57 protein-coding genes (2 of these 57 only partly in view) are annotated in these 55,383 nt (G+C 66.7%); 29 read left to right on the top strand and 28 right to left on the bottom strand.

The window, feature by feature from the left end; all coding sequences use genetic code 11:
- On the top strand, positions 1-612 hold the 3' portion of the coding sequence (locus tag KRR55_RS00535; protein ID WP_217387093.1) for an FAD-dependent oxidoreductase. It extends 567 nt beyond the left edge of the window; 612 of the gene's 1,179 nt are visible here — the last part of the coding sequence; its start codon lies beyond the left edge, outside the window; it ends in the stop codon at positions 610-612.
- Here the strand turns inward: KRR55_RS00535 and KRR55_RS00530 are convergent.
- The 5 genes from KRR55_RS00530 to KRR55_RS00510 all read right to left on the bottom strand — a co-directional run bounded on the left by KRR55_RS00530 (position 609) and on the right by KRR55_RS00510 (position 4,461).
- Positions 609-1,406 (bottom strand): IclR family transcriptional regulator domain-containing protein, encoded by a 798-nt coding sequence (locus KRR55_RS00530; RefSeq protein WP_217387092.1) that lies wholly within the window; start codon positions 1,404-1,406, stop codon positions 609-611. The genes KRR55_RS00535 and KRR55_RS00530 overlap by 4 nt on opposite strands.
- A gap of 113 nt (positions 1,407-1,519) precedes the next feature.
- The gene (locus KRR55_RS00525) at positions 1,520-2,176 is read right to left on the bottom strand and encodes a 3-oxoacid CoA-transferase subunit B (protein ID WP_217387091.1); all 657 of its coding nucleotides are present in this window, start codon (positions 2,174-2,176) and stop codon (positions 1,520-1,522) included.
- Entirely contained in the window at positions 2,176-2,847 is a 672-nt protein-coding gene (locus tag KRR55_RS00520) for a 3-oxoacid CoA-transferase subunit A (protein WP_217387090.1), read from the bottom strand. Before KRR55_RS00520 ends, KRR55_RS00525 begins: the two co-directional genes overlap by 1 nt.
- Before the next feature lie 61 nt (positions 2,848-2,908).
- A complete protein-coding gene (locus KRR55_RS00515; protein WP_217387648.1) occupies positions 2,909-4,120 on the bottom strand; it encodes a thiolase family protein in 1,212 nt (403 codons plus the stop codon).
- 140 nt (positions 4,121-4,260) lie between these two features.
- Complete coding sequence (locus tag KRR55_RS00510) at positions 4,261-4,461, bottom strand: hypothetical protein (RefSeq protein WP_254455714.1); 201 nt, start codon at positions 4,459-4,461, stop codon at positions 4,261-4,263.
- A 35-nt stretch (positions 4,462-4,496) separates the two neighbouring features.
- On the opposite strand from KRR55_RS00510, the gene KRR55_RS00505 reads away from it, so the two are divergent.
- Positions 4,497-5,057, top strand: a complete 561-nt coding sequence (locus tag KRR55_RS00505; protein WP_217387088.1) for a CGNR zinc finger domain-containing protein — start codon at positions 4,497-4,499, stop codon at positions 5,055-5,057.
- 20 nt (positions 5,058-5,077) lie between these two features.
- Here the strand turns inward: KRR55_RS00505 and betT are convergent, their stop codons facing one another.
- A complete protein-coding gene (gene betT / locus KRR55_RS00500) occupies positions 5,078-7,282 on the bottom strand; it encodes a choline BCCT transporter BetT (protein ID WP_217387647.1) in 2,205 nt (734 codons plus the stop codon).
- 301 nt (positions 7,283-7,583) lie between these two features.
- Here betT and KRR55_RS00495 point away from each other — a divergent pair, with 301 nt between their 5' ends.
- Positions 7,584-8,333 (top strand): IclR family transcriptional regulator, encoded by a 750-nt coding sequence (locus KRR55_RS00495; protein ID WP_217387087.1) that lies wholly within the window; start codon positions 7,584-7,586, stop codon positions 8,331-8,333.
- Between the two features lie 63 nt (positions 8,334-8,396).
- Here KRR55_RS00495 and KRR55_RS00490 read toward each other — a convergent pair whose 3' ends face one another.
- Complete coding sequence (locus KRR55_RS00490) at positions 8,397-9,287, bottom strand: LysR family transcriptional regulator (protein ID WP_217387086.1); 891 nt, start codon at positions 9,285-9,287, stop codon at positions 8,397-8,399.
- Positions 9,288-9,444: 157 nt separating this feature from the next.
- On the opposite strand from KRR55_RS00490, the gene KRR55_RS00485 reads away from it, so the two are divergent.
- Both KRR55_RS00485 and KRR55_RS00480 read left to right on the top strand, forming a co-directional pair.
- Complete coding sequence (locus KRR55_RS00485) at positions 9,445-10,515, top strand: MBL fold metallo-hydrolase (RefSeq protein WP_217387085.1); 1,071 nt, start codon at positions 9,445-9,447, stop codon at positions 10,513-10,515.
- Between the two features lie 31 nt (positions 10,516-10,546).
- The gene (locus KRR55_RS00480; protein ID WP_217387084.1) at positions 10,547-11,968 is read left to right on the top strand and encodes an MFS transporter; all 1,422 of its coding nucleotides are present in this window, start codon (positions 10,547-10,549) and stop codon (positions 11,966-11,968) included.
- A 128-nt stretch (positions 11,969-12,096) separates the two neighbouring features.
- Here the strand turns inward: KRR55_RS00480 and KRR55_RS00475 are convergent, their stop codons facing one another.
- From KRR55_RS00475 to KRR55_RS00465, 3 genes are all read right to left on the bottom strand, one after another.
- The gene (locus tag KRR55_RS00475; RefSeq protein WP_217387083.1) at positions 12,097-13,461 is read right to left on the bottom strand and encodes an MFS transporter; all 1,365 of its coding nucleotides are present in this window, start codon (positions 13,459-13,461) and stop codon (positions 12,097-12,099) included.
- Positions 13,462-13,552: 91 nt separating this feature from the next.
- The gene (locus KRR55_RS00470) at positions 13,553-14,557 is read right to left on the bottom strand and encodes a PDR/VanB family oxidoreductase (RefSeq protein ID WP_217387082.1); all 1,005 of its coding nucleotides are present in this window, start codon (positions 14,555-14,557) and stop codon (positions 13,553-13,555) included.
- 40 nt (positions 14,558-14,597) lie between these two features.
- A complete protein-coding gene (locus KRR55_RS00465; protein WP_217387081.1) occupies positions 14,598-15,692 on the bottom strand; it encodes an aromatic ring-hydroxylating dioxygenase subunit alpha in 1,095 nt (364 codons plus the stop codon).
- A 112-nt stretch (positions 15,693-15,804) separates the two neighbouring features.
- Here KRR55_RS00465 and KRR55_RS00460 point away from each other — a divergent pair, with 112 nt between their 5' ends.
- Positions 15,805-16,386, top strand: a complete 582-nt coding sequence (locus KRR55_RS00460; protein ID WP_217387080.1) for a PadR family transcriptional regulator — start codon at positions 15,805-15,807, stop codon at positions 16,384-16,386.
- A 110-nt stretch (positions 16,387-16,496) separates the two neighbouring features.
- On the opposite strand, the gene KRR55_RS00455 is transcribed toward KRR55_RS00460, so the two are convergent.
- The 10 genes from KRR55_RS00455 to KRR55_RS00410 all read right to left on the bottom strand — a co-directional run bounded on the left by KRR55_RS00455 (position 16,497) and on the right by KRR55_RS00410 (position 26,342).
- Positions 16,497-17,360, bottom strand: coding sequence for an ABC transporter ATP-binding protein (locus KRR55_RS00455; RefSeq protein WP_217387079.1), 864 nt, complete (start codon positions 17,358-17,360; stop codon positions 16,497-16,499).
- Positions 17,350-18,123 carry an ABC transporter permease gene (locus tag KRR55_RS00450; RefSeq protein WP_217387078.1) on the bottom strand — a complete coding sequence of 258 codons (774 nt, stop codon included), beginning with the start codon at positions 18,121-18,123 and terminating at the stop codon, positions 17,350-17,352. Before KRR55_RS00450 ends, KRR55_RS00455 begins: the two co-directional genes overlap by 11 nt.
- Positions 18,120-18,950 (bottom strand): ABC transporter permease, encoded by an 831-nt coding sequence (locus KRR55_RS00445; RefSeq protein ID WP_418888822.1) that lies wholly within the window; start codon positions 18,948-18,950, stop codon positions 18,120-18,122. Before KRR55_RS00445 ends, KRR55_RS00450 begins: the two co-directional genes overlap by 4 nt.
- A gap of 5 nt (positions 18,951-18,955) precedes the next feature.
- Complete coding sequence (locus KRR55_RS00440) at positions 18,956-19,936, bottom strand: ABC transporter substrate-binding protein (RefSeq protein ID WP_217387076.1); 981 nt, start codon at positions 19,934-19,936, stop codon at positions 18,956-18,958.
- A gap of 15 nt (positions 19,937-19,951) precedes the next feature.
- On the bottom strand, positions 19,952-21,496 hold the full coding sequence (locus KRR55_RS00435; protein WP_217387075.1) for an acyl-CoA synthetase: 1,545 nt from the start codon (positions 21,494-21,496) through the stop codon (positions 19,952-19,954).
- 64 nt (positions 21,497-21,560) lie between these two features.
- The gene (locus KRR55_RS00430; RefSeq protein ID WP_217387074.1) at positions 21,561-22,559 is read right to left on the bottom strand and encodes an ABC transporter substrate-binding protein; all 999 of its coding nucleotides are present in this window, start codon (positions 22,557-22,559) and stop codon (positions 21,561-21,563) included.
- A gap of 228 nt (positions 22,560-22,787) precedes the next feature.
- The gene (locus tag KRR55_RS00425) at positions 22,788-23,243 is read right to left on the bottom strand and encodes a MaoC family dehydratase (RefSeq protein ID WP_217387073.1); all 456 of its coding nucleotides are present in this window, start codon (positions 23,241-23,243) and stop codon (positions 22,788-22,790) included.
- Between the two features lie 77 nt (positions 23,244-23,320).
- A complete protein-coding gene (locus tag KRR55_RS00420) occupies positions 23,321-24,508 on the bottom strand; it encodes an acyl-CoA dehydrogenase family protein (protein ID WP_217387072.1) in 1,188 nt (395 codons plus the stop codon).
- Positions 24,508-25,398, bottom strand: a complete 891-nt coding sequence (locus KRR55_RS00415; RefSeq protein WP_217387071.1) for an amidohydrolase family protein — start codon at positions 25,396-25,398, stop codon at positions 24,508-24,510. Before KRR55_RS00415 ends, KRR55_RS00420 begins: the two co-directional genes overlap by 1 nt.
- Positions 25,399-25,415: 17 nt before the next feature.
- Positions 25,416-26,342, bottom strand: coding sequence for an SDR family NAD(P)-dependent oxidoreductase (locus KRR55_RS00410; protein WP_217387070.1), 927 nt, complete (start codon positions 26,340-26,342; stop codon positions 25,416-25,418).
- Positions 26,343-26,469: 127 nt separating this feature from the next.
- Here KRR55_RS00410 and KRR55_RS00405 point away from each other — a divergent pair, with 127 nt between their 5' ends.
- The 16 genes from KRR55_RS00405 to pcaC all read left to right on the top strand — a co-directional run bounded on the left by KRR55_RS00405 (position 26,470) and on the right by pcaC (position 40,096).
- Positions 26,470-26,937, top strand: a complete 468-nt coding sequence (locus tag KRR55_RS00405; RefSeq protein WP_217387069.1) for a MarR family winged helix-turn-helix transcriptional regulator — start codon at positions 26,470-26,472, stop codon at positions 26,935-26,937.
- 158 nt (positions 26,938-27,095) lie between these two features.
- Positions 27,096-27,506: a TOBE domain-containing protein gene (locus KRR55_RS00400; protein WP_217387068.1), complete on the top strand. Its 411-nt coding sequence runs from the start codon at positions 27,096-27,098 to the stop codon at positions 27,504-27,506.
- Entirely contained in the window at positions 27,503-28,297 is a 795-nt protein-coding gene (gene modA / locus KRR55_RS00395) for a molybdate ABC transporter substrate-binding protein (RefSeq protein WP_217387067.1), read from the top strand. Before KRR55_RS00400 ends, modA begins: the two co-directional genes overlap by 4 nt.
- A gap of 7 nt (positions 28,298-28,304) precedes the next feature.
- Positions 28,305-29,126 (top strand): ABC transporter permease, encoded by an 822-nt coding sequence (locus KRR55_RS00390; RefSeq protein WP_217387646.1) that lies wholly within the window; start codon positions 28,305-28,307, stop codon positions 29,124-29,126.
- Positions 29,123-30,169: a sulfate/molybdate ABC transporter ATP-binding protein gene (locus tag KRR55_RS00385; RefSeq protein WP_217387066.1), complete on the top strand. Its 1,047-nt coding sequence runs from the start codon at positions 29,123-29,125 to the stop codon at positions 30,167-30,169. Before KRR55_RS00390 ends, KRR55_RS00385 begins: the two co-directional genes overlap by 4 nt.
- Before the next feature lie 265 nt (positions 30,170-30,434).
- The gene (gene phnD / locus KRR55_RS00380; RefSeq protein WP_217387065.1) at positions 30,435-31,334 is read left to right on the top strand and encodes a phosphate/phosphite/phosphonate ABC transporter substrate-binding protein; all 900 of its coding nucleotides are present in this window, start codon (positions 30,435-30,437) and stop codon (positions 31,332-31,334) included.
- A complete protein-coding gene (gene phnC, locus KRR55_RS00375; RefSeq protein WP_336245002.1) occupies positions 31,331-32,179 on the top strand; it encodes a phosphonate ABC transporter ATP-binding protein in 849 nt (282 codons plus the stop codon). The genes phnD and phnC overlap by 4 nt, the downstream gene beginning before the upstream one ends.
- Positions 32,166-32,999 (top strand): phosphonate ABC transporter, permease protein PhnE, encoded by an 834-nt coding sequence (gene phnE / locus KRR55_RS00370; protein WP_217387064.1) that lies wholly within the window; start codon positions 32,166-32,168, stop codon positions 32,997-32,999. Before phnC ends, phnE begins: the two co-directional genes overlap by 14 nt.
- Complete coding sequence (locus tag KRR55_RS00365; protein WP_217387063.1) at positions 32,999-33,751, top strand: tyrosine-protein phosphatase; 753 nt, start codon at positions 32,999-33,001, stop codon at positions 33,749-33,751. The genes phnE and KRR55_RS00365 overlap by 1 nt, the downstream gene beginning before the upstream one ends.
- A 43-nt stretch (positions 33,752-33,794) precedes the next feature.
- On the top strand, positions 33,795-34,376 hold the full coding sequence (locus KRR55_RS00360) for a TetR/AcrR family transcriptional regulator (protein WP_217387062.1): 582 nt from the start codon (positions 33,795-33,797) through the stop codon (positions 34,374-34,376).
- Between the two features lie 239 nt (positions 34,377-34,615).
- Positions 34,616-35,812 (top strand): 4-hydroxybenzoate 3-monooxygenase, encoded by a 1,197-nt coding sequence (locus KRR55_RS00355; RefSeq protein ID WP_217387061.1) that lies wholly within the window; start codon positions 34,616-34,618, stop codon positions 35,810-35,812.
- A 58-nt stretch (positions 35,813-35,870) separates the two neighbouring features.
- Positions 35,871-36,704, top strand: coding sequence for a protocatechuate 3,4-dioxygenase subunit beta (gene pcaH / locus KRR55_RS00350; RefSeq protein WP_217387060.1), 834 nt, complete (start codon positions 35,871-35,873; stop codon positions 36,702-36,704).
- Position 36,705: 1 nt separating this feature from the next.
- Positions 36,706-37,299, top strand: coding sequence for a protocatechuate 3,4-dioxygenase subunit alpha (pcaG, locus tag KRR55_RS00345; RefSeq protein WP_217387059.1), 594 nt, complete (start codon positions 36,706-36,708; stop codon positions 37,297-37,299).
- Positions 37,300-37,470: 171 nt separating this feature from the next.
- On the top strand, positions 37,471-38,880 hold the full coding sequence (locus KRR55_RS00340; RefSeq protein ID WP_217387058.1) for a lyase family protein: 1,410 nt from the start codon (positions 37,471-37,473) through the stop codon (positions 38,878-38,880).
- On the top strand, positions 38,877-39,692 hold the full coding sequence (locus KRR55_RS00335) for an alpha/beta fold hydrolase (protein WP_217387057.1): 816 nt from the start codon (positions 38,877-38,879) through the stop codon (positions 39,690-39,692). Before KRR55_RS00340 ends, KRR55_RS00335 begins: the two co-directional genes overlap by 4 nt.
- Positions 39,689-40,096: a 4-carboxymuconolactone decarboxylase gene (gene pcaC, locus KRR55_RS00330; protein WP_217387056.1), complete on the top strand. Its 408-nt coding sequence runs from the start codon at positions 39,689-39,691 to the stop codon at positions 40,094-40,096. Before KRR55_RS00335 ends, pcaC begins: the two co-directional genes overlap by 4 nt.
- Positions 40,097-40,205: 109 nt before the next feature.
- On the opposite strand, the gene KRR55_RS00325 is transcribed toward pcaC, so the two are convergent.
- Positions 40,206-40,946 carry an aquaporin gene (locus tag KRR55_RS00325; RefSeq protein ID WP_217387055.1) on the bottom strand — a complete coding sequence of 247 codons (741 nt, stop codon included), beginning with the start codon at positions 40,944-40,946 and terminating at the stop codon, positions 40,206-40,208.
- Positions 40,947-40,992: 46 nt separating this feature from the next.
- On the opposite strand from KRR55_RS00325, the gene KRR55_RS00320 reads away from it, so the two are divergent.
- Both KRR55_RS00320 and KRR55_RS00315 read left to right on the top strand, forming a co-directional pair.
- A complete protein-coding gene (locus KRR55_RS00320) occupies positions 40,993-41,667 on the top strand; it encodes a metalloregulator ArsR/SmtB family transcription factor (RefSeq protein WP_217387054.1) in 675 nt (224 codons plus the stop codon).
- A 54-nt stretch (positions 41,668-41,721) separates the two neighbouring features.
- Positions 41,722-42,144, top strand: coding sequence for an arsenate reductase ArsC (locus tag KRR55_RS00315; protein ID WP_217387053.1), 423 nt, complete (start codon positions 41,722-41,724; stop codon positions 42,142-42,144).
- 178 nt (positions 42,145-42,322) lie between these two features.
- Here the strand turns inward: KRR55_RS00315 and KRR55_RS00310 are convergent, their stop codons facing one another.
- A complete protein-coding gene (locus tag KRR55_RS00310) occupies positions 42,323-42,694 on the bottom strand; it encodes a winged helix-turn-helix transcriptional regulator (RefSeq protein WP_217387052.1) in 372 nt (123 codons plus the stop codon).
- Positions 42,695-42,798: 104 nt separating this feature from the next.
- On the opposite strand from KRR55_RS00310, the gene KRR55_RS00305 reads away from it, so the two are divergent.
- Positions 42,799-43,677, top strand: a complete 879-nt coding sequence (locus KRR55_RS00305) for an SDR family oxidoreductase (protein WP_217387051.1) — start codon at positions 42,799-42,801, stop codon at positions 43,675-43,677.
- Between the two features lie 361 nt (positions 43,678-44,038).
- Here the strand turns inward: KRR55_RS00305 and KRR55_RS00300 are convergent, their stop codons facing one another.
- Positions 44,039-45,172 (bottom strand): hypothetical protein, encoded by a 1,134-nt coding sequence (locus tag KRR55_RS00300; RefSeq protein WP_217387050.1) that lies wholly within the window; start codon positions 45,170-45,172, stop codon positions 44,039-44,041.
- 82 nt (positions 45,173-45,254) lie between these two features.
- On the opposite strand from KRR55_RS00300, the gene KRR55_RS00295 reads away from it, so the two are divergent.
- On the top strand, positions 45,255-46,214 hold the full coding sequence (locus KRR55_RS00295) for a D-2-hydroxyacid dehydrogenase family protein (protein WP_217387049.1): 960 nt from the start codon (positions 45,255-45,257) through the stop codon (positions 46,212-46,214).
- Between the two features lie 25 nt (positions 46,215-46,239).
- Here the strand turns inward: KRR55_RS00295 and KRR55_RS00290 are convergent, their stop codons facing one another.
- The gene (locus KRR55_RS00290; protein ID WP_217387048.1) at positions 46,240-47,172 is read right to left on the bottom strand and encodes a LysR family transcriptional regulator; all 933 of its coding nucleotides are present in this window, start codon (positions 47,170-47,172) and stop codon (positions 46,240-46,242) included.
- A gap of 155 nt (positions 47,173-47,327) precedes the next feature.
- Between KRR55_RS00290 and KRR55_RS00285 the strand changes: the two genes are divergently transcribed.
- Both KRR55_RS00285 and KRR55_RS00280 read left to right on the top strand, forming a co-directional pair.
- A complete protein-coding gene (locus KRR55_RS00285) occupies positions 47,328-48,701 on the top strand; it encodes an MFS transporter (protein WP_217387047.1) in 1,374 nt (457 codons plus the stop codon).
- Positions 48,702-48,748: 47 nt separating this feature from the next.
- Positions 48,749-49,549, top strand: a complete 801-nt coding sequence (locus tag KRR55_RS00280; RefSeq protein WP_217387046.1) for a 3-hydroxybutyrate dehydrogenase — start codon at positions 48,749-48,751, stop codon at positions 49,547-49,549.
- Positions 49,550-49,643: 94 nt separating this feature from the next.
- Here the strand turns inward: KRR55_RS00280 and KRR55_RS00275 are convergent, their stop codons facing one another.
- From KRR55_RS00275 to KRR55_RS00260, 4 genes are all read right to left on the bottom strand, one after another.
- A complete protein-coding gene (locus KRR55_RS00275; RefSeq protein ID WP_217387045.1) occupies positions 49,644-50,297 on the bottom strand; it encodes a GntR family transcriptional regulator in 654 nt (217 codons plus the stop codon).
- Between the two features lie 50 nt (positions 50,298-50,347).
- Positions 50,348-51,841, bottom strand: coding sequence for an FAD-dependent tricarballylate dehydrogenase TcuA (gene tcuA, locus KRR55_RS00270; RefSeq protein WP_217387044.1), 1,494 nt, complete (start codon positions 51,839-51,841; stop codon positions 50,348-50,350).
- 117 nt (positions 51,842-51,958) lie between these two features.
- A complete protein-coding gene (locus tag KRR55_RS00265) occupies positions 51,959-52,693 on the bottom strand; it encodes a response regulator (protein ID WP_217387043.1) in 735 nt (244 codons plus the stop codon).
- Positions 52,690-54,294 carry a sensor histidine kinase gene (locus KRR55_RS00260; RefSeq protein WP_217387042.1) on the bottom strand — a complete coding sequence of 535 codons (1,605 nt, stop codon included), beginning with the start codon at positions 54,292-54,294 and terminating at the stop codon, positions 52,690-52,692. The genes KRR55_RS00265 and KRR55_RS00260 overlap by 4 nt, the downstream gene beginning before the upstream one ends.
- Positions 54,295-54,457: 163 nt before the next feature.
- On the opposite strand from KRR55_RS00260, the gene KRR55_RS00255 reads away from it, so the two are divergent.
- A protein-coding gene (locus tag KRR55_RS00255; protein ID WP_217387041.1) for a Bug family tripartite tricarboxylate transporter substrate binding protein crosses the window boundary here: on the top strand, positions 54,458-55,383 show its 5' portion. Its footprint extends 58 nt past the window's final position; the window shows 926 of its 984 coding nt (coding positions 1-926); the start codon lies at positions 54,458-54,460; its stop codon lies beyond the right edge, outside the window.

The raw sequence follows: 55,383 nt of genomic DNA, 5'->3' as shown, positions 1-55,383 counted from the left end.
GAATCCGTGGAGGCCCGCAGCGTCGTAGTCACTGCGGGCGCCTGGACCGGCCACCTGCTCCCCGGATCGGTCCGCCTTCCGGCCCTGCGCGTCACGCAGGAACAACCGGTGCACTTTGCCCGGCGCCGTCAGGAGGATGTTTGGCCCGGCTTCAACCACACCCTGGTTCCGGGCTCCCGGGGCTTTGAAAATGCCTATTCCCCGGTCTATGGAATGCTGACGCCCGGCGAAGGGATCAAGGCGGGCTGGCACGGAACCGGCGCATTGACCCATCCCGACCGGCGGAGCTTCGCCGCCGAGCCGCTCCAGCTCCGCGCCCTGCAGGAATATGCCCGGCAGTGGCTCCCGGGCGTCGACCCGGATTCGTTCACCGAGGTGAGCTGCACCTACACCACCACACCGGACGAGGATTTTGTGCTCGACCGCATCGGACCGCTGGTGATCGGCGCCGGGTTCTCCGGCCACGGGTTCAAGTTCACCCCGGTCATCGGGAGGATCCTGGCCGACCTGGCAGATGGCAGTGGACCTGCACCGGCGAAGTTTGCCGCGCGGCGCACCCTTGCCGTGCCGGCGCGGGGCTCCGGCGTCGCAATGCCCGGGGATTCCGCCTAACGGCTGGCGGCCAGTGCTTCCTGGACCTGGCGCGCGGCCCGCTGCAACGCGGGGAGCACCTCCGCGGCGGCGTCCCGGGCGCTGACGTGTGATTGCGGACCCACGCCCATGGACACGTTCATGGCGGCAACGACGCTGCCGTCGGCCGCGAACACCGGGACGGCGACCGAGCGCAGCCCGATCTCCAGTTCCTGGTCGACGATCGCGTAGCCCTGGGCCCGCACCCGGTCCAGTTCCGTCCGCAGCTCTGCGACGGTGCCGATGCCGTGGCCGGTCGGTGCGCTGACGCCCGCGGCCAGCAATTGCTCCCGCACCCCGGGTGCCTGGTAGGCCAGCAGCACCCGGCCCATCGAGGTGTTGGCCGCGGGGAAACGCGTACCGACGCTGATGCCCACGCGCATGATGGAGCGGGTGTGCACCCGGGCGATGTAGAGGATGTCGCTGCCCTCGAGCACCGAGGCGGAGGCCGATTCATGGACCGTCGAGGAAAGCTCCTCGAGGACGGGTTCCATCAGCTGCGGCAGCGTGGCGCTGGAGAGGTAGGAGTAGCCCAGCTGCAGGACCTTGGAGGTGAGCTCGAAGAACTTCCCGTCCCCGCGCACGTAGCCCAGTTCCTGCAGGGTGAGCAGGAAGCGGCGGGCCGTGGCCCGGGAGAGGTTGGTGCGCTTGGCAACGTCGCTCAGGGTCATCGAGGGGTGCTCGGCGTCGAAGGCGCAGATGACGTCCAGGCCGCGGGCCAGTGACTGGACCGAGGTGGAGCCGCCCGCTGCGGCGGTTCCTGCATCCTGGCTCATGGCGTGGGGCTCCTGTGTGTTCATCGGATGTGGACGCCCAAAAACTCATGGACGGGGAAAGCGAAAGAATGGGGGCAATCCTTCGACGGCCCCCATTCTTTCAGACTTGCCGGCTATGCCTTGATCAGGTCCACCGGGATCTTGGCGTCGAGTTCCTCGAAGGTGATGCCGTGGGTCGAACGAACCGTCACCCCGGAGGCGTCGATGACGAAGATCGCGGACTCGGTGTAGATGCGCGAGACGCAGCCCAGTCCGGTGACCGGGTAGGTGAGCGCCTCGACCAGCTTGGACTCGCCGGTCTTGGTGAACAGGCCCATCATGACCCAGGTCTGCTTCGCGCCGATGGCCAGGTCCATGGCACCGCCGACGGCCGGGATCGCGCCCGGTGCACCGGTGTGCCAGTTGGCCAGGTCGCCGCCGCCGGAGACCTGGAAGGCACCCAGGACGCAGACGTCCAGGTGGCCGCCGCGCATCATCGCGAACGAGTCGGCGTGGTGGAAGTAGCTGGCGCCGGGCAGCTCGGTGACGGGGATCTTGCCGGCGTTGATCAGGTCCTCGTCGATGTCATCGCCGGTGGCGACAGGGCCCATGCCCAGCATGCCGTTCTCGGTGTGCAGGGTGACGCCCTGCTCCGAGGTGAGGAAGTTGGACACGTTGGTCGGCTGGCCGATGCCCAGGTTCACGAAGGCGCCGGCCGGGATGTCGGCGGCGACCAGCTTGGCCATCTCGTCGCGGGTCAGCGCGGCGTCGGTGGAGGTGTATTCGCTCATTACTTGGTGCCTCCAATGGTGACGAGGGTGTCGACGAAGATGCCGGGGGTGACGACGTTTTCCGGATCCAGCGCACCGGCGGAAACGATCTCGGAAACCTGCACGATGGACTTCTTCGCGGCGGTGGCCATGATGGGTCCGAAGTTGCGGGCGGTCTTGCGGTAGACCAGGTTGCCCAGGGTGTCGGCGCGCAACGCCTTGATGATGGCGAAGTCCGCGCTGATCGGAGTCTCGAGCACGTAGCCGCGCCCATCGATCACGCGGGTTTCCTTGCCCTCGGCGAGCATGGTGCCGTAGCCGGTGGGCGTGAAGAAGCCGCCGATGCCGGCGCCGGCGGCGCGGATGCGCTCGGCGAGGTTGCCCTGCGGGACGAGCTCGAGCTCGATTTCCCCGGCACGGTAGGCCTCATCGAAGTGCCAGGAGTCGGACTGCCGCGGGAAGGAGCAGATGACCTTCTTGACGCGGCGTTCCTTGATGAGCAGGGCCAGGCCGGCGTCGGCCTGCCCGGCGTTGTTGTTCACGACGGTCAGGTCCGTGGCGCCGCAGTCCATCAGGGCGTCGATGAGTTCCATCGGCTGGCCGGCGTTGCCGAACCCTCCGATGAGCACGGTGGCGCCGGTCTGGATGCCGGAAACGGCGTCCGCGGCGGAGGTGGCAATACGTGGTGCCATAGGTTGTTCTCTCCTAAATCTGTTCGGTCAGGGGATGGGGGCTCGATTCCCCCGAGGGTGCTTAGGCGGTGGCGTTCGGGTTTTCCAGCACGACTGCCAGGCCCTGGCCGACGCCGATGCAGATCGCGGCAACGCCCCAGCGCTGGTTGTTCTCCTGCAGGCGGCGCGCCAGGGTGCCCAGGATGCGCAGGCCGGAGGCACCCAGCGGGTGGCCGATGGACAGCGCGCCGCCCCAGGCGTTGACGATTGACGCGTCGATGTCCCAGGCGCGGACGCAGGCCAGCGACTGGGCGGCGAAGGCCTCGTTCAGCTCGACGGCGGCGACGTCCGACCAGGAGATGCCTGCCTTGGCCAGCGCCTTGTTGGCGGCCTCGACCGGGGCGAAGCCGAAGTACTGCGGGTCAAGGGCGGAGGACGCGCGGCCGGCGATGCGGGCCAGCGGCGCCGCTCCCAGCAGCTCGCCGCCGCGCTCGGAGCCGATGAAGGCGGCGGAGGCGCCGTCGTTCATCGGCGAGGCGTTGCCCGCGGTGACGGTTCCGGTGGCGGCGTCGCGGAAGACGGTGCGCAGGCCGGCGAGGGTCTCGGCGGTGGTGCCGGGGCGGATGGTTTCATCCATGGTCACCTCGGTGCCGCGCTTGTTGGCCGGCGGCACGGAGACCACGAGGTTCTCGTACTTGCCGTTGGCCCAGGCCTCGGCCGCCAGCTTGTGCGAAAGTGCGGCGAATTCGTCCTGGTCTTCGCGGGTGACCTGGTACTTTTCACGCAGCTGCTCGGTGGCCTCGCCCAGGGACACTATCCATTCCTTGGGCATGGCCGGGTTGACCAGGCGCCAGCCCAGGGTGGTGTTTGCAAGTTCGAGGTTGGCCATCGGGAAGGGGCGCTCGGTCTTGGGCAGCACCCACGGGGCGCGGCTCATGGACTCGACGCCGCCGACCAGAACCAGGTCCGCGTCGTCCGTGTTGACCTGGCGGGAGGCGGCGATGGCGGCGTCCAGCGAGGAGCCGCAGAGGCGGTTCATGGTGGTGCCGGGCAGCGAGGTTGGCAGGCCCGCGAGCAGGGTGGCCATGCGGGCCACGTTGCGGTTTTCCTCGCCGGCGCCGTTGGCGTTGCCGAAAATCGATTCGTCGATGGAAGCCGGATCCAGCTGCGGTGCCCGGGCGACGAGTTCGCGGACCACGTGCGCGGCCAGGTCGTCGGGGCGGTGGGAGGAAAGGCTTCCGCCGATCTTGCCGAAGGGGGTGCGGATCGCGTCGTAGAGGTACGCCTGCTTCATGGTGTGGGTCCTGGCTTCCTGGTCAATTTGTTCGCATCGCGAACGCTTGTTCACTAAATGAACTTTATCACCGAGAGGGTCGGCCATCAAGGGATCGAGCCACATTGCCTGCGCCGCCCCACATGGCCGGGGACTTCCCGCTACCTGCCAAACTCCCTGCTCACCGCGCTCGGCGGGAGCGTGGACGGGCCCTGGAGGTCGATGCGCCGGGCACCGCAGCCGGCGCCGCAACGCACATACAGCACCCGCCCGTCGGAGGTGTCATGTGCGGAATCGACCAGCCATGCATGTTCGTGGGCAGGGACCTGGCGGGTGGTTTCAAGGGTTTGGGCGGCATCCATAGGCATCATGCTGTCCAGCATGCTGTAATGGCATTATGCATCTCAACCCTTACGGCGAATATGCGGTCCTGCTCGCGGCCTCGCTGGCCAACGACCCGCCAGTCAACCGGGACGGCATCATCGACCGGGCGCGCAAGTTCGGCATGACCATGGACTTCACCCCGGCACCCGATGACTACGAACTCACCCGCGACGTCGTCGAGGACTGGCTGCGCGTGGTGGATGCCGCCGACCCCGGCCGGCGGGCGACCCTGCTCAACGAGCAGATGGCGGCCGCGGCCGCCTACCCCCGACTGGTGGACCACAACAACGAGGGCTGGCACCTGCACTACCGCGATCCGAACCAGGTCCTTCCCCGTGTGCTGCGGGCTGTCATCGGCGTCGGCACGGCACTGCACCTGTCGACCCGCGGCATGCACCGCATGGGGCGCTGCGCCGCCGGGGAGGATCCCGGGGATCCGTGCACCCGGGTGGTCATCGACGTCACCCGCAACGGCCGCCAGCGCTACTGCTCGGTGCGCTGCGCCAACCGGGCTGCCGTGCGCCGGCACCGGGCCCGCGCCGGGTCGGGTGCCGCGGCGGCCCGGAACGACTGAGTCCCCCCCGCGGCGCCCCGCTACTCCCGTCCCTTGCCTTCATCCTCGTCGACAGCCGCGTCCACCTGCGGGATCATGCCGGTGGCCGGGCGCGGGGGCGTGAGCATCGAGGCATAGTCGTGCTCGGAGGAGTACTGCAGGAACGACAGGTGCGCCTCGTAGCGGTCCAGCACGTCGTTGATGACCTGCTCCTTGCTCAGGCCCATCAGGTCGTAGCCCTCGGTGCCGGTCTGGGTGAAGACCTCGAGGCGGTAATACACGTCGACCTCGCGGGACATGGTGCGGGCACCGAACGCGGGCACCGGGGCCTCGACCGCTGCCACCTGGTAGTGGAAATTGCGGTGGTCGTGCATGTGGACCACCAGGGTGTGCTCGTCGATGTGCGTCTTGGCATTGGGCGTGCTGCTCAGCACGGCGTCGTAGCCCAGCTCCCTGAACTCGTCCTTCACGTCCACCAGGGCCGGATGGATGGTCCTTTCCACAAACTGGGCCACCGCCTTGTTGGACGGATAGGCGCGCAATTGTCCCAGACGTTGGCGCCACGATTTCTCCGGCGCGGCGCCACCGTGCGCCGCCGTCGCGCGGCGGCGCATCACGTGGCCCTCGCGCTCGGCCCGCTCCATCCGCAGGACCTTGGAGAAGGACGCCATGACCAGGTAGGCGATGATCGTCACCGGCAGCGCGAAGATCAGCGTCGCGTGCTCCATGGTCGTCACCCCGCCGGCAATCAGCATCGCCACGGTCAGCACCGCGGTGACCAGGGCCCAGAAGATGCGCAGCCACTTGGCCCCGTCCTGCGAGGGGTCCGGGATGGAGGAAGAGAAGTTGGACATGACCATCGCGCCGGAGTTGGCGCTGGTCAGGTAGAAGAGCAGGCCCGAGAGCGTGGCCAGGCCGATCAGGAACGGGGCGCCGGGGAACATCTCCAGCAACGCGTACCAGCCGTGTTCGGGACTGGAGATCGCCTGCTCGGCGAATTCCCGGTTGCCGCCCAGGACCTCGTTCATGGCGCTGTTGCCGAAGATCGAGACGATGAAGAAGTCGCAGAGCACCGGGGCGGTGATCGCGGCAATGACGAACTCCCGCAGCGTGCGGCCGCGCGAAATGCGGGCCAGGAAGAGCCCGACGAACGGGCCCCAGGCCAGCCAGAAGGCCCAGAAGAAGAGGGTCCAGCTGCCCATCCACTCGGCCCCGCCGTCCTCGTAGGCGAAGGTCTGCAGGGTGCGTTCGGGCAGGGTGAAGATGAAGCGCCCGATGTTTTCCACCAGGGCGGTGAGCAGGAAGGAGGTCTTGCCGGTGACCAGGATGTAGAGCATCATGGCCGCGGCCGACCAGAGGTTCAGCTCGGAGACCAGCCGGATGCCCTTGTCCACCCCGGAGGTGCAGGCGGCGATGGTCATGATGACCGCCACCAGCACCAGGGCGATCTGCAGGGCCAGGCCCTCGGGCAGGCCGAAGAGCCAGGAGAAGCCGACGTTCAGCAGCACCACGCCGATGCCCATCGAGGTTGCCACGCCGAACACGGTGCCGACCAGCGCGAAGATGTCGATGACGTCGCCTGTCACCCCGCGCACGCGCTTGCCCAGCAGCGGGTAGAGGGCCGCGCGGATCGACAGCGGCATGCCCCAGCGGTAGGCGAAGTAGCCCATCGCCATGCCCAGCAGCGCATACATGGACCAGCCGGCGATGCCGTAGTGGAACATCGTCCACACCACCGCGTCCTGCGCCGCGGCGGCGGACTCGGGGTCGACCGAGGGCGGGGTGATGAACTGGGTGATGGGCCCGGTCACCGAGTAGAAGAGCATGTCGATGCCCACGCCCGCGGCGAAGAGCATCGCGACCCAGGTGAAGAGGTTGTATTGCGGCCTCGAGTGGTCCGGGCCCAGCCGGACGCTGCCCTCCTTGGAGAAGGCCACCCAAAGCACGAAGAGGACCACCAGGGTGACGGTGACGACGTAGAACCAGCCCAGGTTGATGGAGATCCAGGAGACCATCGAACGCATGGTGGCCGCGGCGTTGTCCGGGACGACGATGGCCCAGATGGAGAAGGCAAGAATGACGCCGGCGGAGATGAGGAAGACGCGCCAGTTGACCTTCGGGCCGGGATGCTCGACGAGCTCGGAGGGCCCCTTGCTCAGCTCGGTGCTGGTCATCGGGGCACGGAATTCCTCGGCCACCGGATCCTTGCGCCGTTCGCTGACGCCGAAACGGCTCCGCTCCGGCATGGACTCGGGACGTTCGGGCAACTGCCTCGGTCCGTCTTCTGGCTCAGCCACGTGGTTCTCCTTTGATCTGTGGACCAGGTGTCGCCACATGTCCGCCCACGAATTGAGGAACCGCTAGTCAAACGGTAGGAAGCGGGACCGGATGGACCTGTTGCACCTGATTGCCTGCTGTGCTCATCGTAGGCATTGTCTGCCGGAATCCGGAACATTGGCCGCGGTTATCTTAATCTCCACGCGGTACCGCCACGGGTCCGCTTTTTGTGCGGCCAACGGTCCATTCCAACTGTTCTACAGTGGTTTCATGGCCAATTCGCCGAGCGGGGACTCGATGCTGGACCGCCTCGTGCGGATCCTTGATGCCTTTGACGCGCAAAATCCCACGTTGACCGTCAATGCACTGGCCCGCCGGGCCGACGTGCCCCGGGCAACCACCTACCGCTTGCTGGAGAACCTTGTGTCCCACGGCCTGCTGGCACGCGATTCCGACGGACAGGTACGTCTCGGGCTGCGGTTGTGGGAACTGGCCAACCGAAGCGCCTCCACGCTGAACCTGCGCCAGGCCGCGCTGCCCTTCATGGAAGACATCAACCAGCTGGTGGGGCAAAACACCCAGCTCGCCGTGCTGCACGAGGACGACGTGCTGGTCATCGAGCGGCTCTCCCGCCCCGGTTCGGTGGTCAACCAGGCCAACGTGGCCGGACGCATGCCGGTGCACCTGACCTCCATGGGCATGGCACTGCTCGCGTACTCCCCCGCCAATGTGCTGGAAGGGTATTTGGAACGCCACGGGGACACCATGCATGGCCAGCACCCCAGGCTGCGGCATGAACTGGCCGAAATCCGGCGCACCGGATACGCGACCTTCGACGGGTTCATCGACACCGACACCACCGGCGCGGCGGTTCCGATCCTCGACGACCGGGGCCACGCGCTCGCGGTCCTGGCCGTGGTGGTCCCCCTCGGGTCGGACCTGCTGCCGGCGGCGGTCATGGCGTTGCAGACCGCGGCACGCGGCATTTCGCGCGCACTGGTTCCCGTACAGGAAGCCTAGGAGCGGCCCTATCAGGCGGGGGCGATGGGCGATAACTACCAGTTGAGCCGAGCCAAATCCGGCCTAGCTCCATTGCCCATGCAGCGCGGCCAACGCCTCCGTGACCATGGCGCTGCGACTGACCCCCTTCGGCATGGCAGCCACCAAGGAATTGGTCTGGGTTTCGTCCGATAGCGGACGGAACACCAGCGGGCGGTTTTCCATGCTGCTCTCGGTCGGCTGCATCAGCAGCGAGTACGCCAGGCCCCGGCCCACGATCGAGTGGATGGACGGCACATTGGCCAGAAGCCAGCCGACGTTGGCCGTGACGCCATGGCGCTGGAATTCCGCCAGCGTGTGCTGCAGCGCCGGCTCCAGGTTCAGGAAGGCCGCCGGGTACTGTGTCAGCTGCGCTAAACTGATTTCCTCGAATTCCGCCAGCGGATGCCCTGGGCTTACCACCACCTTGCGGTGGAATTCCTGAAGCACTTCCACCGTGCAGTCCTGCCCGAATTGGGTCTCGTAGCCGATGGACAGCTGCGTACGTCCGGCGAACAGCGCTTCCTGGATTTCGGGGCCGCTGCCCTCGACGAATGAGAGCTGCATCTCGGGATGGCGCGTGCAGAACCAGTCAATGAGGTGCGGGACGACGTGGACGGCCACCGTGGTGAAGACCCCGATGCTCAACCGGCCGGAGAGCCCGGCATGCACCTGGGAAACGGCGTCGCGCAGGCGCTCCACCTGCTCGGTGATGAATCGTGCGCGCGTGGCCACCTCCTGCCCCTCGGGTGTGAGCGCAATGCCGCGGCCGCGCTGGCGCATGGCGAGCGTGACACCCAGGGCATGTTCCAGTTGCCCGAGAGCCAGGCTCACCGCACCTTGGCTGACATGGCAGAGGCGCGCTGCATGGGTGACCGACTGGGTTTCCGCGACCGCCGCGAAGTACTCGAGTTGGCGCAGCGTTAGTTCACTCATTAGTTCTCCTTATGACCGTATGCAGTAATTCTAGCTAGGCAAATGTGATCGCCGACACCAAGATGGAGTGGAGCAAGCATCGGCCCGCAACGTTCCGGCCAGAATTCCTGCCAAGCCGACTCCCCATCCCATCCGCCGGAAAGCGAGAACCTCCACCATGACCGACGCCGAACACTCCGAACCGATTCCCTACGTTGTCACCCTGGGCACCGCCGGCGGCCCGCGCTGGTGGAAGGACCACGACGGAACCCCGCGCTTTGGCATTGCCACGGCCGTGGTCGTCGGTGAAACCTGGTACCTGGTCGATTGCGGCCAAGGTGCCGGGCGGCAGGCGAACGCGGCGGGCCTGTCGATGTCGAATCTGGGCGGAATCTTCATCACCCACATGCATTCGGACCACACCGTGGATTTGCCCTCGCTCTTGCTCTTTGGCGCGTTTGAACTCAAGAACAGCCCCCGCGGGCCGATTCCGGTGGTGGGGCCGGGCGACCGGGGCAAGCTTCCTCCCTTGTCGCCGCGAGCCACCTCGATGCCCGAACCCATCGCCCCCGATCGTCCGACCCCCGGCATCGAAGGCCTGGTCTCGGGAATCCTGGCCGCCTACGCCACCGACTGCAACGACCGGATCTTCGATTCCCTGGCAATTTCCCCCGCGGCACAGTTCGACCCGAGGGAGATCAAGCTGCCCGAGGGATTAGGTTTCGATCCCGACAGCAACGTGGCGCCGGACATGGAACCAATCGAAGTTTTCCGCGACGGCAACGTCACCGTGACCGCGATCCTCGTCTCTCACCACCCCACCGCACCGGCCTATGCGTTCCGCTTCGACACCCCCCACGGATCGGTGACGATCTCCGGGGACACCGCACCGTGCGCCAACATGGTCACCCTCGCCCGCGGCACCGACCTGCTGCTCCACGAGGCCATCAACCTCGACATCCTCGCAGCGCAGTACTCCGACGCACAGATGCTGCAGGCAACCATGGACCACCACCGCCGCGCCCACACCACGGCGGCGGAGGCGGGACAAATTGCCGCCGACGCAGGTGTCGCCCATCTGGCGCTGCACCACCTGGTGCCCAGCTACTCCCCACCGGAGGCCTGGACCGAGGCGCGAACGACTTTTGGCGGTGCCCTTTCGATCCCCGACGACCTCGAGATCATCCCTTTCGGGACGGCCTCCCGCGTCACGGGGAACCTGGCCGCATCCGGCACGAACAATCGCTAACATCCATCCCCAACACAGAAAGGACGTCGCCATGAGTCACCACGGACACGCCGCCGGAGCCCCGGCATCCGAAGGCAAGGTTTACCATGCCAGCCCCAAGGAGATGCGCAGGATCTTGTTCTCGAGCTTCCTGGGCACAGCCGTCGAGTATTACGATTTCATTCTTTACGCCACGGCCGCGGGAATCGTTTTCAACCAGGTGTTCTTTGCCGGCCTGGACCCAAATGCGGCGCTGTTCGTGTCCTTCGGGACCCTGGCCGTGGGCTACATTGCCAGGCCGCTGGGGGCGTTCCTGTTCGGCAACCTGGGCGACAAGATCGGCCGCAAGGCCATCCTGATCACCACGGTCCTGGCCATGGGCATCGCTTCCACCCTGATCGGACTGCTGCCGACAACGGCACAGATCGGCGTCTGGGCTCCCATCCTGCTGGTTTCGCTGCGCATCTTCCAGGGCCTGGCCGTGGGCGGGGAATGGGGCGGGGCGATGCTCCTGGCCTTCGAGAACTCCAAGAAGAGTTCCCGTGGCTTCGCATCGGCCTTTGCCTACATGGGCGCACCCGCGGGAACCATTCTGGGCACGTTGATCCTCTCCGCCATGTCCACCCTGCCCAAGGCCCAGTTTTTGGCCTGGGGCTGGCGAGTCCCGTTCGTGTTCTCCGCCGTGCTCATGATGCTGGCCATCTTCATCCGCATGCGGGTGTCCGAATCCAAGATCTTCACCGAGGTTTCCGCGGCCTCGCAGAAGTCCAAGAGGCGCATCCCGGTTGCGGATCTCTTCCGGGACCACCGCAAGCCGCTGCTGATCGCCATGGTTTCGGGACTCTCCGGCCAAATGGCACAGGGCCTCATGGGCGCTTGGGCGATCTCCTTTGCCGTGCAGCAGGCCGTCCTGGCCCAAACCGAGGTCCTGAACATCAAGGCCATCGGCGGCGTCTTCACCGTGCTGGCCATCATCACCGCCTCGAAGCTCAGTGACCGGCTGGGGCGGCGAAAGATCCTCATCTGGGGCAACGTCGGAGCCATCGTCCTTGCCTTCCCCGTCATGGCGTTGCTCGACATGGGCAGCACCATGGCGTTCATGCTGGCCATCGTGCTGGGCCTGAGCCTGGTCCAGGGCTTCACCTCCGGCCCCTACGGGGCCTTCGCCGGCGAGCTCTTCCCGACGGCGGTGCGCTACTCGGGGACCTCCATCGGCTACCAAATGGCCTCCACCCTCGGTGCCGGGTTCACCCCCATGATCGCCACCGCCCTGGTCATTGCCGGTGGCGGGGACCTCTGGCTGGTCGCCCTGCTGTGGATGTCCTTCTCGGCCATGTCCCTGGTTGCCCTGCTGTGTTCCAAGGACCGATCCGGCTCCGACATCCAGAACCTGGATGCGGACATGGGTGAGGATGGCCCAGCCCCGGTTTCCGAGCCCTTGCACCGTGACGGCAGTGTGGCACTTCAACGCTGAGCTCCCATAGGACATCGATGTCCGGTACGGACGACGTGGTCTGCACCGGACATCGATGCTTCAGACGATTAGTCCGGACGACACCGGATTCCCGTCTGGATACGGCCGCGGGAGCAATGGTGCTACCGCTACCGTCCTTCCGCCGAGTCAAATACGTCGGTGGCCACGATGGCAGTCGAATCAGCCAGTTTCGGCGAGCGCATGAACGCGATGGCGACAGCAGCCACCAGCACCACGACGCCCACACCCAGGTACAGCTGGCCCGCGGTCCAGGCGGCATCCAGCAGTGCACCGGCCGCCAGCGGCGCAAGGATTGCACCAAAGCGCCCAATGCCGATGGCCCAGCCCACGCCGGTTCCTCGGGTCTGCGGGGCGTAGGAGGCGGGAGCCAAGGTGTACAGGCCCGCGATGCAGCCATTGATGAGCATGCCCACGACGATGCCCATGGCAAACGCAACGGCCAGGATGCCCACCGCCGAAATGAACACCACCATGGTGATCGAGGAGAGCACGGTAAAGGAAAGCAATACCTTTCGGGGTTGCCACTTGGTCGTCAGTGCGCCGAAGAGCAAGGAACCAAAGGTTCCTCCGAGAGTGAGCATGAGGCCTCCGACAACGCCCTGGCTTTCGGTCATGCCGGCGGTCACCAGCAGTTTCGGTGTCCAGCTGTTCACGAAGTAGAAACCGAACATTGTGGCAAAGAAGGCCACCCAGATCAGGCCGGTGGCACGTCGGTTGGCCGGCGAGAACAGCGCCGTCAGCTGCTGGCCCTTCACTCCCCGACCCGCGGGACGGCCGGCGAGCTCGGGAAGCAGGACGGTATCCGGGCCAAGACGGAGCTTGGTTGCCAGCGCCACCAGCCGCTGCTCGGCACGCTGCGGCCGCTTGGTGACCAAGAAGTCCACGGACTCGGGCACGACCGCCAGCAGCAGGAGGAAGGCAACGGTGGTCGCAATGCCGCCAAAAACGAAGACCGCACGCCAGCCATAGCTGGCCTGCAGCGACACCGCCGCCATGCCGCCGAGCGTGGCACCCACGCCGTAGCCGGCGGTGTAGATGCTCACGGCCATGCCGCGCCAGCGCTTGTTGGAGTATTCGCTGGTGATGACGTTGGTGCAGGCCAGGATGCCGCCCACGCCCAGCCCTGTGACCACGCGCCACAGGCCCAGGTCGGTCACCGAGTGCGCCGTGGAGGAAAGGAACATGCCGACGGCTGCCAGTCCCGTGGTGAACAGCAGCATTGGACGGCGGCCGAAGACATCGGCAAAGGGTGCGAGGAACAGTGAGCCCGCGGCCATGCCGAGCAGTCCGGCGCTGAGCAGGACGCCGAGTTGGGAGCCACTGAGTCCGAATTCGGTGGAGACGCGGTTGGCGGTGAAGGCCATGGCCAAGACGTCGAATCCGTCCAGGGCGTTGAGGAAGGTACAAACGCCGACGACGACCCACTGGAAGGGCGACATGGGCGAGGTGTCTATGCGTTCTCTGATGTTCATGGTGTTTTTCTTCCGGTTTTTTGGGCTCGACAAATCACCCGCCAAGGATCCTGTTGGGGTCCTTGGGGGTGACGTGTCGATCGGGCGGGGTCTAGTTTGGTTCGATGGTGATGACGGCGGGACCAACTGCATCGGCCCGGGAACCGGTGGCGGAGGTGACCGCGCGCGAGACGCAGCAGTTCATCTTGGTGGAGAGCCGTTGCTGGCGCTCTGAATAGAACACGTCGCGGTGGTCGATGGCACCGGTGAGTTCCAGGATGCGGACCTCGCAGAGCCCGCATTCGCCCTTGCGGCAGTCGAACATCATCTCCGCCCCGGCGTCCTCGAGGGCTTCGAGCATGGAACGTCCCTGCGGGACCTTGACCTCGAGGTCGAGCTTGGGAACCCTGACGATGAATTCCTCGGGGTCGTACCAGCCGCTATTGCCGAACGTCTCGTAGCGCAGGTTCGGGGCATCGAGTTCGCGTTCGACCCAGCTGCGGCGCACCGCATCCATCAGGCGGATCGGTCCGCACATGTACAGCTCGGTGCCGGCATCCGCGCGCCCCACCAGTTCGGGGACCTTCAGCGAGGAGCCCTCGTCATCGACGTGGACCTGCAGCCTTTCCCCGTGCAGTTCTGCCAGCTCGCCCAGATATGCCATGGCGCCGCGGCTGCGACCCACGTACACCAGCGTGTAGTCGGCCTTGAGCCGCTTGAGCACCGCTGCCATGTTGGCGATGGCGGTGATGCCGATGCCGCCGGCGAGCAGGATGTACCGTTGCGCGCCGACGCGCAACGGGAAGTTCTGCAGCGGTTGGGTGATTTCCAGCCGCTGGCCAACCGCGAGCCCGTGCATGAAGATCGAGCCGCCCCGCGAGAGCGGTGCCCTCATCACGCTGATCACCAACCGCGTCCCGTCGTCGCTGGATTCGACCACCGAGTAGGAGCGCTTCGCCGGCTCCCCGTCGATCTCGACCATGAGATCGATGTGCGATCCCGGTTCCGCCTTAAGCGGCAGGGAGGGCTCCAGCACGATGCGTGCGATGCCGTCGGCCACCGGGGTTGTCTCGATGACGGTGGCCGATTGCCAGGTTTCAATGTTTGTTGCTGCCATGGTCCTTGTCCGTTTTCTGGGGTTTCCCGTTGCGCCGCCGTTAGGCGGAGGCGACTAGACGGCCCTCGGCGGCCAACATGGACTCGAGGATGCGCCTCACCCACATGCCGCCGGCATCGATGTTCAGGTTGTAGAACTCGTAATCGGGGTTGGCGTCAATGGCCGCCTGCTGCGCCTGAAGCATTTCCTCGTCCTCGCCAAAGACCCCGTGCACGCCGTCGCGCAGCTGCGTGGTGATCAGCTGGCTGTCCAGGCAGTAATTGCGCATGAAGGCCCAGAAGTAATGGGAGGAACGGTCGGTCTCCGGGGTGATGGTGTTCATCACGAAGCCATTGACGCCCTGGCTGCGGTCGCCCTCCGGGGCGCCGGTGCCGGCCTTGGCAACGCCCACGTCGATGCTGATGGTCGAGGGCGCCTCGAAGTTGATGATCTGCCAGCGGTCGACCTTGCCTTCGAAGCCGGGGAACTTGTCGCGCATGTTCTTTAGCCAAAACGGCGGGGCGTCGATGTTGTGCATCCACCGGGTGACCGTGACCTTGTTGCCCTCGCGGACGGTGACGAAATCGGATTCGCTCAGTTCCTCCTGGCCGATCGTGGAGGAGTGGACGAACTCCTCGTGGGTCAGGTCCATGAGGTTGTCCAGCACCAGCTGGTAATTGCAGGCAGCGTGGATGGTCAGCCCGTCTCCGGCCCATTCATCGCTGGTCATCTGGTGCATGTCGGGCACCAGGTCCGGGTCGGCCAGGGTCGGGTCACCCATCCAGATCCACACGTAGCGGTAGCGCTCCACGGTCGGGAAGGAAGGGACCGTGGCGGACGGGTTGATGGTTTCCTGTGCGGGCATGGAGACGCAGCGACCGGCGGAGTTGTAGACAATGCCGTGGTACGGGCACTGGATTCCGTCCTTGCCCACGGTCTTTCCCATGGAGAGCGGGGCCAATCGGTGCCAGCAAGCGTCGGCCAGTGCCACGATCTTTCCGTCCTCGGTGCGATAGAGCGCCACCGGGCGGTTGGCAATGCGGCGGGACATGGGCTTGCGGGTGACCTCGTGGTCCCAGGCAGCGACGTACCAGGCATTGAGCGGGTGGGGCAGGATCTTGTTCGTGGTGGAGCTGGTCGCGGCGACGGCGGTCATGGGGATTCCTTTCGATGCGGCAGATAACTACCTATCGACATAGTTAGTGACGTTCCTCATAGACTAACTACCGATATAGTGATTGGCAACACCTAGGTACCGGAAAGTTGCCATGAGTCTTCCCAACGCATTGCTGGCCCTGCTCGTCGTCGAGCCCATGACCGGGTACGACCTGCACAAACAGTTCGAGTCCTCCGTCGGGCACGTCTGGCATGCCCCCGATTCGCAGATCTATCCCGCGCTCAAGCGCATGGAGGCCGAGGGGTTGCTCGAAGGCGAGGACATCCCTTGGGGTCCGCGCGGCAAGAAGCGCCAGTACCACGTCACCGCGGCCGGACGGGCCGCGTTCAGGAACTGGATGAACACGCCGCTGGAATATGCGCGCACCCGCGACCCCGCCCACCTCAAGGCCGCCTACCTGGAATGGGCAGAACCCGACGCCGCCCGCCGGCAGTTGCGTGCACACATCGAACACCACGCCGGACTGCTTGAACAGTGGCGGGACACCGTGCGGGAAATCGAGGACGGCACCAGCACCATGCTCAATCGCCGCTTGGCCCACACTCCGGATGCAGACCAAGAAAAGACCCGGGCCTACAAGCTCTTTACCTACGAGGGGCTGATGTCCCAGGCCGAAGCCGAAATCGCCTGGGCACGGCGTGGCCTGAAGCTCGTCGACCGGCTCAACCCCTGAGCCAGACCAGCCCACGTCCTGCACGTTAAACGCCCGGGACGCTGTAGGCCCGCAATCCCCTCGGATAGGGAAATGCGGACGGACAGCGTCCCGGGGAACGGCGTTGCCGGCTACTTGGCGACCATGGTGATGGCTCCCTCGGGGCGGTGCCCCTGCTTGGCCTTCTGGATTTCCGCGTAGACGTGGTGGCGCAGTTCGGTGAAGCGCGGCAGCGACCGGGTCTCCAGCTGGTCGCGTTCGGCCGGCAGGTCGATGACGATGTCCTCCTGCACGATGGTCGGCGATGAGGAGAGGATGATGACGCGCTCCCCCAGGTAGATCGACTCGTCGATGTCATGGGTAACGAACAGGACGGTCACGCCCAGTTTTTTCCAGACGCTGCGGATCAGGTCCTCCAGGTCCGCACGGGTCTGCGCATCGACGGCCGCGAAGGGCTCGTCCATCAAAAGCACCTCCGGCTGGTACGCCACCGCCCGGGCGATCGCCACGCGCTGCTGCATGCCGCCGGAAAGCTGCCACGGGTAGGACTTGGGCACATGCGCCAGGCCCACGGCCTCCAACGCCTCGGCCACCAGGCGCTTGCGTTCCTCCTTGGGAACCCCCGCGTTCTTCAGCGGCAGCTCGACGTTCTCCGCCACGCGCAGCCACGGGAACAGGGAGCGGCCGTATTCCTGGAAGACGACCGCCATCTTCTTCGGCGGCCCGGTGACCTTTTGCCCGTCAAGCAGCACCTCCCCGGAGGTGCTCCCCAGCAGGCCGGCGATGCACTTGAGCAGCGTGGTCTTGCCCGAGCCCGAGGGCCCGACCAGGCAGACCAGTTCGCCGCGGCCCAGGTCGAAGGTCAGGTTCCGCACCGCCTCGATGTCCCCGGCGTCGGTGTGATAGACCTTCTTCAGGTTCCGCACCGAGAGCAGTGCCTGCCCCTCGGGCAGGGTACGGCCTCCGGCGTGGGACGTGGGATTGTTAGACAGCATTTTCAACCTCTTTCAGGCCGTGGTACCAGCGCAGCACGCGCCGTTGGACCCATTGGAAGATAAAGGACAAGGCCACACCGATCAGCCCCAGGACCACGATGCCTGACCACATCTCCGGAACCGCGAAGGACCGCTGGAACTGCACGATGGTGAACCCCAGGCCGGAGGACGAGGCAAACATTTCGGAGATGACCATCAGGATCAACCCGATCGACAGGGCCTGGCGGACCCCGGCCATGATGGTGGGGGTGGCCGAGGGCAGGATCTGGTAGCGGATCCGGGCGAACCCGGTGATCCCGTAGGAGCGCGATGTCTCGTTCTGCACCGGGTCGATGGAGCGCACGCCCTCGATGGTGTTCAGCAGCACCGGCCAGATGCAGCCGGAGATGATCACGGCGATCTTCATCCCGTCGTTGATGCCCACCAAAAGCATCAATACCGGAACCAAGACCGGCGGCGGCAGCGCCCGGAAGAACTCAAACACCGGCTCGGTCACCGCGCGCAGCGTGCGGTTCAGGCCCACGGCCAGCCCCAGGGCGATTCCCAGCACGATGGCGGCGAGCACCCCGAACACCAGGCGCATGATGCTCGGCAGCACGTCGGTGAGCATCCGCTCCCCGAACCAGGTCTCGACGAAGGTCGTGACCAGCCTTGAGGGCGTGGGCACGAAGAAGTTCGGCTCCCCGGAGGTGGCCAGCCACCACCAGGCCAGCAGGATGACGGGCAACCCCAGCAGGTAGCCAATGGATTTCAGGGTTTTCATGCCGTCGCCTCCCCGCGAACCGACGGGTGCCAGGACAGGACCCGCTTCTCCACCACACGCGTCACACCGTTGATCGCCACCCCGAGGAACCCGGTGGCCAGGATCAGCGCATACATCCCGGCGATGGCGCCGCCGGACTGCGCCAGGGAAATCTCCTTGCCCAGGCCGGGCGACCCGATCAGCAGTTCCGCGGTGATCGCCAGGATCAGCGCCACCGAGGCGGCCAACCGGATGCCCGTCATCAGGTACGGCAGCATCGTGGGGAACACGACGTCCCGCACCCGCTGCAGGTAGGAGAACCCGTAGGACTTGGCGGTCTGCATCGCCACGTTGTCCACGTCCGCCACCCCGTAGAGCACCTGGATCAGCACCTGCCAGAAGCAGGCGTAGACGATCAGCAGCAGCGCGGACTCGATCTTGATGCCAAAGAGCAGCACCGCCAGCGGGATCAGCGCCACCGACGGGATCGGGCGCAGGAACTCGATGGTCGAGTTCGTGAAACGCCGCAGGAACGGCGACATCCCGATCACCAGGCCCAGCACCAGGGCCGCGGCCACGGCCATCGCCAGGCCGATCGCCCAGGCCAGCATGGTGTCGCCCACCGCCACCCAGAAGGCCGTCAGCCCCAGGTCCGTGACAAGTGCGGCAAGGACCTCGGAGGCCGGTGGCAGGTACTTGGCCTGCACCGCACCGATCACCGGCATCAACTCCCAGAAACCCAGGAACGCCACAATGCCGATCAGCCCCAGCACCCACTTCGGCAGGCCCTTGGACGGCGCGCGGGAGGCCTTGGCCCGCACCGCGGCACGTGTGGACGATTCAGTCATCTGGGTCATGGCAGCAGTACCTGGAGGTCAACCGGCTTGTCGATGGCGCCGAATTCCTGGGCAGCGTCGCCGAGCTTCTGTGCTGCTTCGGTGTTGATGTCCACGCGGTAGCGCGGCATCACGAGCTTTCCTCGGGTTTCCTCATCGATCTTGGTGTAGGTGCCCACGATGTCGCGGACTTCCTGCGGGTTCTCCTGGGCATATTCGAGCGACTTGTTCATGGCGCGCTGGAACTTGGCCGTCAGCTCCGGCTCCGCGGCGACCTTCTCGGCGGAGGTGAAGTAGCCGGCGATGTCCAGTTCCGGATCGAAGTCCACGAAGTTGTGGCTGACGACCCGGGAGCCGTCTTCGAGCGACGTGGCCAGGAAGGGATCGAGGATCCAGGCGGCATCAACAATGCCGTTTTCCAGTGCAGCCGGTGCCTCGGGGAACGGAACCTCGACGAAGTCGACCGTGTTCGGGTCTCCACCGTCGTCCTTGACGATCTGGGACACGGTGATGTCGCCGATGTTGGAGAGGTTGTTGACCGAGACCTTCTTGCCGGCAAGGTCCTTGGGGCTCTTGATCGGCGAGTCCTTCGGGACCACGACGGCACCGAAGTCCTTGTCCGCGTTGCCGGTGGTGGTCACGCCGTTGGCCACCACCTTCATGCTCAGGCCCTTGTCGTTGGCGACCATGAGCGAGACCAGGTTGGAGAAGGCAAAGTCGTAGCTTCCGGACTGGATTCCCGGGACGATGGCCGATCCACCGGTGGCGGTCTGGATGTCCAGGTCCAGCCCCTCGGCTTCGAAGAAGCCCTTGGAGTCTCCGAGGAAGATCGGGGCGGTGTCCACGATCGGGATGACACCCACGGTGATCTTTTCCAGCCCGCCCGGACCGGAGGCTGCGGCGCTGTCGGCGGCGGTGCCGCTGGGTGAGCCCGAACCGCAGGCGCCCAATGCGAGGATTCCCAAGGCGGCCACTGCGAGTGTGAGTTTGTTCTTCATGGTCGTCGATAGTCCTTAGCTGGTGTGAACCGGCGGGGTCGTCCCGCCGAAGGTCTTGCGCAAGTCGGTTTTGCGGATCTTGCCGCTGGCGGTGCGTGGGAAATCGTCCGTGAGCACCACGCTGCGCGGGATCTTGTACTTGGCCAGGCGCCCGGCCAGGTGTTGCTGGATTTGTGTTTCGGTGATGTCGGCGCCGGCGGCCGGCACGACGACTGCCCGGGGAACCTCGCCCCACTTCTCGTCCGGGACACCGATGACGGCCACCGAGGCCACTCCCTCGAGCTCCATGATCGCCTGCTCAACTTCGGCCGGGTAGATGTTCTCCCCGCCCGAGATGATCATGTCCTTGAGTCGGTCGGAGATGTACAGGAACCCCTCGTCATCCAGGTACCCCATGTCCCCGGAACGGAACCAGTGGCCGTCTATGAAGGCCGACTCGCTGGCTTCGGGAAGTTGCCAGTATTCCTTGATCACATTCGGGCCCGAGATCAGGATCTCGCCGGCCTGGCCGGCCGGCAGCTCGGCACCGGCGGGGTCGACAATCATGACGTCGGTGAAGAAATGCGCCAGTCCGGCCGATCCTGCCTTGGAGCGGGAACGTTCGGCCTGCAGGGAGGTGGCCCCCGGCGCGGTTTCGGTCATGCCGTAGCCGCCGGAGAATCCCAGCCCCCGCTTTTGGTAGGCCTCGAGCACGCGCATCGGGACGGCGGATCCGCCGCAGGTGAGCATGCGCAGCGAGGAAATGTCCGTCGTTTCCCAGGCCGGGTGCTCGGCCAGCATCTGGTAGGTGGTCGGAACCCCGGAGAGCGAGGTGATCGAGTGGCGCTCCACTGCCGCCAACACTGCCGAGGGCTCGAAGCGGTCCTGGAGCACCAGGGTTCCGCCCTTGAGCAGCGTCGGCAGCGCGCCCATGCCCAGCGAGGCGACGTGGAACATTGGGGCGATCATCAGCGCCTTCGCATCGCTGGTCACGTCGTAGTCGACCAGGACGTTGAGGGCATTCCAGGTCATGTTACCGTGGGTCAGCACCGCACCCTTGGGCCGTCCGGTGGTTCCGGAGGTGTACAGGATGATGGCCGGGTCCTCGTGGCCGACGGCTAAGTCCCGGTATCCGGCGTCCGCGGCCAAAAGTGCGCGCTCATAGGCCGAGTCGGCCCCGGGCTCGTCGTCGAGCACCATGTGGTGCTCGACGGGGCTTTCAGCGATGGCCGCCAGCGCCAGATCCTGCAGGGAGACCGGGTTGATAAGCACGGTGCTGCCCGAGTCGGTTAGCGCGTAGTTCAGTTCACGCGGGGTCAGTCGGGTATTGAGCGGAACGAAGATGGCACCGATGCCGCCGCAGGCAAACAATGTCTCCAGGAAGGCGGAGTGGTTGTTGCCCAGGTAGGCCACGCGGCCGCCCTTTTCCACTCCCAACGAGCGGAGCGCGTTGGCCAGCCTGTCGATACGGGTCGCCAGCTGCGCGTAACTGAGGAGTTTTTCCCCTTCAATGACGGCAGCGTGGTCCCGCGACTTGACGCGGCGCTTGTGGATCCAGCCGCCGAGGCCTTGGTTGAGCATGGGTGCCTTCCCGTGTGCCGGCCCCGAGGCCGGCACACCATCTACTTTGTACGTTGTGGTGTTGCTACTTGACGGTCATGGCCGCGACGTCGGGGGCCTTGGAAAGGAACTTCTGCTTGGCGGCAAGTTCGGCCAGCTTGGCGAGCTGCTCGCCGGGCACCACTCCGTCCCAGGTTTCCATCTTCAGGTTTTTCGCCACCTTGGCGTCCATCTTCATGAATTCCGGCAACAGTGCCTTTGCCCCTGCCTGGTCACCCTCGGCGGCCTCAAGGGTTTCGGACATGGCTGCCTTGAAATCCGCGACAACCTCGGGCTTCTCCTGGGCGAACTTGCCGCTGGTGAAACTGACCATGGTCGGCAGGCCCGGGATGGCCTTCTGGTTCGGGTAGCCGAGCAGTTCGTTGTCCGGGTTGGCCAGCGCCTTGGAGAGGAACGGCTCCGGGAGCCAAACGGCGTCCATGTTCTTGCGTTCGAGCTGGGCTTCCATGTCGGGGAACGGCATTTCTGAGAACTTCAATGCGCCGGGGTCCCCGCCGTCGATCGCGGCGGATTCCATGATGGTCAGGTCTCCCTGGGTCTTCAGCGCGTTGACCGAGGTGGTCTTGCCGGCGAGACCGGCAAAGTCCTTGATGCCCGAGTCCGCCCGCACCACCACGCCATTGATGTCATCGCCCGTGGCCTTGGAATCGGAGTAGCCCGAGACGATCTTCATGTCCAAGCCCTTGTCGACCGCGGTCAGCACCGAGAGCGGGTTGCCGACGGCGAAGTTCAGGTCGCCGGTGGAGACGGCGGGAAGCATTGCCGCACCGGCGGAACTGGTGGTGAGTTCGACGTCCAGCCCGTGCTTTTCAAAGATGCCCTTGTCGATTCCGTACTTCACGGCGACGGACGGGGCGATCGGCAAGACGCCGACAACAACCTTGGTCAATCCGCCGGAACCCGAGGCAGCGGTGGAGTCGGAATTCGTGGCGGCGGAACCCGAGGGCGATCCCTGGCCGCACCCCGTGAGCGCGAGCGCCGCAATCGATGCCCCGGCGAGGATGGTGGACAAACGCTTCTTCATGGATGCTCCTTGGTGAAAATGATGGCCCAGGCATCTACGCCCCAACCGCGAGATTTTTGTGACCCCTGCCACATGGAACAATCTAATCACAATCATTGAAAAAATCAATAGTTGTCATTTTCCCGCCCGGTTTCCGTGAATATGGCGAAATATTCCGCACGGAAACCATCCGCGGAAACCGCAAAGGTCGGGAACACCCCCGGCGGGCTCCCGACCTCTTGCTGGATGCTAGGCGTAGAAGCGGTAGATGCCGCGCGACACCACGGCCGGCTTCGGGGCGCCCTCGACCTCGACGACCTGGTCGACGGCGATCTGGTAGCCGCCCTTGACCTCTTCGACCTCGGCGATCTGCGCCTTCATGCGGATCTGTGCGCCGACCGGGACCGGCGAGGGGAAGCGGACCTTGTCCAGTCCGTAGTTCACGCGGGTGGAGACGCCGGTGACGTCGAAGAGCTCCGACCAGAAGGCGATCTGCAGGCTCAACGACAGGTAGCCGTGCGCGATCGGCCCGCCGAAGGGGCCGTCCTTGGCCTTTTCCGGGTCGGTGTGGATCCACTGGTGGTCGTCGGTCGCGTCGGCGAACGTGTTGACCTGGTCCTGGGAGACGGTGCGGAAATCGCTGTAACCCAGGTCGGTGCCGGCGGCGGTCGCAAGCTGCTCGTAGGAAAGTACTGTCTGGCCCATGATGGGTTCTCCTTATTGATGTAAGTGGTTGGTATTGAGGTGTTTGGCTAAAAACCTGGTGGCGCCGGGGAGGCGGTCTATCGGAAGGCCCCGATGCCGGTGATGGCCCGGCCGAGGATCAACGCGTTGATCTCGTCGGTGCCCTCGTAGGAATAGATGGCCTCGGCGTCGGCGTGGAAGCGGGCGACGTCGTAGTCCAGCACTATGCCGTTGCCCCCGCAGACCTCCCGCGCGAGGGCGGCGGTCTCGCGCAGCATGCGCGCGGTGAACATCTTGGCCATGGCCGAGTTCTCGTCCCTGTAGATGCCCCCGTCCTGCGCCTGGGTCAGGCTGACCACCATGGCCAGGGATGCCGTGACGTTGGTGAGCATCGTGGCGAGCTTCTCCTGGATCAGCTGGAAGGACGCCAACGGCTTGCCGAACTGGTGGCGTTCCGTGACGTACTTCAACGCCGCCTCGTAGGCGCCCGCCGCCGCGCCGGCGGCGATCCAGGCGACGTCCGAGCGCATGTTGCGCAGGCAGGCGGCGACGTCCGCGAACGAGTTGATGTTCGCCAGCCGCGCCGAGTCGGGCACCGACACGTCGCTCAGCTCAATGTCGGCGTTCTGCATGATCCGCAGGGAGGTCTTGCGCTCGATCTTGATCAGCTTCACCCCCGGGGCATCCGTCGGCACGAGGAAGCACTTGACCTTGGAATCGGCGGTGTCGCGGGCGAAGACCGCCAGGACGTCGGCCTGGGCCGCTCCCCCGATCCAGCGCTTGGCGCCGTTGATCACCCAGTGCCCGCCCTGGCCGTCGGCCGTGAACGTGGCCCGGGTTTCCAGTCCCCCGGCAATGTCCGACCCGTGCTCCGGCTCGGTGAGCGCGAAGACGCCCTTGTACTCGTAGGAGGCGATGCGCGGGTCCAGCTCGGCGACCTGCTCTTTGCTGCCGCCCAGGTTCACCGTGGTGCGGAACAGCCCGGACTGGGCGTTGTAGAAGGTGACGACCGAGGCGTCCACCCGGGCCAGCTCGAAGTTCCGGAAGCCGCCGAAGAGGCCACGGACCGTTTCGCCGGCGGCCAGCACCTCGGCCGGCCGCATCATGTCCAGGCTTACGAGCGGGGCGATGATGGATTCGGGGAATTTCCCGCGCTCCCAATGGTCGCTGAGCACCGGACGCACATGCTCATCGAGCACGGCGCGCAGGCGCAGCAGCGCCGCGCGCTCCGCGTCGGAAAGCAGCCGGGCGAACCCGTACTGGTCACTGGGGTAGAAGTCGGCCATTATTTGCCCAGTCCCAGCACCCGCACCGCGTTGTCCTTGAGGATCAGCGGGCGCACCTCGTCCTTCAGCGGCAGCTCGGCGAAGGCTCCGAGCCACTTCTGAGGGGTAATCAGCGGGTAGTCGGTACCGAAGAGCACCTTGGTGGAGAGCACGTTGTTGCTCATCTTCACCAGGGATGCCGGGAAGTACCTCGGGCTCCAGCCCGAGAGGTCGATGAACACGTTCGCCTTGTGCGTGGCGATCGAGTTCGCCTCGTCCTGCCACGGCACCGAGGGGTGGGCCATGATGATCGTCAGCCCCGGGAAGTCCGCCGCCACGTCGTCCAGCAGCAGCGGGTTGGAGTAGCGCAGCTTGATGCCGCGTCCGCCGGGGAGCCCGGCGCCCATGCCGTTCTGGCCGGTGTGGAAGATGCACGGCAAGCCGATCTCCTCCAACGCCGCCCAGAGCGGGTAGAACTCCTCACTTGACGGGTCGAAGCCCTGCAGCGAGGGATGGAACTTGAAACCGCGCACGCCGAGCTCGTCCGCCTGGCGGCGCGCCTCGGCAATCGCGGCGGGACCGGTGCGCGGGTCTACCGACCCGAAGGGGATCAGCACGTCGTTGTTGCGCGCGGCCCCGGCCACCAGGTCATCGATCGAGTTCGGCTCGTGGCCCAGCGCGGTGCGGGCATCGACGGTGAACAGCACCGCGGCCATCTTCGCCTCGCGGTAGACCTGTGCGATGCGGTCCACCGAGGGGGTGCGGTCCTCGGACTTGAAGTAGGCGGCCGAGGCCTCGAAGAGGTCCTCCGGCATGGCCTTGTGCCCGCAGTCATCGACCTCGACGTGAACATGCATGTCGATCGCGGTGACCGCGTTGAGGTCGATGTTGGATTCGTAGCGAACGCTCATCGTGGTGCCGGTACTTTCTACTTGGCGGCCGGCTCGGGCTGCAGCTCGGCGGGGAGTTCGGGGAACGTCTCGCCGACGGACTGCAGGTTGCCGCCGAACGGGAAGCGTTCGCGCAAGGTGGCATAGTCCCAGCCGCCGTCGTTGAATTCCGAGGCGATGGCCTCGGGGTGGCTCCACAACTGCAGGCGGTCCCCGCCGGCGCCGATGGCCTGGCCGGTGATGCTGCCCGCTTCCTCGGAGGCGAGGAAGGCGATGAGCCCGGCGACGTCGTCGGCCGTGCCGAAGCCCAGCTCCTTGCGGAAGAAGTCCGGCATGACCTCGCCGCTCTCGTCGGCCTCGACGGCCTTCGCGAAGAACGGAACGGTCTTGGTCATCGCGGTGGCGGCCACCGGGATGACGGCGTTGACGGTGACTCCTGCACGCTTCATTTCCATGGCCCAGGTGCGCACCATGCCCACGATCCCGGCCTTGGCGGCGGCGTAGTTGGTCTGGCCGAAGTTCCCGCGCTGGCCGGTAGGCGAACCGATGGTGATGATGCGACCGGCGATGTTGTTTTCCTTGAAGTAGCCATAGGCCTCGCGGACGCAGGTGAAGGTGCCGCGCAGGTGCACGTTGATGACCAGGTCGAAGTCCTCGTCGGTCATCTTCAGAATCGATTTGTCGCGCAGCACCCCGGCATTGGTGACCAGGATGTCGAGGCGGCCGAAGTTCTCCACTGCCGCTGTCACCAGGGACTTGGCGGTGTCGGTGGAACCGACCGGTGCCACGACGGACACGGCATTGCCGCCCGCGGCCGTGATCGAGGCGACTGCCTCGGCGGCCACGTCGGCGTCGACGTCGTTGATGACCACGGCGGCACCCTGGCGGGCGAGCTCCTGGGCGTAGCTCAGGCCGAGTCCGCGGCCGCTGCCGGTGACGATTGCAACTTTTCCAGCCAGTGACATGTCTGCTCCTTCGAGGGTAGTTATTGCCCCGCCGACCCGGTCGTGGGAACCTTGATATATACATAACAACTTAAACTCTTGATAAAGTCAACGATTAAGTTTCTTATCGATCCCTAGGGGTAGCACCATGGCGACCAAGCCGGGCACCATCATGAACACCATTGACCGATTCCTGACCAGCGAACTGGCCGGAGAAATCGAGTTCCTCACCGCCCGCACAAGATCGCTCGGATCCGCCCGCGCCAACAAGCTGCTGGCCCCCCTGGGATTGAAGGTCCGCTCCTACTCCGTACTTTCCCTGGCATGCAGCGGCATGGCGCCGACCCAGCGCGAGCTGGCGGAATTTCTCTCGCTGGACCCGAGCCAGATCGTGCCGCTGGTGGATGCCTTGGAGGGCGACGGGCTAGTGGAGCGCACCGCCGATCCCAACGACCGCCGTTCCAAGGTCATCACCGGCACCAAGGCCGGCGAACAGCTCTACAGGAAGGCCCGCAAGGCCACCGCCGAGGGCGAGGCCGTTGCCATGGCGAGCTTGAACCAATCCGAGCAGGAGACCTTGCGCGACCTGCTCTCACGCATTGCGTTTCGCGACTGAGCCAAGCCACCAGCAACCCCTGCGCAGCACCGGCCCGCCGTTCAACTAGGGACCATCCCCCACCCCTCCGCAGTGTTCGCCGGCCCCTGCACTGATCCTGGTGTCGAATTTGCGACGATTCTTGCCCCAAATCCCCGCATATGAGGCAGGATTGAATCATGTCGAAAATTCGAGTGTCCGAAGCAGCCCGCTTCCTCGGGGTCAGCGACGACACCATTCGCCGCTGGACCGAGAACGGGAACCTCACACCGCACAAGGACGCCTCCGGCCGCGCGGCCGTGGACGGACTCGAGCTTGCCCAGCTCGCACGCAACCAAGCCCAACTCCCCGATGACCAGTCGCTCGTGGGATCCTCGGCGCGCAACAGGTTCGTCGGATTGGTCACCGGCATCACCATGGACACCGTCATGGCCCAGGTCGAGCTGCAATGCGGCCCGTTCCGCGTCGTGTCCCTGATGAGCAGTGAAGCCGCCCGTGAACTGGGGCTCGAGCTGGGATCGATCGCCACGGCCGTGGTCAAGGCAACCACCGTCATCATCGAATCCCCGCAAGGCAAGGGCGCTGCATGAGCGCCTTGCGCAAGAGCCCCACACTTCTGGCAGCAGCGATCCTTGCTGCCGCGCTAGCCGGCTGCACTTCGGGCACTGCCAACAATGCCGGCGCTTCAGGCTCCTCAGGTGGGCTTTCCGGCGAGATCACCGTGTTCGCCGCGGCTTCGCTGAAGACCACCTTCACGCGGCTGGCCGGCGACTTCGAGGCACAACACCCCGGCACCAAAATCGCCCTGAGCTTCGCCGGTTCCTCGGACCTGGCCACGCAAATCACCGCCGGTGCCCCCGCGGACGTATTTGCCTCGGCCGACCCGGGCAACATGGAGAAGCTGTCCGAGGCGGGACTCCTCGACGGCGCACCGAGAACGTTCGCAACCAACACCCTTGCCATCGCGGTCCCGCCGGACAACCCTGCCTCGATATCCACGTTTGCCGACCTTGCCGGCCAGGGGGTGAAGGTCGTCATTTGCGCGCCCCAGGTACCCTGCGGAACTGCCACCAAGGCCGTGGAAGAATCCACGAAGACCCCCCTGGCACCAGTCAGCGAGGAATCCTCGGTCACCGATGTGATGGGCAAGGTGACAAGCGGCGAGGCGGATGCCGGGCTGGTCTATGTCACAGACATCTTGGCCGCCGGCGACAAGGTCAAGGGAATTAAGTTCCCCGAAGCCAAGACGGCTGTCAATACCTACCCCCTCGCCACTGTCGCCACCAGCCCCAGCAAGGACCTGGCCAATGCATTCACCGAGTTCGTAGCCGGCCCCGAAGGCAGGAAGGTCCTCACCGATGCCGGTTTTGGAACTCCGTAGCCGCCCGATGTTCAGGCGCGGCGGGGCCGGATACAGCGCGGTTCCCCCCTGGATCTATGCCCTCGCGTGCGTGGGCGCCCTGTTCGTCCTGCTTCCGCTTCTCGCCATGGTGGCCAAGGTCAAGTGGTCCCAATTCATCCCGCTGGTCACCTCCGAATCCTCGCTGAGCGCACTGGGCCTGAGCCTGCGCACCTCGGCGGCCAGCACCGCACTGTGCATCGTCCTGGGTGTTCCGCTGGCACTGGTCCTGGCCCGCGGGAGCTTCCCGGGCCAGCGCGTGCTGCGGGCCTTCGTGCTCCTGCCGCTGGTGCTGCCGCCGGTGGTGGGCGGCATCGCACTGCTTTACACCTTCGGGCGCCAGGGCCTGCTGGGCCGCAGTCTTGAGATTGCGGGGATCCAGATCGCGTTCTCCACCACCGCGGTGATCCTGGCCCAGACCTTCGTTGCCCTGCCCTTCCTGGTCGTCAGCCTCGAGGGTGCCCTGCGCACCGCCGGGGGAAAATACGAGGCCGTTGCAGCAACGCTGGGTGCACGGCCGACCACGGTACTGCGCCGGGTGAGCCTTCCCCTGGTGCTGCCTGGCCTGGCCTCGGGCGCGGTCCTCTCCTTTGCGCGCAGTCTCGGGGAGTTCGGGGCCACGCTGACCTTCGCCGGATCCCTGCAGGGTGTTACCCGGACCTTGCCCCTGGAGATCTACCTGCAGCGCGAGACCGACGCCGATGCAGCGGTGGCGCTGTCCCTGGTCCTGGTTGCCGTGGCCGTCATCGTGGTGGCCCTGTCCTATGGCAGCACCCGCTCGAAGAAGGCCAGGCCGGGGGCGGCAGGGTGACGATCCACTTCGAGGCCACACTCACCGAACGGAATTTCGACGTCTCCCTGGACCTTGCCCGGGGCGAGACCCTCGCGGTCTTGGGACCGAACGGGGCCGGCAAGTCGACATTGCTCTCCATCATGGCCGGGTTGTTGCGCCCGGACTCCGGACGGGCGTTCATCGGCGAGCGCACGCTCTTTGACCTGTCCGCCGCTCGTCCCTGCTGGGTGGCGCCGCACGCCCGGGGCACCGCGTTGCTTGCGCAGGAACCCCTGCTCTTTCCGCACCTGAGCGTGCTCGAGAACGTCGCGTTCGGTCCGCGGAGCAAGGGCGCCGGCGCGGCCAAATCCAGGGTGGCGGCCCGCCGGTGGCTCGAAGCCACTGACACCCAGACCCTGGCCGCACGGAAGCCCGGCGAACTGTCCGGCGGACAGGCGCAGCGGGTCGCGGTCGCCCGGGCGCTGGCGGCGGGACCCGACCTGTTGCTGCTCGACGAACCCATGGCGGCCCTGGACATCCACGCCGCACCCCTGATGCGCCGACTGCTCAAACATGTCCTCGCCGACCGCAGCGCCATCATCATCACCCACGACATCCTCGATGCGCTGATGCTGGCCGACAAGATCGTCATCCTGGAGAACGGACGCATCACCGAAGCGGGCCCGACCCGCCACGTGCTGGGCCGGCCGCGATCCCGCTTCGCCGCCGGGCTCGCCGGGCTGAACCTGGTCACCGGCACTGCCCACGGGGAAGGAATCGACACGGCCTTCGGGCGGATCTTCGGCACCCGTGAAACCGAGCTGGTCCCCGGCGAGACCGCGGCAGCGGCATTCCCCGCTTCCGCCGTTTCGGTATACCTGGATCCACCGCATGGCAGCCCGCGCAACATGCTCGAGGCAACCGTCACCGACCTGGAGCCGCACGGCGACGCCATCCGGGTGCGTGCCGGGGAGCTGGCCGCCGACATCACCCCGGCCGCGCTCGCCGACCTCGGACTGGTGCCCGGGACCCGCGCCTACTTCGTGCTCAAGGCCACCGCTGTCACCATTTACGCCGCCTGATTTTCCGGAGCCCTCCCGCTTCGCCGGGACTGAAAATGGGTCCGCGGGAACCGCCGCAGCAGGCAAGAAACGGACTTCGAAAGCGTCGCTTGGATCAGCGTCGTTGAACGTTCAACTCCACGTCATTTCGAGTCTTCCGTTCTCGTAATTCTCGGCAATATCGGACCGCCATTCTCGATAGTGCCGGCAGCGTTCCCCGCCGGCAGCGATTCGGGCCCAGGCATCGCCACGGCCCGAAGCACCCACACTCGAGAAAGGCCCTTTCATGTCCTCCGCCAAACGCGCCCAACGCCTCGCCTGCGCCGCAGCCATACTCGCTGCCGGCACGTTCGCCCTTTCCGCCTGCGGCAGTGCCACGTCCGCCGATGCAGCCGCCGCCGACAACACCTTGGTCTTTGCCATGCCCCCGGGCACCGACGACCCGGACATCCTCTCCGAAGCCAAGGTCATCCAGGGGTTCATCGCAGAGGCCACGGGAAAGGAAGTTTCTCGCGAGATGCCAGCCGACTACCTGGGGGTAGTCGAGGCCGTGCGCCAGGGCCACGTCGACGTGGCGGTCATGAGCCCGTTCTCCACCGCCCTGGCCGTCAAGAACGGCTCGGTGGATCCGCTCATCGTCTGGAACAAGGACGCAACGAAGCCTGCATCCTATTGCTATGCCAAGCCGGGAAGCGGCATCGAATCGATCGCTGACGTCGCCGGAAAGACCGTCTCCTTCGTCGACCCCGGATCCACCACCGGCTACTTCATGCCCAAGTCCCTGCTGGCCGACAACGGCCTGGTTGACGGCGAAGACTACGAATCAGCCTTCGCCGGCGGCCACGACTCCGCACTGTTGGCCATGGTCAACGGCTCCGTTGACGTCGCTTGTTCCTCCATCGCGGATCGGATCATCGAATCCGGCGCCCTGAAGAAGAGCGACCTGCAGCTGATCGGCGAGACCGCCCCCATCCCGGTTGGCATCGGCATCGTGGTCAGCCCCGACTTGCCCGAGGAAACCCGCCAGCAGCTGCTGGATACGCTGCCGGAAAAGATGACCAACAACCCGGAGATCCTCACGCTTGGCGGAGCCACCGAGTACGTCAAGAACCCCGGCATCGCACCCTATGAGCCTTTGCTGAAGGTTGCAGAGAACGTCGGCGTTGACCTCAAGGACATGCGGTGACCCTCGACCTTCCCCCGGCGGAACATCCGGCAGCAAAGCGCCCCGACCTCGATTCCAGCGCAGGGAACGGGATGCATCTGCCCGCGCCCGTGCTGGTCGCCAAGGATCTGCGCGTCACCTATCCCAACGGCTTCACCGCCCTTGAGAGCTTCACCCTGGACGTGCGCCCCGGCGAGGTCGTGGCCCTGCTTGGACATTCGGGCTCCGGCAAATCCACCTTCATGAAGGCCGCCACCGGCATGGCCCCGGCCTCAGCCACGCAATTGACCATCGACGGGCAGGACGTGATTGGAGCATCCGGGGCCGATATGAGGCGGCTTCGCTCCAAGGTCGGCTACGTCTTCCAGCACTTCAATCTGGTCCCGCAGCTCAGCGCACTGACCAACGTGCTCACCGGCGGGCTCCACGACGCCGGCCCGGCCAACGCCCTGGGATTCTTCCCGCGGCGGCAGCGCGAACGCGCCCTGGAGTTGTTGGACCGGGTTGGACTGGCCGACAAGGCCCGCCAACGGGCGGACAGCCTCTCCGGCGGACAGCAGCAGCGCGTGGCCATTGCCCGGGCACTGATGCAGGAACCACGCATCATCCTGGCCGACGAACCCGTGGCGTCGCTGGACCCGCGGCTGGCCGGATCCGTGCTGCGGCTGATGCGCCGCATTGCGCGCGAGGACGGCATTCCCGTGGTGGTCAGCCTCCACGTCGTGGATCTGGCAGTCCGCTACGCCGACAGGTTTATCGCCCTCGAGGCGGGGCAGGTACGGCACACCGGGTCGGTCGAGGCGCTGACACCGGACATGGTCACAGACATCTATGGGCAGGAAAGCGAAGACGATGAAGAGCACTGACACCAAGCCCGCCCGGCTCCCGGACCTTGACGAGCGGGACAGGCTGCGGCTCGCCCGCCCCTTCCAGGCCCCCGGCGCCTCGGGAATCATCTCCCTGGCCGTGGCCGCGGGCGCCGTCTGGTGGTCCATGGCCGGATCCGGATTCAGCCTGCAACGCCTCGCCGAGGGGCTGCCCAAGATGGGCGACTACCTCGTGCGGATGTGGCCGCCGACCTTCGACAAGATGGACATCGTGCTGGACCTGCTGGCCGAGACGGTGCAGATGGCAGTCGTCGGCACCCTGATCGGCGCGCTGCTGTCCCTGCTGGCGGCATTCGGTGCGGCCTCGAATATCGCACCCGCCTGGCTCTACACCCTCACCCGCGGCGTGCTGAACGTCCTGCGGTCGATACCCGACCTGATCTTCGCGCTCATGTTCGTCTCGGCCGTGGGCCTGGGCCCGTTCGCCGGAATCCTGGCAATCATCCTCGGCTCGATCGGATCGATCGGGAAGATGTACGCCGAATCCATGGAATCGGTGCCCGAGGCACCCTTGAATGCACTGCGCGCCTCCGGGGCCACCAGCGGACAGGTGATCCGCTACGGCGTGCTGCCGCAGGCCTCGCCGCTGCTGGTCAGTTACACCCTGCTGCTCTTCGAGGGCAACGTCCGCGGCGCCACGGTGCTCGGGCTGGTCGGCGCCGGCGGCATCGGCCTGGAGCTGACCAATGCCATGCGGCTGTACGACTACGGCCACATGTTCGCCATCATCATTTCCATCGTGGTCCTGGTGACCATCATCGACCGCGCCAGCGCAATGGTCAGAAAGAAGCTGAGCTAATGACACTCACACCCCTGGTTTCCCCCCTGGCAAACCTGCGCGACCTCGGCCACCTGCCCGTGGCCGGTGGCCGGGTGCGCCCGGCGATGCTGTGGCGCGCCGATGACATCACGTCCGCCCCGGCCGACCAAATCGCCTCACTCGCCGCGTCCGGGCTGGGCGCCATCCTGGACCTGCGTTCGGCCGGCGAAGTGGAGGGCAGCGGCAGCGGCCCCGCGGACGGACCCCTGCTGGCCCGGCACCACCTGCCGCTCACCGACGATTCCGCCGACCCGCAGGCACTGGCAGCATTGTTCGCGTCCACCAAGACCCCGGAGGATGTCGGCTCCTGGTACGCACGATTGTTCCTCAGCCGCGCGCCGCAGCTGGTTCAGGCGCTGACCCTGATCGCCGACGCCGCCGGGGGCGTGCTCTTCCACTGCGCCGCGGGCAAGGACCGCACCGGAGTCCTGGCCGCTGCCATCCTCTCGGTGCTCGGCGCACAACCGGAAACAATCATCGGGGACTACGCCGCCACCCACGCCAATGTCCCGGCGGTGTTGGCCCGCCTGGAGGCCATGCGCAGTGCGGTCGCCCTCGACGGTTACCCGGAGCGGGCCGCCGGCCACCCGATGCTCGGGGCGCACGCCGGCAGCATGGCGGGCATGCTCGCCGAGCTGGAACGCGACGGCGGCCCCGCCGCCATCCTGCAGCGGGCCGGACTCAATGCCGACACCACCCATCGGCTGCGGGAGCGACTCGTTGAAGACTGATACCGCGAACGCATCGGACCAAGCCGTCAACGATTCCCGGCCCGTGGGACGCCCACGCGACTCGGCAATCGCAGAACGGGTCCTGCGCGCCGCCGTCGGCCTGCTGCGCGAGAAACCTGTGGGAGAGGACTTCACCCTCGCCGAACTGGTTGAGCGCAGCGGCGCCAGCCGCGCCGCGATCTACCGGCGCTGGGAGAACCGGCAGGCCGTCGTCGTCGCGGCCCTCGACGCCGACCGTCGGTCGATCGAGCACGTCGAACGCGACACCGTCCTGGAGACCATGGTCGCATCCTACGAACAGGTCCTGCTGGAGATCGATGCCTCCGAGGAGGGCAACCGGCTGATCAACCAGCGACTGGCACTGGGCCTGCGGGACAAGGCATTGCAGCGGGCCTACTGGGAACGGCACGTCCGCCGGCGCCGGTCCGCGTCACTCGCCATCCTTGAACGGGGGCGGGAAACCGGGGAAATCCGGGCCGATGCCGATCTGGAGGTCGCCTTGGATCTCATCAACGGCGCCACCTACTACCAGACCGTGGTTCGCCCCGATGGCGGGAGTGACGAAAGCCGGGCCCGGGTCGGTGAGGCCATCCGCATGCTATTCCGCGGCCTAGCCGCGACCTAGGAACCAGCCGGACCCCTTGCCGGGGCCGGCTGTTTCAGGTTCCTCCGAGGTATCGGCCCGGGGTCGCCATCCCCAATGAGGAATTCTCATTCAATGGGATGGGCGTGGTTGTTTGGTGGCCGCGCCCACAGACTGGATGCAGAGACCCCACTCCCAGGGATCGTTGCCGGGCGCACACCACACAAAGACGTGCCGCTGCCGCCCTCCGATCCCCCGCACCCAAGGAACGCGATCCCCCCATGGCAACAGCGCGCACCATCGTCAAGACCCAGGTCGGCATCGTCGGCGGCGGCCCCGCCGGCCTGATGCTCTCGCACCTTCTCTCCAAGACCGGCATCGAGAACATCGTCGTCGAGTCACGCGACCACGAGACCATCCGCAACACCCACCGTGCCGGAATCCTCGAGTCCCAGGCCGTGAAGATGCTGGTGGACTCGGGTGTCGACGGACGCGTGCTCACCCACGGGGACGAGCATGCAGGAATCGACCTGCGCTTCAACGGCGAATCCCACCCGCTGGATTTCCGCGACCTGGTCGACGCCACCGTCACCCTCTACGCGCAGAACGAGGTCTTCGTCGACCTCGCCGCCGCGCGCAAGCGCGACGCGGGGGACGTGCGCTACTCCTCGGAGGTCACCGAGCTGCTGGATCTTCAGACCGACACCCCGAAGTTCCGCTTCACCGATGCCTCGGGCGCCGAGTTCGAGGTGCACTGCGACGTGCTGGTCGGCGCGGACGGCTCGCGTTCCTTCTGCCGCCGGCAGATGCCCGACACCAACCGCAGGGACTTCAAGGTCGAATACCCCTTCGCCTGGTTCGGGATCCTCACCGAGGCACCCAAGTCCGCCCACGAACTCATCTATGCCAACTCCCCGCACGGCTTCGCGCTGATCTCCCAGCGCTCCGAGACCGTCCAGCGCATGTATTTCCAGTGCGATCCGAACGAGAACGTCGAGGACTGGTCGCAGGACCGCATCTGGAACGAGCTGCAGCGCCGCGTCGACGGACCGGACGGCTTCACGCTGAAGACCGGGAACATCTTCGACAAGACCGTGCTGAAGTTCCGTTCCTTCGTGCGCGAGCCGCTCTCCCACGGCCGACTCTTCCTGATCGGGGATGCCGGGCACACCGTCCCGCCCACCGGCGCCAAGGGCCTGAACCTCGCCTTCGCCGACGTCAACGTGCTCTTCGAGGCCCTCGACTCCTTCTACTCCAGCGGGAACGAGGCGCTGCTGCACGGATACTCGGACAAGGCGCTCAAGCGCGTGTGGAAGGCGCAGAACTTCTCCTACTGGATGACCTCGATGCTGCACACCCCGGTGAACGCCGACCCGTTCATGGCCAAGCGCGCCTTGGGCGAGCTCGACACCGTCACCTCCTCGCGCTACGGACAGCAATACCTGGCCGAGTCCTACACCGGCTGGCCGCACGCCTAGCCCCGCCCCCGTTTATCCCCTTCACCACCCCCGCACGCCCCACCGAAAGGAGCACGCAGTGAGCACCGAAACCACCGCGAACGAGACGTTCAACGATTCGCACGTCCTGGACCCCGCCGCCACGACCGTCTCGCAGGAATCCATCAGCCAGGAAATCGCCGACATCCACGCGGCCTACCGCCAGTCGGTCGTCGACGGGATGAAGGCCGAGACGCAGCCGCGCATCGACTTCGCCCCCTACCGCTCCTCGCTGCTGCGCCACCCCACCAAGAACCTGCACCACGCGGACCCCGAGACCATCGAGTTGCACTCCCCCGCCTTCGGCGAGCGCGACGTGCACGCCCTGGAATCGGATCTGACCATCCAGCACAACGGCGAGCCCATCGGCGAGCGCATCGTGGTCGCGGGCCGCGTGCTCGACGGCGACGGCCGCCCGGTTGCAGGCCAGCTGGTGGAAATCTGGCAGGCAAACGCCGCCGGACGCTACATCCACAAGCGCGACCAGCACCCGGCCCCGATCGACCCGAACTTCACCGGCGTGGGACGTGCGATCACCGGCCCCAACGGCGAATACTCCTTCACCACCATCAAGCCGGCACCGTACCCGTGGAAGAACCACCACAATGCCTGGCGCCCGGCGCACATCCACTTCTCGCTCTTCGGCACCGACTTCACCCAGCGCATGATCACCCAGATGTACTTCCCGGGCGATCCGCTCTTCTCCCTTGACCCGATCTACCAGGCCATCACGGACAAGGACGCCCGCGACCGCCTGGTCGCCACCTACGACCACTCGATCACGTCCCACGAATGGGCCACCGGCTACAACTGGGACATCGTACTCACCGGCAGCAACCGGACCTGGATGGAAGACGAAGAGGGAGATCACTAACATGGCACAGGCACGCAACACCCAGGCCCCCGCGCTCAAGCTCGCCGCCACGCCGGGACAGACCATCGGCCCGTTCTACGGCTATGCCCTGCCCTTTACGAAGGACAACGAGCTGGTCAACCAGGCCCGCCCCGGAGCGGTGCGCCTGCACGGGGTTGTCACCGACGGCGCCGGCACCGTCATCCCCGACGCGCTGCTGGAAATCTGGCAGCCGGATCAGGACGGCAACGTGGTCTCCCAGGACGGCTCGCTGGTGCGCGACGGCTACACCTTCACCGGCTGGGGCCGCACCGCGGTGGACAACGTCGGGCACTACACCTTCACCACACTGAACCCCGGGGCCACCGAGGAGGGCAAGGCGCCGTTCATCATGCTCACGGTCTTCGCCCGTGGCCTGCTCAACCGCCTGTTCACCCGCATCTACCTGCCGGAGGACACCGCGGCGCTGGCCAATGATCCGCTGCTTTCCTCGCTGGACGAGGCACAGCGCAAGACGCTGATCGCCACTCGCGAGGCCGACGGCTCGCTGCGCTTCGATATTTCGCTGCAGGGCGAGGACGAAACCGTGTTCCTCTCCTACCCGCGCGAGAGCTAGCCAACGCCGCATCCCGCATGTGACCCCCGTGCGCCACGGAACTCGCCGATCCCCTCCCAAACCGGGATGATGGAAAAGGCGGGTTCCCGCGCTGCGGGGGTTTTGTGGGGTTCAAGCCCCCACCGCCAGCACCACCCCCGCAACCACAGACCCACAGGAGAAGCACCGCCCATGTACCCGGCCGATTACGGATTGTTGACCCCGGCATGGGCGGCGACGCCCGTGGCGAAGACCGCCTCGGACGCCGCCTTCGCCCAGGGGATGCTCGACGTGGAGGCAGCCTGGGTCAAGGTCCAGGCCGAGGCCGGGCTGTGCAGCTCCGCGGATGCGCAGGCCGTGGAGCGGATCGCCCAGGTCGAACTCTACGACCTGGGCGCCCTGGCCGCCGCGGGCCCGGACGGCGCCAACGCGCTCATCCCGCTGCTGGGCATGATGCGCAAGCAGCTCGCCGAATCCGGCGCCCCGGCAACCGCCGCCACCGCCCTGCACCGCGGGGCCACCAGCCAGGACATCATCGATTCCGCGCTGATGCTCATCGCCTCCCGTTCCATCGCGGCCATCCGCACGGACCTGCTCGGCGCCGCCGGCGCCCTGTCCGAGATCAGTGCCGCCCACGCCTCCACCCTGTGCGTGGCGCGCTCGCTGACCCAGCACGCGCTGCCCACAGTCTTCGGGCTGCGCGCCGCCAACTGGCTGGCATCCCTCACCGCCGCCGGGCGCCAGCTCGATGCCGTCGCCGCTTCCCTGCCGCTGCAGTGGGGCGGGGCCGTGGGCACCCTGGCCTCGCTGCACCAGCGCCTGGGTTCCGCTCTGCCCTACAAGTCCGAAAAGCGCCTGGCCGAACGCGCCCACGAGCTCACCGCGGCGCTGGCGGCCGAACTCGGCCTGGCGGCACCGATCGCCCCGTGGCACACCGTGCGCCAACCCGTGCTGGGGCTCGGCTCCGCGCTGGGCTCGGTCATCGCCGCCGCCGGCACCTTCGGCGCCGACGTGCTCACCGCGTCGCGACCGGAAATCGGCGAGCTCTCCGAACCCCGCGAGGCCGGCAAGGGCGGGTCCTCGGCCATGCCGCAAAAGCAGAACCCCGTGCACTCGGTACTGCTGCGCAATGCGGCACTCTCCGCCCCCGCCCACGTCGCCGCGCTCTACACCGCCGCCGGCACCGCCGTGGACGAACGGCCCGACGGCGGCTGGCATGCCGAATGGGCTTCGGTGCGCGAGCTGGTCCGCCTGGCCGGCGGTGCCGCACACCACGCGGCAACCCTGGCCGCGGGACTGGGCGTGCACCCCGAGGCGATGGCCCGGAACATGGCCTTGTCCGGGGAGCTTTTGGTCTCCGAACGCATTTCCACCGTGGTGGCACCCCTGGTTGCCGGCGGCAAGGCGGCTGTACAGGAGCTGGTCCTTGAATCCCTGCGCACCGGCACCCCGTTGCGCACCCTGTTGCAGGGCGCACTGCCCTCCGACATGGACAACCAGTTGTTCCTCGATGACCTGCTGGACCCGGCCGGCTACCTGGGCTCGGCCACCGACTTCATCACCCGTATCCGCGAAGACTTCACAGATTGGAAGGACTCATGAGCATCCCCACCCTGACCCCGTCCCTGCTGCATTCGGCAGCCGACCTCCCCACCCTGGTGCTGGGCCCCTCGCTGGGCACCGGCTCGCTGGCCCTGTGGGGTCCGGCCGTGCCGTTCCTCAAGGAGCACTTCCAGCTCGTGGCCTGGGACTTGCCCGGCCACGGCGAATCCGCTCCCTCCACCGAGGAATTCTCCATGGCCGAGCTGGCCGCCGGTGTCATCTCGATGGTCCAGGCGCTGGAGGCCGACAAGGTCCTCACCCCCGCCGCCCCGCTGTTCTACGCGGGCGTTTCCGTGGGCGGGGCCATCGCCCTGCAGCTGGCCAACGACTTCCCCGGCGCCTTTGCCGGACTGTCGGTCATCTGCTCCGCGGCAAAGATCGGCACCCCCGAGGGCTGGACGGAACGCGCCGAGCTCGTGGCCAAGGCCGGCACGCCGGTGGTGCTCGCCGGCTCGGCCGAGCGCTGGTTCGCCCCCGGCTTCATCGAGGCCAACCCGGTGGTGTCCACCGACCTGCTGCACAACCTGCAGGACGCCGACAGGTTCGCCTACGCCCACGTCTGTGGCGCGCTGGCCGGCTTCGACCTGCGCGAGGCGCTTCCGTCCATGACGGACCCGATCCTTGCCATCGCCGGCGCCCACGACGCCGTCTGCCCTCCCGCCGACGCGCAGTTCATCGCCGAACACGCACAGAACGCCCAGGCGGCGACGATCGACACCGTCGCACACCTGGCCCCGGCCGAGGACCCGGAGGCGACCGCCGCACTGCTGAACGAATTCTTCGCCTCGATCTCCCAGGAGAAAATTGCATGACCGCCGATTCCCGCCTGCCCGGCGACACCTACGACGCCGGACTGACGGTCCGCAAGCAGGTCCTCGGCACCGAACACGTGGAACGGGCGACCGAGAACTCCACGGACTTCACCGACGAGTTCCAGGAAATGATCACCCGCTACGCCTGGGGCACCATTTGGACCCGCGACGGACTGCCGCGCACCACCCGCAGCGCCATCACGCTGACCGCGCTGATCGCCGGCGGCTACTGGGAAGAACTGGAAATGCACGTGCATGCCGCCCTGCGCAACGGCATGACCGAAAACGAAATCAAGGAAGTCTTCCTGCAGTCGGCCATCTACTGCTCCGTGCCCGCGGCCAACACCGCGTTCAAGATCGGCAAGAAGGTGCTGGCCGAATACGCCGCACAGGACGCCAAGTAGGCATCTGGCCAAATACAAAGCGACGGGCTCCGATCGATTCAGGTGAATCGTCGGGGTCCGTCGCTTTTTGGTTCTTGTCCGGTCGTCCGCAGGCCGTCGGGGACAACTGCTAGGGGTTGGAGCTCTCGGCGCCGTGCGGGAGCACCACGTCATCCGCGGAGCGCCCCGCGGACGGAAACAGGACGAGGAGCAGGCCCAGGCCCACCGCCGCGCCAATCAGCTGCGCCACGATGAAGCCGGGGGCCGATGCGGGGGCGATGCCGGCGAACGTGTCGCTGAAGATACGTCCCACCGTCACGGCCGGGTTCGCGAACGACGTCGAGGAGGTGAACCAGTACGCCGCCCCGATGTATGCGCCAACGGCCGGCGCGGCCAGCACGCCCCTGTTGGTGGCGGCCAGGGCGAAGATCAGCAGGACGAGCCCGGCGGTGGCAACGACCTCGGCCAGCAGATGCCCCGGGGTGGCTCGGTCCTTGGTGGAAATCGAGGTGCCCACCTCGAACATGGCGTTCGCCAAGACGCTGCCGCCGATTCCGCCCACCGTCTGCGCAACCACGTAGGTTCCAAGCTCGGGCACGCCCAGTCCGGTGCCGCTGCGCCTGCCCAGGATCCAGTCGACCATGGAAACCACGGGGTTGAAGTGCGCACCGCTGACCGGTCCGAACACGAGAATCAGCACCGTCAGGCCCAGCACGGTGGCGGTGCTGTTCTGAAGCAGCTGCAGGCCGATGTCGTTCGGGGAGAGCTGCTGCGCCGCGATTCCCGACCCGACGACGATGGCCACCAGCAGGCCGGTTCCGAGCAATTCGGCGATGGCGCGGCGCCACAATGGCGGTTGGTTTGAATTCATGGACACCAGCTTGACAGAATAATTTATCTCAGTCAAAGTTGAACCAATGAATATTGAGCTAACGGATTCCCTTCGGGAGCGCGCCGCAAGGCACGCCGCCCTCGCGGATCCTGCGAGACTGCGCATCGTGGACATGCTGACCCTGGGCGACCTTTCCCCCAAGGAGCTGAGGGCCGAGCTCGGGATGCCCTCGAACCTGCTCTCCCACCACCTGCGCTCGCTGGAAGGGGCCGGCCTCATCATGCGCCAACGCTCCGAGGCCGACAAGCGCCGCAGCTATTTCCGGCTGGCAACCGGCGCACTGGATGACCTGGTGCCCGGGCGCGAGCACGCCGCCCGCCGCGTCCTGTTCGTCTGCACGAAGAACAGCGCCCGTTCACAACTTGCGACAGCGTTGTGGCGGCAAGTCAGCGAGGTTCCCGCGGCGTCGGCCGGGACGCATCCGGCGGATAGCATCGCCCCAGGCGCCACCGAGGTTGCCCTTCGCCATGGCCTGGAGCTTGCGGGCCTTGCGCCCCGAAGCCTGGAGCACGTGGCCCGCGACGGGGACTTCATCGTGACGGTGTGCGACAACGCCCACGAGGAACTGACCGAGCTGGACGGCATCCATTGGTCGGTGCCGGATCCCCTGCGTCTGGACACCGGCGCGGCCTTCGAAGACGCCTATCTCGACCTCGCCCGGCGCATCAACGACCTCGCATCCCGGTTGCACGCCGCCTAGCCCCGAATTCGCCAACCCCATCCGACTCCAACACACCCCACACAGGAGAATCCCGTGAGCACTGAATCTTCCAAGAAGCCCTCCGTCCTTTTCGTCTGCGTGCACAACGCCGGCCGCTCCCAGATGGCCGCCGCATTCCTCACCACGCTCTCCCAGGGCGCCATCGAGGTCCGCTCGGCGGGCTCGCAGCCCGCGGAGGCGGTCAATCCGGCAGCCGTCGAGGCCATGGCCGAACTTGGCATCGACATGTCCGCCGAGATCCCCAAGGTCCTCACGACCGAGGCCGTCAAGGAATCCGACGTCGTCATCACCATGGGTTGCGGAGACGAGTGCCCCTACTTCCCCGGAAAGCGCTACGAGGACTGGGTCCTCGAGGACCCCGCCGGCCAGGGCGTCGTCGCGGTCCGCCCGATCCGCGACGAAATCAAGACCCGGATCGAAGGCCTCATCGAGTCCCTCGTACCGGCCGCCAAGTAGTACGCCCTGCTGCCGGAAGCGGACGCGCGGACGCCCTGCTGATCGTCGAGGCCTAGGGCTGGATCCGGGTCCGCTCCGCCGGGTCCGCATCGCGACTGGGTGCCGCCGGCCGGAAGGAAGAGGCCCGGCGCAGGCATGAGGGAAACGTGCAGGTATCCCTCGGGGATCCCGCGGGCGGCTATCCGTTGACGATGTCCTCGGCGTGTACGCCGATCCAGTCAACCAACGGCCGGAGCAGGGCCACAAGTTCCTCGCCGCGGCCGGTGAGGCTGTAGTCGACACGCGGCGGGATCACCGGCTGCGCATCGCGATGGACCAGGCCGTCCCGCTCAAGGGTCTTCAGGGTTTGGGCAAGCATTTTTTCGCTGATGCCCTCCGCGCTGCGGCGCAGTTCGCTCCAGCGTTGCGGGCCCTGCGCCAATGCCACGAGAAGGAGCACGCCCCACTTGCTGGTCACGTGGTCGAGCACCGTCCGGCTAGGGCAACCGGATTGCAGGACCAGGGCGGCTGCTGGAACATCTGGTGACTGGAGACTGCTGGGGGCCGACATGAAAGTACCTTACCTTAAAGTGCGTACTCTCTTTTGGGAAGTATTGTTCCGGACGCGCGGTTGTGATGGGGGACAGTCAGTTCTTCCACGAAGGGAAAACCCCCATGACCATCCTCGTCACCGGCGCCACAGGCAAGCTCGGCCGCCTCGTAGTTGAAGCCCTCCTAGAGCGAAACGTTCCAGCAGAACAGATTGTGGCTGGGGGCAGGAACACGGCAAGGCTCGCCGACCTTGCGCAACTCGGGGTCCAGGTCCGCACCATGGACTACTCCGACCCGGCCTCGCTGCGCGAGGCCTTCGTCGGGATCGAGAAGGTGCTGCTGGTCTCCGGCAACGAGCCGGGCCCGCGCGTGGCCCAGCACCTCGACGTCATCGAGACCGCCAAGGATGCCGGTGTCCAGCTTCTGGCCTACACCAGCATCCCCAATGCCGACACGACCACCATGGCCCTGGCCTCCGACCACCAAGAAACCGAGCGGGCGCTGCGCAACTCCGGGATCCCGCACGTGCTGTTGCGCAACGGCTGGTACCTGGAGAACTACACCGAACAGTTGGAGGGATACCTGCAGCACGGCTCGGTCTTCGGCAGCGCCGGCGAGGGCAGGCTCAACGGCGCCACCCGGGCCGACCTGGCCCAGGCCGCCGCAGCAGTCCTCCTCGCCGAGGACCAAGCCGGCCAGGTGTACGAGCTGGGCGGCGAGGAATCCTTCACCCTGGGCGACCTGGCCCGCGAAGTCAGCGCGGCCACGGGCCAGACGGTGACCTACCAGGACCTGCCGGAGGAGGACTTCTCGCACGTGCTCGTGGGCGCCGGGGTGCCGGACTTCTTCGCGAAGATCCTGGCAGACAGCGACCGCGGCATCGCCCGGGGCGACCTGTTGGTGGAGGGCAACGCCCTGAGCACCCTGATCGGACGCCCCGCCACGACGCTGGGCGAGGCGGTTCATGCCGCCGCCGCCGAGTTGGCCACCCAACAGGCCTGATCCGGCAGGGGTGACGAGCGAATAGTCGACACGTCCGCCCGTCTCACGTACGCTCCAAATATGCCAGCCCCGTTGCCTTCCCGATGCAAACCCCGCCCACCCGGGCGGGGCAGGATCCGGGAAGGAAACAAGAATTGGCACACTCACCTCACCGCCGCAATCGGGGATGCGCCCTGTGCAAGCCGCACCAGTGGCGCGGCCAGGGCAAGGCCCGCAAATCCCCGTGGCGCGTCAATCGCGCCCTCGGGCGCAAACGTCGCTGGGATCGCCGCTTCATGGGCGACTGACACCTCTTGACCCCGGGCCAAACGGCCGGCAGGGCTTCCTCCCAGGAATGCCCCGCCGGCCGTTCATGCGCCGGTCAGTCCTCCGGGCCCTTTCGGCGGCGTGACCAAGCGGCGTCTCCGGAGTTCGCGTCGGCGCACGCCCACGCAACGGGATCGCTGCGGAGCCGCACCCCGTCGGTGAACCAATATGTCTCATCCGGGTTCCACCCGGCAACCACACTGGCACCTTCGGAATCCACCTCGATGATCTCGCCCGCCGTCGCGAGGTACGCGGCGGTTGTCAGGTGCACGGCGTCGTACTCACGGGCCACCAGCGAGAAATCCGGCATGACCCAACGCCCCGCCCTTCCGGTGGTGCGGTACCAGTCGTGGCGTTTCTGCGCGGTGACCTCCAGCGGGTAGCGGCGGCACAACCGCGCCCAGTCCGACGCGCCGGCGACTTCGAAGATGCGTGCCGATCCGGGCACCGCCACCGCCCGCGTCTCGGCCCGATCCCACCCGAAGCCGTCCTCAACGCACCACAGCCCCACCGGGGAACCGTCCCCGAACACGCCGGTGGAGTGCACCAGGCTCGCCGGCGGAATCGACCACCATTCCCCGCCCCAGGCTGCCCGCGGATCGGCCGGGCGATCGATGGCTGCGCGGCGCTCCGCGTTCCCCATCGCCTCCCGCCAGGACGCCAACACCGCGGCAGCGGGCTCGCCGCCCAGCGTCCAGAGGCCCGGGGCATCTTTCTGCTCCCACTCGACGCGCCACTGCCGGGACGGCTCGGCCGGCGACATCCAGCCCGCCGCCTGCCCGGAAGCGACGATATGGTCCGCGACCCGAACCAGGCCCGCCCGCACCGGCGCCGCGTCAGCTATCACGTCGTGGCCGTCGGGCTCCTGCCAGTATCGGGCGGTGGAAACACTCCGGACCAGTGCCTTGCGCAACCTCTCGAAGGTCACCGGCACCAGCTGGGTGGCGGCCAGCAAGTCGGCGATGTCCTCATCCGTGAGGACGTCTTTCCCGCCCTCCCCCGCACCCGCCCCGAAGAGCACCACGGCGTCCCCGCGCCCCGCTTCCACACGATAGGAGGCGTCGAAGAGTCCCCCATGCAGCGGGTGTTCGGTTTGTCCCTGCAGCAGGACCGCCTCTGATTCCAGCGCAAACTCCAGCAACGCACGCCGTCCCCGCCGGCCGCCGAGCAAGGCCTCCGCCAATTCCATGTCCGCTCCCCCGCCTGTGGTCATCCGGCCAACCGCGGCCGTGTCTCCACGGTACCCGCCCCGCGGCTCCTAGACTGGGGCCATGCGCATAGCCGTCCTCGATGACTACCAAGACCTTGCCTCTTCCCTCGCCGACTGGGATTCGCTGCCCGGCGAGGTCGTTTTTTTCACCGCATTCCTGGGGCACGACGATTCCGCGGTTGCCGCCGCGCTGCGGGACTTCGACGTCATCGTGGCCATGCGCGAACGCACCCCCTTCACCGCGGAGCGGCTGCGCCGGCTCCCCTCGTTGCGGCTCCTGGTCACCACGGGCATGCGCAATGCGTCCATCGACCTGGACGCGGCGCGCGATTTGGGCATCACGGTGTGCGGCACCGCCGGCAGCGCCGCGGCGGCGACCGAGCACACCTGGGCCCTGGTCATGGCGGCCGCCCGCCGCCTGGACGTCGAGTTGTTCTCGGCCGCACGGCCACGCGCCGCCGACCAGCCGTGGCAGCAAAGCCTGGGCACCGAGCTGTCGGGCAAGACCCTCGGGGTCTATGGCCTGGGCAAGCTGGGAAGCCAAGTCGCCCGCATCGGCCAGGCCTTCGGGATGCGGGTCATCGCCCACAGCCAGAACCTCACCGCCGAACGCGCCGCGGAGGTCGGGGTCGAGCTGGTCGGCGAGGAGGCGCTCTTTGCCCAAAGCGACGTGCTCTCCATCCACCTCAAGCTCTCCGAACGCTCGACCGGCGCGGTGGGCGCGCGACAGCTGGCGTTGATGAAGCACGGCTCGATCCTGGTCAACACCTCGCGCGGCGCGATTCTCGACGAGGACGCCCTGGTGGCGGCGCTGGACTCCGGCGCCCCGGGGCTGGCCGCCGTCGACGTGTTCGACATCGAGCCGCTGCCCGCCAACCACCGCCTGGCCCACACCCCCGGGGTGATCGCCACCCCGCACCTGGGCTACGTGACCGAGGACCAGTTCCGGATTTTCTACGCGGGGGCGGTCGAAGACATCGCCGCCTGGGCGGCGGGGACTCCGGTCAACCTGCTGGCCTGACCCGCCGGCGGGGCCCGCACGGGCCTCAGTAGTCCAGCATCTCCCTGCCCAACAGCGCCTCCTGGACGGCTGCCGTGCGGTTCCGCAGCGCTTGGGCCACCGCGGCGACGGCGGGCTGGCGCAGCGAGTCGGGGCGCAGCACCATCCAGTACGGAAGCCGTTCGGCAAAGTCCCCGGGCAGCAGCCGCACCAGATCCGGGTGCCGGTCGGCCATGTAGCAGGGCAGGAAGCCGATCCCGGCCCCGGCACGCGTGGCCTCGACGTGGACGAAAACGTTGGTGGAGCTGAGCGCATCCGACATCCCGGGAACCAGCCGGCGCGGGGCATCCAGGTCATCGACCTGCAGCATCGAGTCGACGAAGTACACCAGCCCGTGCGCGCCCAGTTCGGCGACGCCCGCGGGCGTGCCGAAGTCCTCCAGATAGCGGCGCGAGGCGTACATCCCCAGCGTGTAGTCGCCGAGCCGGATCGCCTCCGCCCGATGCACCTGGGGCTCGCCGACCACCACCTCAAGGTCCAGTCCGGAGCGGTGCTGCAGCGCCCGGCGGGTGACATTGACAATTTCCACGCTGAGGTTCGGGTGTTTGAGGCGCAGCTGGGCCACGGCGGGGGCGATGATGAACGCGCTGAAGCCGTCGGTGGCGGAAATGCGCACGACGCCGGCGATCTTGTCCGCGTCCTGCTCGCCCTCGACGATGGTGGCGACCGCGGTTTCCACGTCCTCCGCCGCGCGCACTGCCCTTCGGCCCAGGTCCGTCAGCTCCCACCCGCCCACGGTGCGGGCAAGCGTCCGGCCGCCGAGGGCCTTTTCCAGGGCGGCGATCCGGCGCGAGACGGTGGTGTGGTTCAGGCCCAGGCTTTCGGCCGCGGTCGTGAAGCGCCCGGTACGCGCTACGGCGAGCAGGATCAGCAGGTCATCGGGGTTTGCGGCGGTGCCGCCGGGTGACGGGGATTTCATATCTGCAATTCTGCACCCGATCTCTGCCTAAGTGGTCATTGATGCACACGTGGGTCCGTGTCCATACTGGGTGGAGTCTTCCTGTGCGATGGGTCACAGGACCACCCGCAACGCCGAGGTCGACGCCGACACCGGCAGAACAAAGGAGAGCGCCGATGAGCGTCAACCAGCCGACGGATGTAGGCACAAAAGAGGACTCGGGGCTAAAAAAGATCGTCGCCGCCTCGATGGTGGGCACGGTGGTGGAGTGGTACGAGTTCTTCCTCTACGCCACCGCCGCCTCCCTGGTCTTCGGCAAGTTCTTCTTCCCCAACGCCGACAGCGAGCTGGACGGCATCATCGCCGCCTTCCTGACCTACGCGGTGGGCTTCATCGCCCGGCCGCTGGGCGGCATCGTGTTCGGGCAGATCGGCGACAAGCTCGGGCGCAAGCACACGCTGCAGGTCACCATCATCATGGTCGGCGTGGCAACGTTCCTGATGGGCTGCCTGCCCGGCTTCAACTCCATCGGCTACTGGGCACCGGCACTGCTGGTGATCCTGCGTTTCGTCCAGGGCTTCGCCGTGGGCGGCGAGTGGGGCGGTGCCGTGCTGCTGGTGGCCGAGCACAGCCCCGACAAGTCGCGCGGCTTCTGGTCCAGCTGGCCGCAGGCCGCGGTTCCGGTGGGCAACCTGCTGGCCACGCTGGTGCTGCTGGGCATGAGCTGGATCCTGCCGGCGGACCAATTCCTGTCCTGGGGCTGGCGCGTGGCCTTCTGGGTCTCGGCCTTCATCGTCATCATCGGCTACTACATCCGCACCCACGTCTCCGAGGCGCCGATCTTCCTGGAGGCCCGCGCCCAGGTGGAGGCCGACAAGGCCGTGAGCTACGGCGTGCTGGAGGTCGTGCGCAAGTACCCCAAGGGCATCTTCGGCGCCATGGGCCTGCGCTTTGCCGAGAACATCCTCTACTACATCATCGTCTCCTTCACCATCGTCTACCTCAAGACCGTCCACGCCTACGACACGAGCCAGCTGCTGCTGGCCCTGCTGGTCGCCCACGTCATCCACTTCCTGGTGATCCCGCAGGTCGGACGGCTCTCCGACGCCTTCGGGCGCAAGCCGGTCTACCTGGCCGGAGCGGTGCTCGGGGCAAGCTGGGCGTTCTTCGCCTTCCCGATGTTCGACACCCGCAACCCGGTCGTCATCATCCTGGCCGTCACCATCGGCCTGTGCTTCCACGCGCTGATGTACGCCGGGCAGCCCGCCATCATGGCCGAGATGTTCCCGACCCGCATGCGCTACTCCGGGGTCTCCCTGGGCTACCAGGTCACCTCGATCGTGGCGGGCTCGATGGCGCCGATCATCGCGACGGCACTGCTCAAGGACTTCGGCTCCTGGCTGCCGGTGGCCATCTACGTCGCCGCGGCCTGCGCCGTCACCGCCGTCGCGGTGGTTACGCTGAAGGAAACCCGGGGCGCCTCGCTCCACGACATCGACGACGCCGATGCCCGCAAGCACGGGCTGAACACCGCCCGGGTCAACGGCTGAGCGTCCCCGCGCCCCGCATCCGACACGTTCTACCCAAGGGAAAACACATGACGAACCAGGAAACCGAACGGGCGGCCAAGTCCGCACTGCAGCCGCTCTCGGGAAGGCGGGCACTGGTCACCGGCGGCGCCAGCGGGATCGGCTTGGCCGCGGTGCGCGCGCTGGCCGCCCGCGGCGCCCACGTCGTCGTCGCCGACAGGGACGCGGAGGGAGCCGGGGCGGTGGCCGCGGAAGTCGGCGGCACCGCCTGGGCGGTGGACCTGCTCGACCCGGCCTCCGTCGCCGACGACACGCTGGATGCAGCGCTCGACGGGGTGGACATCCTGGTCAACAACGCCGGGATCCAGCACGTCAGCCCGATCCAGGACTTCGACCCGGCTGACTTCCGCCGGATCATGACCCTCATGGTGGAGGTCCCGTTCCTGCTGATCCGCGCGGCACTGCCCAAGATGTACGCGCAGGGATTCGGGCGGATCATCAACGTCTCCTCCGTGCACGGGTTGCGCGCCTCCCCGTTCAAGTCCGCCTACGTGACGGCCAAGCACGGGCTCGAGGGGCTGTCCAAGGTCACCGCGCTGGAGGGCGGGGAGTTCGGGGTGACCAGCAATTGCGTCAACCCCGGCTACGTGCGGACCCCGCTGGTGGAAAAGCAGCTGGCGGACCAGGCCCGGGTCCATTCCATCCCCGAGGCCGAGGTCCTGGCCAAGATCATGCTGACCGAGAGCGCCATCAAGCGCCTGGTCGAGCCGGAGGAAGTAGCCTCGCTGGTGGCCTGGTTGGCCGGCGACGAGGCCTCGATGGTGACTGGTGCCAGCTACACCATGGACGGCGGCTGGTCGGCCCGCTAGTTCCAGCCTTCCGTTCCAGCAACAAAACCGTCCCCGGGCGGGCGCATCAAGCGCCCGCCCGGGGACGGTTTTGCGTTCGGCTTTCCCGGCGGGCTCAGCCTTGGGGCAGACCTATCTGCCCAAAGAGCGAGAGCCGGATCCTGCGCGCCTCGCCCATGTGCCGGCGCATGGCCTCCTGCGCCGCAGCGCCATCGCGGTTCCGGATGAGCCGCACCATTTCGGCATGCTCGTCCAGGGAATCCGCCCACCTGGCGCCGACCGACAGCGTCGAGGAGGGCGCATGGATCTGGTGGGTCGACAGGCGGTCCAGCAGGTCCTTCAGGATCGGGTTGTGCGCCGCCGTCCAGAGTGCGGAGTGGAACTCGATGTTGGTCCGCAGGCGCGTTTGGTCATCCGGATCCGGCAATGCCCTGTCCCGTTCAACCAGGCCCTCGAGGCGGATCAGGTCCATCTCGGTCCGCGTGGCAGCCGCTTCCAGGGCGGCCTGCCCCTCCAGCAAAATCCTCAGGTCGTAGACCTGCATGAGCTGTTCGGGGTCGATGTTGCGCACCTGGAGCCCGCGGACCCCGCGCTCGAGCAACCCCTCCTGCTGCAGCCGGCCCAGCGCCTCGCGCACCGGGGTGCGCGAGACGCCGAAGCGCTCGGCCAGGGCCACTTCCTTGAACGCGGTGCCCGGGGCGTGGGAGCCGTGCAGTATTTCGGCACGCAGTTCGGCATGGATCGTCTCCGAGTCCACCTTTGCCGCCATCTCAACCCATCTCCGCCCCACGTCAAGGGGGCTCCGTCGTAATTTCTTGCCTAGGCCAGCGTACCGGCACGGCGCCCGAACACGACGCCGGCTGCAAGCCCGGAACCACCGGGGTAGTTCGCGGAGAAGAGGCCACCGAGCATTTCGCCGCAGACATAGAGCCCGGGCAGGTGCTCGCCCGCCTCGTCCAGCACGCGGCCGTGGGTATCGGACTTCAGGCCGCCGAAGGTGAAGGTGATGCCGCAAGTGACCCCGTAGGCGTAGTACGGACCGGTGACCAGCGGGTGGCCCCAGTTCGACTTCCGCGGCACGGTGTTTGCCGCGCGGCCATCCTTGACGTTCGGATCGAACGGCTTGGAGGTATCGATCGATTCGTTGTAGTCGGTGATGGTCTTGGCCAGGGCCGCGGGATCCACGCCGATCTTCGCCGCCAGTTCCTCTACGGTGTCGGCGGATTCCACCGAGATGCCGGGCATGTCATATTCCTCGGTGCGCAGCATCGGGCGCAGCGTGGCGTCGAAGATCTGGTAGGCGATCGAGTCGGGCTGCTGCAGGATGACCTTGCCGTACTTGGCATAGGTGTAGTTGCGGAAGTCCTCGCCCTCGTCCAGGAAGCGCTCGCCGCGGTTGTTCACGATGATGCCCAGCGGGTAGCTCTGGCGGGTCAAGCGGTTGGTCAGCTCGCGGTTTGACTCGTTCTTGGCGGTGAACGCATCCCACTGCACCGAGTGGCAGGTTCCCCAGTCCCCGCCCTTGGCCGCTCCTGCGGCCAGGCCGGCGGTGATCATGTCGCCGTTGTTGAAGGCGGTGCCGCGAATCTTGGCGTTCTCCCAGCCCTCTCCGAGGTGCTTGCGGCGCATTTCCGGGTTGGATTCGAAGCCTCCGGCCCCCAGGACCACGGATTCGGCGCGCAGTTCCTGCACGCTTCCGTCCTCGGCGCGGACCTTCACGCCCTTGACGGCGCCGCCCTCGAGGATCAGGTCAAAGACGTCCTGTCCGTAGCGGACTTCGGTGCCGAGCTTCTCGGCCACGGCAACGTGGTCGGCCATCAGGCCCTCGCCGCCGCCAACGTTTCCGACATGCAGGCCGCCCCAGAAGAGGTAGCTGCCGTCCTCGCGTTCGTAGGCCTGGCGCTCGTACATCAGGCGGTACTTCAGGCCCAGACCCTGGAGCCAGCGCAGGCCCGGTGCTGCCTCATTGACCAGGACCTCGGTCAGTTCCGGGTCGTTGCGCCCCTCGGTGACCTTCACGAGGTCGGCGGCGTACTCGGCGGCCGAGTACGGCGGGACCTCGCTGACGGCGTGGCGGTCGTCGTATTCGATGAAGTCGCGCAGGTCATCGATGCCGTTGTGGGCGATGCGGGTCGCGCCCGCCGTGTAGTAGCTGTTTCCGCCGAAGAGCTCCTGCGGCGCCTTCTCGAGCAGAAGCACCTTGCGTCCGCGCACCGCCGCGGCGTGTGCCGCGGTGAAGGCGGCGTTGCCGCCGCCCACGACGATGACATCTGCCACGTGTTCGTTGCCTGCTTCGTTTACCGTGCTGCTCATCGCGAGCCTCCCTGTCTTCGACCCCGTCCGGAGCCTTCTGGATACGAGTGTATACACAAATATACAGAGTGCGCCAGAGGGTCGACATCCTCCAGGTGCTCGTCCGGTTCAGCCCGGCTATTCCCCGATCCAGCGGTAGCGGTGTTCCGGGCGGCCCGGCGCGCCGTACTTGGGCCGCAACTCCGCGAGCCCGCGGCCAGTCATCATCTCCAGGTACCGCCGCGCACTCACCCGCGAGATTCCGCAGCCCTCGGAGACCTCGGCTGCGGACATGTCGCCGGCCCCGCCCCTGCCTGCCGCCTCGCGCAGCGCCTGGCCCACCAACTGGACCGTTGGCTGGGAAAATCCCTTGGGAAGCGGCGCGCCGGAGTCGACCGGGGCCGCCGCGCCGCGGCTCGCGGCCCGGCCTTCCGGCTCGCCCGCTCGTAGCATGAAATCGATATCCCCCTGGTCCAGAATGGGTCCGACTTCGGGGGCGGCCTCGGATCGGGCGACCCGGAATGCCTCGAGCCGACGGTTGAAGTCGGTCACGGTGAAGGGCTTGACCAGGTAGTCGTCGATTCCACGACCCACGGCGAACCGCACGGTGTCGCGTTCGCTGGCGGCGGTGATCATGATGACTCCCGTCTCGTGCCCGCTGCCGCGCAGGTCCTCCAGCACCTGCAGGCCATCCATGTCGGGGAGGTTCACGTCGAGAAGCACCAAGTCAACGGGCTGCTCCTCGAGGAACGCCAGGACCGGCCCGCCGCGCTCGAGCACGCCCGCCACCTCGAAACCGTCCAGCGCGTCAACGTAGCGGGCGTGCAGGCGTGCGATATCCGGATCGTCGTCGACAATCAGCGTCCTGATCATGCAATTTCCCCCACTTCGCTTCCCGGCAGCACCGTTGCTGCCAGCCAGTTCCATTCGACGGTGATCATGGCCCCGCCCAGGTCGCCCGAGGACACTTCAACCGAGCCGGCACGGCGCCTGATGACCCGGTCGACCAGCGCCAGCCCGATACCGTGTTGCACTCCGGCCCCCGGCTTGCTGCTCACCCCGCGCCTAAAGACCTCCTCGACCGCGCTCGGGGCGATGCCCGGGCCGCTGTCTTCCACACAGATCCGCAGTCCCTTCGCCCCGGCATTCAGCAACAGCCGCACCTGCCCCCCGTCGCCGGCGGCCTCGATCGCGTTGCTCAGCAGGTTGCCCACCACCGTCAGGGCGTCCTCATCGGCGCGCCAATCCGGCTCGGTGCCGGACTCCGGATCGACCACCAATCGCACCCCGGCTTCCCGCGCGTTGGCCGCGTTGGCGCCAACGAGTCCCGAGAGGGCCGGGTCCCCAAGGCTACCGGCCTCGGCGCCGAGGGTCGCGCCGCTGATTCTTTGCAGGTATTCCGCCGCCTCCCCCGGTTCGCCAAAGGACAGGTAGCCGGACAGCACGTGCAATCGGTTGGAAAATTCGTGGGCCTGCGACGCCAAGGCATCGGCCAGGCTTCGCTGGCCCTTCAGCTCGCGCAAGGTGGCTTCCATTTCGGTCCGATCCACCAGGGTCAAGGTCCGGCCCAGCGATTTGCCGTTGGCCAACGCCTCTCGGCGGGTTGCCACCAGGATGCGTTCCCCCGAGAGGACGAATTGCGTTTCCTCTGCTTCCGGGGCCTCGCTGCTGAGCTGGGCGTGGACGGTCGGGTCGAGCACGTCGGCGGCCTTTGCACCCACAACCTCGCCCTCCAGCCCCAGCAACCGCCGCGCTTCGTCGTTCACCAGGGTCAATCTTCCCTCAGTGTCAACACCCACGACGCCGTCATGCACGCTGAAAAGCAGCGCCTGCTGGGACTGCAGCAAGCCCGCGACGGCCTCCGGCTCCACTCCGTAGATCCGTCGGCGTACCACTCTCGCGGTCAACGCCGAGGCAATTGTTCCCAGCGCCGCGGCCCCAAGGATCCAAGGTGCAACCGTTCCCACGACGTCGAGCAGCTCACCGCGGATATCGCTCTGCAGGATCCCCACGGACACGGTACCGACCACTTCACCGTCGAACCACACAGGCTCCTTGGCCCGCAAAGTAACGCCCTGCGGGCCGTCCTCCGTTCCCCGGAAGGACTCGCCGGCGCGCACCGGGTCATGGTCCGACGACACGGGCTCCCCGATGCGGTCCGGATCCGGGTGTGCCACCCGAATTCCTGCCAGATCCGCCACCGTCACATACCGGACGCCCGAGACCGCCGTCGCCAGATTCGCGATGGGTGCTATCACCTCCGTGGCCCGGGGCTTCCCCAGATGCTCCTGGACAGTCTCCTGGGCTGCCATTTGCACGGCCACGGTGTGGACACGGTCGAAGGCCACCTCTTGTGTTCGGTGGTCCTCGAAAGCCAGGACCACAATCGAGACCGCGCCCATCAGCCCCAGCACGATCCCCAACTGCAACGCCAGCAGCTGCGCACGGCGGCGGTTTTTCGATAGGGAATGCACGTCGATCCAGGCCTCTTCCAGGTCTCGTTGACTTTGTTTTCTTTACTGTTCTTATGAACTAAAGCACATTTTCGCTGTGCCTCAGATCACTTCTCTGGCACCTTTGTGGTCGAGGGACCCGCCAATGACACCCGGTCCACCACCCATGAGATTACGGATGAAAATGAGCAAGAGCATAATCAAGAAGACGCTATACGGCACCGTCGTCGCTGTCGTGGCGGGTCTGGCACTGGTCAATGCGGCCGCAAGCGGAGGCGAGGCGACCGCGCGTTCGAAACTCGTCCTCATGGCCCCGGCGGCACCCGGCGGCGGCTGGGACGGGTTCGCCCGCGAGTCGCAGCAGGCCCTGAAGTCCGGTGGCGTGGTGAACAACGCGCAGGTCGTCAATGTGCCGGGTGCCGGAGGAACCATCGGCTTGAGCCAGTTCGTCCAGATGCACGGTCGCCACGACATGTTGATGGTCACCGGCGGCGTCATGGTCGGCGCCATCGAACTCGCCGACTCCGAGTCCACCTTCGACGACATCGTTCCCATCGCCCGGCTTGCAGATGACTACGCCGTGTTGGTGGTACCGGCCAAATCGGAGTTCCAGACGCTGGATGACTTCATCAAGCGCTGGAAGGAAGATCCGGGCGGAACATCGATTTCCGGCGGTTCGCTGGGGTCCATCGACCACCTGCTGACGGGTCTGGTCGCGCAGAAGGTCGGCATTGATCCGCTCAAGACCAACTACATCGCCTACTCCGGCGGCGGCGAGGCGCTGACCTCCATGCTTTCCGGGACCACCGTCGGCGGCATCTCCGGCTACAACGAGGTTGCCGACCAGATCGAAGCCGGAACCCTGCGCGCGTTGGCGATTTCCTCGGAGGAACGCCTCCCCGGGGTCGACGTTCCCACGTTCAAGGAACAGGGCGTCGACGCCTCGATGGCCAACTGGCGCGGCGTTGCCGCTGCCCCGGGCATCACGGAGGAGCAAAAGCAGGAATTCGTGGACATCGTCTCCGAGTATCGCCAGACGGAGCACTGGCAGGGAGCGCTTGAACGCAATAGCTGGACGGACAGCTTCATGACCGGCGACGAATTCGAGGA

It is taken from the genome of Paeniglutamicibacter quisquiliarum, assembly GCF_019084045.1.
Classification (GTDB): domain Bacteria; phylum Actinomycetota; class Actinomycetes; order Actinomycetales; family Micrococcaceae; genus Paeniglutamicibacter; species Paeniglutamicibacter quisquiliarum.
The sequence above is the reverse complement of the archived record's forward strand: the minus strand, read 5'-3'. Positions and strand labels throughout refer to the sequence as shown.

Bases quoted from the DNA above. Each gene is read 5' to 3' on its own strand.
- KRR55_RS00440 (WP_217387076.1), bottom strand. From the start codon at position 19,936: ATGAAGAACAAACTCACACTCGCAGTGGCCGCCTTGGGAATCCTCGCA.
- KRR55_RS00420 (WP_217387072.1), bottom strand. From the start codon at position 24,508: ATGGCCGACTTCTACCCCAGTGACCAGTACGGGTTCGCCCGGCTGCTT.
- KRR55_RS00475 (WP_217387083.1), bottom strand. From the start codon at position 13,461: ATGAACATCAGAGAACGCATAGACACCTCGCCCATGTCGCCCTTCCAG.
- KRR55_RS00480 (WP_217387084.1), top strand. From the start codon at position 10,547: ATGAGTCACCACGGACACGCCGCCGGAGCCCCGGCATCCGAAGGCAAG.
- KRR55_RS00435 (WP_217387075.1), bottom strand. From the start codon at position 21,496: ATGCTCAACCAAGGCCTCGGCGGCTGGATCCACAAGCGCCGCGTCAAG.
- KRR55_RS00415 (WP_217387071.1), bottom strand. From the start codon at position 25,398: ATGAGCGTTCGCTACGAATCCAACATCGACCTCAACGCGGTCACCGCG.
- KRR55_RS00280 (WP_217387046.1), top strand. From the start codon at position 48,749: ATGACGAACCAGGAAACCGAACGGGCGGCCAAGTCCGCACTGCAGCCG.
- KRR55_RS00295 (WP_217387049.1), top strand. From the start codon at position 45,255: ATGCGCATAGCCGTCCTCGATGACTACCAAGACCTTGCCTCTTCCCTC.
- KRR55_RS00515 (WP_217387648.1), bottom strand. From the start codon at position 4,120: ATGAAGCAGGCGTACCTCTACGACGCGATCCGCACCCCCTTCGGCAAG.
- KRR55_RS00310 (WP_217387052.1), bottom strand. From the start codon at position 42,694: ATGTCGGCCCCCAGCAGTCTCCAGTCACCAGATGTTCCAGCAGCCGCC.
- KRR55_RS00290 (WP_217387048.1), bottom strand. From the start codon at position 47,172: ATGAAATCCCCGTCACCCGGCGGCACCGCCGCAAACCCCGATGACCTG.
- pcaG (WP_217387059.1), top strand. From the start codon at position 36,706: ATGGCACAGGCACGCAACACCCAGGCCCCCGCGCTCAAGCTCGCCGCC.
- tcuA (WP_217387044.1), bottom strand. From the start codon at position 51,841: ATGAGCAGCACGGTAAACGAAGCAGGCAACGAACACGTGGCAGATGTC.
- KRR55_RS00425 (WP_217387073.1), bottom strand. From the start codon at position 23,243: ATGGGCCAGACAGTACTTTCCTACGAGCAGCTTGCGACCGCCGCCGGC.
- KRR55_RS00410 (WP_217387070.1), bottom strand. From the start codon at position 26,342: ATGTCACTGGCTGGAAAAGTTGCAATCGTCACCGGCAGCGGCCGCGGA.
- KRR55_RS00325 (WP_217387055.1), bottom strand. From the start codon at position 40,946: ATGAATTCAAACCAACCGCCATTGTGGCGCCGCGCCATCGCCGAATTG.
- KRR55_RS00505 (WP_217387088.1), top strand. From the start codon at position 4,497: ATGCATCTCAACCCTTACGGCGAATATGCGGTCCTGCTCGCGGCCTCG.
- KRR55_RS00490 (WP_217387086.1), bottom strand. From the start codon at position 9,287: ATGAGTGAACTAACGCTGCGCCAACTCGAGTACTTCGCGGCGGTCGCG.
- KRR55_RS00520 (WP_217387090.1), bottom strand. From the start codon at position 2,847: ATGGCACCACGTATTGCCACCTCCGCCGCGGACGCCGTTTCCGGCATC.
- KRR55_RS00265 (WP_217387043.1), bottom strand. From the start codon at position 52,693: ATGATCAGGACGCTGATTGTCGACGACGATCCGGATATCGCACGCCTG.
- KRR55_RS00495 (WP_217387087.1), top strand. From the start codon at position 7,584: ATGGCCAATTCGCCGAGCGGGGACTCGATGCTGGACCGCCTCGTGCGG.
- KRR55_RS00430 (WP_217387074.1), bottom strand. From the start codon at position 22,559: ATGAAGAAGCGTTTGTCCACCATCCTCGCCGGGGCATCGATTGCGGCG.
- KRR55_RS00485 (WP_217387085.1), top strand. From the start codon at position 9,445: ATGACCGACGCCGAACACTCCGAACCGATTCCCTACGTTGTCACCCTG.
- KRR55_RS00460 (WP_217387080.1), top strand. From the start codon at position 15,805: ATGAGTCTTCCCAACGCATTGCTGGCCCTGCTCGTCGTCGAGCCCATG.
- KRR55_RS00355 (WP_217387061.1), top strand. From the start codon at position 34,616: ATGGCAACAGCGCGCACCATCGTCAAGACCCAGGTCGGCATCGTCGGC.
- KRR55_RS00305 (WP_217387051.1), top strand. From the start codon at position 42,799: ATGACCATCCTCGTCACCGGCGCCACAGGCAAGCTCGGCCGCCTCGTA.
- KRR55_RS00340 (WP_217387058.1), top strand. From the start codon at position 37,471: ATGTACCCGGCCGATTACGGATTGTTGACCCCGGCATGGGCGGCGACG.
- phnE (WP_217387064.1), top strand. From the start codon at position 32,166: ATGAAGAGCACTGACACCAAGCCCGCCCGGCTCCCGGACCTTGACGAG.
- phnD (WP_217387065.1), top strand. From the start codon at position 30,435: ATGTCCTCCGCCAAACGCGCCCAACGCCTCGCCTGCGCCGCAGCCATA.
- KRR55_RS00455 (WP_217387079.1), bottom strand. From the start codon at position 17,360: ATGCTGTCTAACAATCCCACGTCCCACGCCGGAGGCCGTACCCTGCCC.
- KRR55_RS00465 (WP_217387081.1), bottom strand. From the start codon at position 15,692: ATGACCGCCGTCGCCGCGACCAGCTCCACCACGAACAAGATCCTGCCC.
- KRR55_RS00400 (WP_217387068.1), top strand. From the start codon at position 27,096: ATGTCGAAAATTCGAGTGTCCGAAGCAGCCCGCTTCCTCGGGGTCAGC.
- KRR55_RS00335 (WP_217387057.1), top strand. From the start codon at position 38,877: ATGAGCATCCCCACCCTGACCCCGTCCCTGCTGCATTCGGCAGCCGAC.
- KRR55_RS00445 (WP_418888822.1), bottom strand. From the start codon at position 18,950: ATGACTGAATCGTCCACACGTGCCGCGGTGCGGGCCAAGGCCTCCCGC.
- KRR55_RS00275 (WP_217387045.1), bottom strand. From the start codon at position 50,297: ATGGCGGCAAAGGTGGACTCGGAGACGATCCATGCCGAACTGCGTGCC.
- KRR55_RS00450 (WP_217387078.1), bottom strand. From the start codon at position 18,123: ATGAAAACCCTGAAATCCATTGGCTACCTGCTGGGGTTGCCCGTCATC.
- KRR55_RS00300 (WP_217387050.1), bottom strand. From the start codon at position 45,172: ATGGAATTGGCGGAGGCCTTGCTCGGCGGCCGGCGGGGACGGCGTGCG.
- betT (WP_217387647.1), bottom strand. From the start codon at position 7,282: ATGCCGGAGCGGAGCCGTTTCGGCGTCAGCGAACGGCGCAAGGATCCG.
- pcaC (WP_217387056.1), top strand. From the start codon at position 39,689: ATGACCGCCGATTCCCGCCTGCCCGGCGACACCTACGACGCCGGACTG.
- KRR55_RS00525 (WP_217387091.1), bottom strand. From the start codon at position 2,176: ATGAGCGAATACACCTCCACCGACGCCGCGCTGACCCGCGACGAGATG.
- KRR55_RS00405 (WP_217387069.1), top strand. From the start codon at position 26,470: ATGGCGACCAAGCCGGGCACCATCATGAACACCATTGACCGATTCCTG.
- KRR55_RS00390 (WP_217387646.1), top strand. From the start codon at position 28,305: ATGTTCAGGCGCGGCGGGGCCGGATACAGCGCGGTTCCCCCCTGGATC.
- KRR55_RS00510 (WP_254455714.1), bottom strand. From the start codon at position 4,461: ATGGATGCCGCCCAAACCCTTGAAACCACCCGCCAGGTCCCTGCCCAC.
- KRR55_RS00285 (WP_217387047.1), top strand. From the start codon at position 47,328: ATGAGCGTCAACCAGCCGACGGATGTAGGCACAAAAGAGGACTCGGGG.
- KRR55_RS00530 (WP_217387092.1), bottom strand. From the start codon at position 1,406: ATGAGCCAGGATGCAGGAACCGCCGCAGCGGGCGGCTCCACCTCGGTC.
- KRR55_RS00320 (WP_217387054.1), top strand. From the start codon at position 40,993: ATGAATATTGAGCTAACGGATTCCCTTCGGGAGCGCGCCGCAAGGCAC.
- modA (WP_217387067.1), top strand. From the start codon at position 27,503: ATGAGCGCCTTGCGCAAGAGCCCCACACTTCTGGCAGCAGCGATCCTT.
- KRR55_RS00470 (WP_217387082.1), bottom strand. From the start codon at position 14,557: ATGGCAGCAACAAACATTGAAACCTGGCAATCGGCCACCGTCATCGAG.
- KRR55_RS00365 (WP_217387063.1), top strand. From the start codon at position 32,999: ATGACACTCACACCCCTGGTTTCCCCCCTGGCAAACCTGCGCGACCTC.